The following is a 57,671-nucleotide window of genomic DNA, read 5'->3' as shown; positions in this document are numbered from 1 at the left end:
GGTAACCAGTTTAGATGAACTACCACAGCTTTTTAATATTATAAAAGGTGATATGAGCTTTGTTGGACCGAGACCTCCACTTTTTTCTCAGTCAGAGCTGGTAGCTAATCGTAAAGAACACGGAGTAGATAAATTCAAACCAGGAATTACTGGCTGGGCTCAAATTAATGGTCGAGATGATATAGATGATGAGCAGAAATTTGAGTATGATCTCTACTATAAGCAAAATCATTCGCTAATTTTGGACTTTAAAATAGTGTTGATAACCTTTCTACAGGTAATTAAACAGGAAGGCTTAATCGAGAACGGTGACTAAGATAATTTTAACATTTATTTATAATAAAATAATTACAAAACACTCTTCCTCTTTTTGAACTAAATTGATCTTCGTTCAGAAAGAGGATTTTTGTTTATAAAATCTAATAGACTTCAAATCTAATTAATAAATAAATAAAAAAGAAATAAATGTAATAAAATCTCAATAAATTGCAGGGAAAATTATACTAATAAAGAATTATAATCTATAATCAATAAAAAATTAGTATAAAGGGTGTGGCAGATGAATTTTAATAAATCTTTAACTTACAGTTTTTTGGCCTATCATAACAACCAAAATAAAGACATTATGAGAGTTTTTATTCCCTTAATTAAAAAAGCATTTTTAAAATTTGAGAAAAGTAATAACAAATACTATGGTGACTTAAATGAGGTTAAAAGATCAATTAAAGAAGAATTTAAACTTGATATCCCAATAAGAATGCTTAAAAGAATGATAGAATTAATGCAGATTGAAGATAGCCGAATCTGTTTATACAATGATAGTTATATCAAAATTACAGAGAGAATAGTATTTGAATATGACAGCATTTTAGAAGAAAAACAAAAAGAAATTGAGGCCATTGATGAAGATTATAATAATTTTTTAATAAGTGAAGGGATTGAGTCAGCACCAGCAATTTTGGATTTTATAGAAAATAACAAAAAATTATTCTGCCAGCTTATAAATGGAGAAAACTGTAAAAATGCTAATGGCGAATATATCCCAGTTGCCAGATACATAAATCAAATAAAAAATAATCAAGATAAATTTAAGATAATTCAGGAAATATTTTTAGGATCAATAATATCTTGTTATATCAGTACCGATATTTCTGAACAAAAAATTGATAAAAAAGTCAAATTGGTTTTAGATACCAATTTTATTGTTAGTTTAATGGGTTTGCATTCTAAAGAATCCAATATAACCTGTAAACAATTATATGAAATCGCCAATGATTTTGGTTTTGAATTTATAGTACTTGATATAACAATCGCAGAAACTAAAAATTTGTTATTAAAGAAAGCAAGAGAACTAGGAGAAATTAAAATACAAGGCTTTGTTCAGGACGATTTTTTAAATAATTGTTTAGAAAAAGAAATAACTAAAACAGATCTACAGAGAAAGGCAAGAAATTTGAAATCAATACTCGAAAAAGAATTTCTTTTAAAGATTGTTAAAGTCGAAAAAAGTTTAAAAATAGAAGCTAAAAAAACTGAACTTTATAGAGATTTAAAACAGAGGAAACATAATCAGGATGGAGCAGAACATGATGCAGTAGCAATACTGTATACTAAAAAAATGAGAAAAGAAAAAGTAGAAAAATTTGAAGAAGCAGCTTCCTGGTTTTTACAAGATCAGCGGGGAAATAAAAGAAGCATATATAATCATTATGGAGAATTAAAAGTTAAAATTACTGCCAGTTTATTATTAAATATCTTATGGCTTGCTAATCCAGCCAAAAGTTCTAATATTGATAGTTTTGCAAGAGTTAACTTATTAGAATTAGTACAAATTAATTTAGCTGAAGTGCTACCAGAGGTTTCTCAAATAAATGAGTTAAGGGATAATGTGATTAAGTATCAGGGAGAAGTTATTGACGATAATGAGTTAGTATTTTTAGCACAATCAATTTCTAGTAAGTCCGTATTGCAGAGTGAAGTAAAAAAATTAAACATTTCTGCTAAAATATCTGATTATGAATTTGCCACTAACTTTGATAATATAATGGGTAAATTAAAGAAAAGAGAAGAACAAAAATATGAGGTTAAAAATAAAAAAATTGCAGAAAAAGATCAATTACTGCTGCAGGAGAAGAAAAAAAGAAGAAAATCAATCAAAGAAAGAACAGAAGAAGTTTATGATTTATTAAATGATTTTTATAATAGAAAAGATAAGGCTGATGGTTTTATTAAATCTAAGTGCAGAAGGAATTTTTGTTTGGTACCGATAGTATTTATTTTAATTGCTGGAACAGTATATCTAAATGATCAAATTGGAATAATTAAAACATCTCACTATCTAACACTTCTTACAATACTTATCCCTGTTTCTGTAATAATTTTAAAAGAAACTGATTTTTTTAAGAAATTTTTTATGTCAGAAGCAGAAAATAATCATTATTTGGATATTTCGTATAATAAATTTGATTGCTGTTCAGAAAGAGAAGATAAATTGTTAGATAAAAAGACAGAACTAGAAGAAGAATTAGCGAAACTAGAAGAGGAGATATTAAAAGTCGGCTAAATAAAGAATTAGAAGAATCATTAAAACAATAATGAATTTAAAAAGTTAGTGATGATTCCTGGTGGCAAAAAAGCTGCTGGGATTTTTTTATGCAACATAGTTTATAAAAGGTTTAGGTGACCCAGATATTTGAAGCGAAAAAATAGTGAAAAAAATAACTTTATAAATTGTTTGACTATTAAAAATTAGTATGTTAGTATTTTAGTATAGATTAATCAAATAGTTCAGAAAATTATTTTTTATCAAAATTGAAATTCTAATATTTCAATAATGCATACAAAATTTGATTTGGAGTTGTAAATTATGTTAATTAAAATAACGGATCATAAAAAAGAAAATATGAATATGAAAAATTATATTTATAATATTTTAAAAGAAAACATTCTTTATTTTAATTTAAAACCAGGAAAAAAGTTAAAAAAAAGTGTTTTTATAAAAGAATTTAATGTAAGTAGAACTCCTATCAGAGAAGCATTTGCTAAACTGGAAGAAGAAAAGCTTATAAACATATATCCTCAAAGGGGAACTTTTGTTTCGTTAATTGATATTAATTCAGTAGAAAACTTTAAATTTGTTAGAGAAAAGCTGGAAATATCAAATTTAATAAAAAGTTGTGAAATGTTAAACCAAAAAGATATATTGGAACTACAAACGAATATTGAGATGCAGGAAATATGTTTAAAAAGAGATGATCATGTATGCTTTTATAAATATGATAATGAATTTCATAAAATGTTATTTAATTGTTCAGGGAGGGCTGATGTTTGGGAAACAATAAATAAATCAAGTATGGATTTAAATCGAATGAGGATTCTCAGTTTATATACCAACTTTAATAGGCCAGATGTACTATCTGATCATAAAGAAATTTTAGAAGCTGTTAAAAGCAGAAATATTAAAAATAGTGAGAAAGCAATGAAGGCCCATATGGATAGGATAGTATTTGATACTGAAAAAATGGTAAATGATTATAAGAACTATTTTAAACTAAATAAAAGTGGGTGAACTAAATGAAAATGATATTTAGGTGGTTTGGCAAAGATGATGATAGTATTAGTTTGAAAGAAATAAGACAAATACCAGGTATGACTGGAGTTGTAAGTGCACTTCAAGATATTCCTGTAGGAGAAGAATGGCCTGTTAGTAGAATCAAAGATCTTAAAAAAGATATTAATGATGCAGGATTAGAATTAGAAGTTATAGAAAGTGTTAACATTCATGAAGATATTAAATTAGGATTACCCTCTCGTGACAAGTATATTGATAATTATAAAAAAACACTTGTTAATTTAGCAAATGAAGGAATAAAAGTTGTTTGTTATAATTTTATGCCAGTTTTTGATTGGTTAAGATCTGATTTAGCAGAAGAATTAAAAGACGGTTCTAATACGATGTCCTATGATGAAAAAGACATTGAAAAAACTGATCCTATAAAACTTGTAGAAGAAATAGGCAGTGGATCAAAAGAATTTACATTACCTGGTTGGGAGCCTGAACGTTTAGCAGAATTAAAAGGTATTATGAAGAAATATAATGATGTTACCGCAGATGATCTTTTTGATAATTTAAAATATTTTTTAGAAAACATAATGGCGACATGTGAAGAAAATGATATTAAGATGGCAATTCATCCTGATGATCCACCATGGCCAATTTATGGGCTGCCCAGAATAATGATAGGTAAAGAAAACATGAAAAAACTATTAAAAATGGTAGATAATCCATATAATGGACTCACTTTATGTAGTGGTTCTTTAGGTTCAAATCCTGAAAATAATGTACCTGAAATAATTAGAGAATTTGGGAGTAGAATTCATTTTGCACATGTAAGGAATTTAAAATTTGATGGAGAAGGTAAATTTCATGAAACTTCTCATTTATCTAGTGATGGTTCTTTAGATTTATTTGAAATAGTAAAAGCCTTATATGATAGTGGTTTCGGAGGGTATATAAGACCAGATCATGGTAGAATGATTTGGGAAGAAAAAGCTCGCCCAGGTTATGGATTATATGATAGAGCACTAGGAGCTACATATATTAATGGTTTGTGGGAAGCAATTGATAAAATGAATAAAAATAATTAAAGGATGGTATAATAATGCTCAAACTAGCTAAGAAAGAATTAAAAGATAAAACACAGTGGACTGAAGCAGGAATAGAACCACCAGAATTTGACTACCAGAACTTAATTGATAAAACAAAAGCAAATCCTGAATGGGTACACTTTGGAGCAGGTAACATTTTCAGAGCATTTATTGCTCGTTTACAGCAGGAGCTATTAAATACAGGAAAGGTAGAAACAGGTATTATAGCAGCGGAGGGTTTTGACTATGAGATTATAGATAAAGTTTACCAGCCTGCTGAAAATTTAAGTCTGGTTGTTAAGATGTCTGCAGATGGTAATATGAATAAAACACTGCTGGCAAGTATCACAGAAGCTTTAAAAGCTGATTCCAGCTTTGAAAAAGACTGGGAAGAACTAAAAGAAATTTTTAAAAAGCCAAGCTTAAAGATGGTTAGCTTTACAGTAACTGAAAAAGGTTATGCCCTGGACAATATGGATGGCGAGTTCTTCTCCTTTGTTTTAGAAGATTTTGAAGCTGGGCCTGAAGGAGATTTAAACCACTTAATGGCTAAAGTAACTGCTCTGGCATATGAGCGTTATCAAGCAGGAGCTTATCCTTTCGCTTTTGTCAGTATGGATAACTGCTCTCATAACGGTCAAAAACTTAAAGATGCAGTTTTAACTGTAGCCGAGAAGTGGATAGAAAATGGACTTGTAGAAAAAGAATTCATAGCTTATCTAGGTAATGAATCCAAGGTTGCTTTTCCTTGGTCTATGATTGACAAAATTACTCCGGGACCAGCTCCAGAGGTTAAGCAGAAATTGGAGGACATTGGCTTTAAAAATACAGAAATTGTAAAAACAAATAAAAACACAGAAATAGCAGCTTTTGTTAATGCAGAGGCCCCAGAATATTTAGTTATTGAAGATAATTTTCCCAATGGTAAAATTGCACTTGATAAGGTAGGAGCAATTTATACAGACCGGGATACTGTAAATCAGGTTGAGACTATGAAAGTAACTACCTGTTTAAATCCGCTGCACACTGCGATGGCAGTTTATGGTTGTCTCTTAGGTCATACTTCAATTGCTGAAGAGATGGAAGATCAGGAGATTAGAGCTTTAGTAGAGCAGATTGGTTACAAAGAAGGACTGCCGGTTGTTGTAAATCCAGGAGTACTTGATCCAAAGTCCTTTATCGATGAGGTGGTAAAAGAAAGATTGGTTAACCCATATATTCCAGACACACCACAGAGAATAGCCAAAGATACTTCACAAAAAGTTGCAATTCGTTTTGGAGAAACAATTAAATCTTACCGTGATGCTGATGATTTAAATCCAGCCGATTTAGTTGTAGTTCCCCTGGCAATAGCTGGTTGGCTGAGATATCTACTTGCAGTAGATGACCAGGGTATTGAGATGCCTTTAAGCTCAGACCCAATGTTGGATGAACTAACATCTCAGTTAGAAGGAATTGAGCTAGCTAATATAGATTCTGTAGGAGATAAATTAAAGCCTATTTTAGCTAATGATAAATTAATGGCAGTTGATCTTTATGAAATAGGGCTTGGAGAAAAAATAGAGGGCTATTTTAAAGAAATGATAGCAGAAGAGGGAGCAGTTAGAGCTACTTTGAAAAAATATCTCTTGAATTAGAAAGATAAGTTAAATATAAAAGTGATTGAGGTGAATTTTTAAATGGTTAAACCTTTAATAAAAGAATCTGGATATCTAACCGAAGAAGAAATAGATAAAATATTAATTGAACTATCTGAAAAATTAAAAAAGTACGATAATATTTTAATTATTCCACCGGATATTACAAGAAAACATTCTGGAATTGGAAATATAACCTCTAAGTTATATAAAATGATTAAAGATTATATTAATAATATTGATATAATGCCTGCACTCGGGACACATGATGAAATGAAAGAGCAAGATCTTATAGAAATGTTTGGAAATGAAATTCCATTAGACAGATTTATTGTACATAAATGGAGAGAAGATACTATAAAAGTAGGTGAGATATCAGAATCTCTAATTAGAGAATTGTCTAATGATAAAATGACTGATGCAATACCGGTTAGAATAAATAAAATAATCTTTGATGATAAATATGATATTATTTTATCTATAGGTCAGGTAATTCCACATGGAGTAGTTGGAATGGCTAATTATACTAAAAATATTGTGGTTGGTTGTGGAGGAGAAGAGATAATAAACAAATCTCATTTTTTGGGAGCACTTACAGGAATAGAAAAAGTACTAGGAAAAGGAAATACTTCTGTAAGAAAACTATATGACCATTGTCAAAAAAAATATTTAAGCGATGCACCAATTATATATATGCTTACTGTAAATTCAACTGAAATCAATCCAAAAACATCTTTGACCGATATAAAAGGTATTTTTATAGGAAAAGAACGTGATGTCTATGAAAAAGCAGTAAAATTAAGCCAAAAAGAAAATATTATTAAAGCAGGGAAACCACTAAAAAAAGTTGTAGTATATTTAGATGAAAAAAAATTTCACAGTACCTGGATTGGATGTAAGGCTATTTATAGGACTAGAAAAGCAATTGCTGATGATGGAGAATTAATAATAATTGCTCCCGGAATAGAAAAATTTGGAGAAGATAAAGAATTCGATAGATTGATTAGAAAGTATGGTTATCAAGGTACTGAAAATACATTAGAAAGTGTTAGAGAAAACAAGGAACTTCAAGATAATTTATCTGCAGCAGCACATTTGATTCATGGTTCATCAGAAAATAGATTTAAAATAACTTTTTCTACAAAATATTTAACTGAAGCGGAAGTTAAAAAAGCTAATTTTAATTATTTACCTTTACAAGAGGCTTTAGAAAAATATAAAATTAAAGAATTTGATTACGGTTTTAATAAATTAGATTCTGGAGAGAAAATATTTTATATTGATAATCCAACAACTGGATTATGGGTTGTTTAATATATTAATACTATTATGTTTTGAAGGAGGTGAATTTTAAGAATAGTCAGTTCGGTAGATATTTATTTGAAATCAAAAATTAATTAATTAAAATTTAGGGGGAAAAAATTAATGCGAAAATCTATTAAAAGTATAGTATTGTTATCCTTAATTATGATGATGGTGGCTGTTCCTGCTATGGCTCAAACCACTTTAAGAATTGGCCATCTAGCAAATACTGATCATTTGTGGCATAAAGCTTCTGAAAAATTTGCGGAAGAGGTAGCGGAAAGAACTGATGGTGAGGTGCAAGTTGAGGTCTTTCCAAATGAAATTCTTGGTTCTGAAAGAGAAACTTTAGAAGGAATCAGAACAGGAACTATTGCAGATATGACAATTACTGGTGAAACTCTTGGTAACTGGGCTCCTAAGGTAGGTATTTTAGGTGCAATGTATTTATTTAGAGATAGTGAACATATTAAAAAAGTTGCAGATGGACCAATTGGTGAGGAAATTGAGCAAGATATTTTGGATAAATCTAATATTAGAGTTTTAACTTGGTTCGAAAGAGGTCCGAGATATCTAACCACTAATAGACCTATTAGAACCCCTGAAGATGCTGAAGGCTTAAAAATGAGAGTACCTAATGTGCCTTGGTTTATTAAAGGATGGCAAGAAATCGGAGCTAACCCAGCACCAATGGCTTTCTCTGAAGTATTTACAGCTTTACAGCAGGGTGTAATGGATGCACAAGAAAATCCATTAGCATTAATTGATAGTGCTAAGTTTTATGAAGTACAAGATTATGTAAATTTAACTGGTCATATTCGTCAGTGGATTTATTTTGTAATTGGAGAAGATCAATTCCAAAATTTAACTGAAGCTCAGCAAGAAGCAGTACTAACTGCTGCTGATATAGCTCATGATTATCATCAAGAGTTATTTTTTGAGCAGCAAGATGAATTGCGTGCTAGCTTAGAAGAAAAAGGTATGGAATTTATTGAAGTAGACAATGATGCCTTTAGAAGTAAAGTTAGTGATTTAGTTTATGATGAGTTTCCAGAGTATATTGACTTATATGAAAGAATTGAAGCAGTAGAATAAAACTGAATTTATTTTACAAAGTGGGGGTAATTCCCCACTTTGTAATTACATAAGGAGTTGGGAAATATGTTGAAACGGCTTAAAAAGATTCTGTTTTATACTACAGAATCATTAGCAGCATTTAGTTTGTTTGCAATGTTAGTAGTAGTAACATATCAGGTTATAGCAAGGTATATGCCTAATATGACTATTCCTTCATGGACAGAAGAATTAGCTAGATTTATTCTTATCTATATCATTGCTTTTGCTGGTGGATTAGCAATTGAAAAAAAAGCTTATGTTGGAATGGATAGTTTTTATATGATGTTACCTTTTAGAGGAAAAAAAGTTTTAGATTTATTGTTTAATATAATGACTGGCTATTTATTTTATATAATTTTAAAATATGGTTATGATTTAATGTTGAAAGTTAAAATCCAACTAACACCTGCAATGAGAATTTCTATGAGCTATATCTACTTTTCTTTACCTCTATTAGGTTTTTTGGTGCTTTTATTTATTATTTTGGATAGTTTAGCAACAATAAAATCATTAATAAAGAATGAAGAAGTAATGGTTTCAACTCCTGATGAACATTTGATTTATTATGTATCTGAAGAAGAAAAAATAAGAAAATTAGAAGAAGAAAAAGCAGATGAATTGATGCACAAAAATAAAACTGGGAAGGAGGATATCTAAGATGCTAATATTATTTGGAACAATGATGATCTTAATGTTAATTGGAATGCCGATTGCTTTTACAATAGGAATTTCTTCTCTCGCCTGGTTAGTTACTTCCAGCCCCTTTCCACTTTCAGTAGTAGCACAAAAAGTATTTGCTGGAATAGACAGTTGGTCTTTACTAAGTATACCGTTATTTTTATTAGTAGGAGCACTGATGAATAATGGTGGAATAACTAATAAATTAATCAAACTAGTAGATAGTATTCTAGGTCATATTAAAGGAGGACTTGGATTAGCCAATGTTGGGGTAAGTATGTTATTTGCTGGTATATCTGGCACTGCCTTAGCGGATACTGCCAGTATTGGTGCAATCATGATCCCTGCAATGCAGGAGGATGGTTATGATGCTGAGTTTGCTTCTTCGGTTACAGTTTCTTCGTCAATTGTAGGCCCAATTATTCCACCAAGTATGCCAATGATATTAACTGGTAGTTTATTAGGTATTTCAATAGGTAAATTATTTATAGCTGGTGCTATACCGGGTATAATATTAGGGATTGCGTTAATGGGGATGACTTATTATTTATCAGTTAAAAGAGATTATCCTAGCGGAGAAAAGGCAACATTTGATGAAATTTTAACAAGTTTAAGAGGGGCTATACTACCTTTGATTTTACCGATAATAATGGTTGGAGGAATTGTTTTTGGTATATTTACACCAACTGAAGCAGCTTCAATTGGAGCAGTTATAGCTTTGATTTTAGGAGTCTTTGTATATAAAACAATATCTTTTAAAAAATTGGTTCAAACATTTTTAGATTCAGCAGTATCTACTGCTTCTGTAATGGTTTTAGTTGGCTTAGCTTCTTTATTTGCTTGGATTTTATCAATAGAGCATGTGCCGCAAATGGTTGCTAATTTAATTTTGTCAGTTACTGAAAATAGAATTTTAATTATTATTTTAATTAACTTATTACTTCTTTTTATTGGGACATTTATGGAAACAGTAGCTGCTATTTTAGTAATCTTCCCAATTGTGTTCCAAATTTCTACATTAATCGGTATGGATCCAGTACATTTTGGAGTTATGGCTGTTTTAGCTTTAATGGTAGGATTAATTACTCCACCATTAGGTGTTTGTTTGTTTGTCGCATCAAGTATTTCTAAAGTGTCAATTATTAAAATTGCAAGGGCAAATATGCCTTATTTGATTACTATTTTATTAGTATTATTGTTGGTAGCATTTGTTCCACAAATTTCTTTATGGCTGCCGTCAGTATTTTATTAGTCTTATAAATAATACCTGGAGGGAAAATAATGAAATCAATTGTACTTAAAGAGCCAAATAAATTACTAATTAAAAATAAAGAAGTTCCTAATGTTAAGGATGATGAACTATTAATTAAAATAAAATATGGGGGAGTGTGCGGATCTGATTTACATGCCTATAAAGGAGAGTCACCTTTTGTACAATTCCCAATTACTTTAGGACATGAATTAGTTGGATATATAGAAGACAATAATGGTTCAAAAGCTTTTCAAAAAGGAGATATGGTTTTAATCGATCCCGTTTTAAACTGTGGTAAATGCTATGCTTGTAGAAATGACAGACATAATGTTTGTAAAGACGTTAAAGTATTTGGAGCGCATACAGATGGAGGTTTTCAAGAATATATTTCTGTTCCTAAAAACAATGTTTATAAAGTACCAGAAGGGGTTGATCCCAGACTGGCTGCATTAGGAGAGCCACTTTCTGTTGGGTTTGAATCAACTTATAGAGCAAATGTAAGTTCTGATGACACTGTATTAGTTATTGGTACAGGTACTATAGGCTTAATGGTAACTATTGTAGCTAAATATAAAGGAGCTACGGTGATAGCAACAGACATAGATGATTCTAAACTAGAATTAGCAAAAAAGATGGGTGCAGATCATGTTATTAACAGCCAAAAAGAAGATTTAGCTAAGAAAATAAATGAACTAACAAATAATGAAGGAGCTTCAGTAGTTATTGAAGCTGCTGGCTTGCCACAGACTATTAAGGAAGCTATTTATTATTCATCTGCAGCTGGAAGAGTTGTTATATTAGGGATTGTTGATAAAGATGTTCCAATATCAATATCTCAATTAATTAAAAAAGAAGTTGATTTTTTAGGTTCTCGTTTGAATAATTATATGTTTGGTAAAGTTGCCAAACTATTAGAAGAGGTTGATTTAAGTTCTTTATTGAAAGAAATTAAAGTATATGAAATTGATGAAGCTAAAAAAGCTTTTGAAGATAAATTAAAGAATCCGGACATTAGTTTAAAATCTTTAATAAAATTTAATTAGTATTATAATTTAATTCAATTATTAATAATGAGGTGGTAAAAATGAAAGCAGTCAAAATTAATAAACCATATGAAATTGATATAGTAAATATTGATAGAAAAGAACCAAAAGAAGGTGAAGCTCTTTTGAAAATTAAATCTGCTGGAATTTGTGGATCTGATATTGGAGCTTTTAGAGGAGCAAACCAACTTGTATCATACCCTAGAATTATAGGCCATGAACTAGCAGGAGAAGTGCTTTCCATACCAGAAAATAATGAAGGTATAGAAGTAGGAGATAAAGTAATAGTTGATCCTTACTTATATTGTGGAGAATGTTATCCATGTAAAATTGGAAGAACTAACTCTTGCGAAAATCTAGAAGTTTTAGGGGTTCAAACTGATGGAGGAATGGTCGAATATTTAACTCATCCAGCAGATATGCTTAAAAAGGTACCAAATGATATGGAGTGGGATTTAATACCCATAGCTGAACCATTAACAATTTCTTTACATGGTTTACATAGAGGTGGTTTAAAAGCAGGAGAGCATATTGTGATAAATGGAGCAGGAACTATTGGATTATTAGCGGCTATGGCAGCACAGCAATATGATGCAACTCCAATATTATTAGATGTTGTTCAAGATAGACTTGATTTTGCTAAAAAAATTGGAATTGAACATATTATTAACATAACTAAAAAAAATGAATTAGAAGAAATTTCTAAAATTACAGATGGGAGAATGGCTGAAGTTGTCCTAGAAGCATCAGGTTCAAATCAAGCTATAAAAAATACTATAGAACAAGTTTCATTTGCTGGGAGAATTGTTTTCACTGGTTGGCCTAAAGAAAGCACTCTTCTACCAACTGGAATGATAACAAAAAAAGAATTAGATATTCGAGGTGGAAGGACAAGTGTCAATGAATTTGAAGAGGCTATTGATTTGATTTATAATAATAAAATTAATGCAAGAGCTGTTTTAACAAAAATAATTGATTTAGATGAAATTCCTAAAACCATTAAAGATATTGAAAAAAATCCAGGAAACTATTTAAAGGTTAATGTAAGACTATAAAAAATATTAGAGGTGAAAAAAATGACTAAAAAAGCTTATTTAGATCCTCAGACTGCCTATCTGCAGGCTGCACCAGCACAGTATATCAATGAAAAAGATATTTTAAAAAAGGCCGGAGCCTATGTCAGTGAATGGGGAGAAAGGGTTTTAATCAGTGGTGGTGTTAGGGCACTTAAAGCAGCAGAAAAAGAGTTAACTGACTCCTTAGATGAATACGGAATTTACTGGGAGAAAAATGTTTTTAAAGGTGAGGTTTCCCAGTCAAATATAAATATTATAAAGGAAAAAGCGGAGGAGATGAATGCTGATCTGATCATTGGAGTTGGTGGTGGAAAAGCAATTGATACTGCTAAAGCAGCTGCTGAAGATCTTAGACTTCCTGTTGCAGCAGTACCAACAATTGCCGCTACCTGTGCTGCAGGTTCAGCTTTTGCGGTTGTTTATACAGAAGATGGTCAATTTGAACGAGATTATTTTATGACTCAAAACCCGAGGCTGGTAATGGTTGATCCTAAGATCATTGCGGAGGCACCGGCTAAATATTTAAAGTCTGGTATTTTAGATTCACTTGCCAAATGGTATGAGGGTAAGGCTGTAGAAAGCGGAATAGAAAATCCGAGTTTGGAAACAGTTGTTGCCATGAATTTGGCTGAAATTTTGTATAATAAGATGCGAAATCAGGCAACTACCGCAGTTGAACAGTGTGAGAATAATGAATTAGGGTTGGAATTAAAAGAGATTATTGATTTAAATATTTATCTGACCACAATTATTCAGAGTTTGGGTCAGAATACTTCTCGGGGAGCAGCTGCACATGGAATTCATAATGGGATGACTGCAATCTCAGAGTCGCACGAACTTTTACACGGTTTAAAAGTTGGTTATGGAATTATTGTCCAGCTCTATTTAGAAGATAAATCTCAGGAATATATAGATGATGTTATTGACTTCTTTAATCAACTGGGGTTAGTTCCATCTTTTAAAGGTTTAGGACTACCCTTTACAGAAAAAAACCTTAAAAAAATAGCAGCTAAATCGGTCAATGATACAGTAATGCTCAAGATGCCGATTAAAGTAACTGAAGAGATGATAATTGAAGCTATGAATGAAGTTGAAAAAGGATAAGTTTAGATCAATATTAAAAAGTTAAAATAAATCATCAAATTTTTTGAAATAATGCTGATTCTTATTATATAATTAATATAAGACGATTAAAATCAAAATATTATTTTAGATTTAAAGAAAGGAAAATTTTATGGATGAATTAATGATTAATGAAGATTTAAAAAAGTTTAATGCAAAAGAAACAGCTTATAAAGTTATTAAAAGTAATATTTTAGATTTAAACTTAGAACCAGGATTACGTATTAAAGAATCAGAATTAGAAGAAAAATTAAAAATGAGTAGAACCCCAATTAGAGATGCAATATCTAGATTAACCAGTGAAGGTTCAATTGATGTTTATCCTCAGAGTGGAACATATATATCAAAAATAGATTTAGAACGAGTAAAAGAATCTGTTTTTCTTCGTTCAACTATAGAAACTGAGGCGGTAAAAAGAGCTTGTAATAATTTTACTGAAAAAGATTTTATTTTTTTAGATTCTAATTTTAAAAATCAAAAATTAGCGGTAGACAATGAGCGATTAAAGGAATTTAGCTATCATGATAATAAGCTACACGAATATTTCTTTTTGGGAAATGGTTTTAAATATACTTGGGAACTAATAAATGATTTCAGTTTTGATTATCATAGAATTAGAAAATTAAAACTTGATTTAGATTTAAGAACTAGAGATACTTTAGATGAACATAAAAAATTAATAAAAGCTATTGAAGAAAGAGATATTGAAAAGGCTACAAAAATGGTTAAAAATCATATTGAATATGTTTATAAAGATCTAGAAGTATTAAAGGGAAAATTCCCTGCTTATTTTGTTTCTTAAAATAAATTATAGATAATTTGTTTTATAACTGTCTTAATTGACAAATTAAAAAAATAATATATAATAAACTTATTATAAGATCACTTTATAACTTTATAAGAAAATAAGAAAGGATGATCATTAATGAAAAAAGTAATGAAAAATGTTGCAAAAGTCGGAGTTGCTGCAGGTACTGTGACTGCATATACCTCATTTCTTTTGAAAGTTTGGGGATAATAAACGAAAATAAAGCTTGATTGTAAAACCTGACAACTAGTCAGGTTTTTTCTTATGGTATGCTACATAACATATTATTTGAATAGAAATTTTTAATGCCGAACTGTGTCGAAACAATTGAATTATGGAAGATATTACAATATAATATAGATAGCTATTCACAGGGAGTAATTTATTTTATTGGGAGTTGAGTTATAAATGATTGAATATCTATTAAAATTATACAAAAAGCCGAGGTTAATTATTATTGATCTTGTGTTAATCAATCTGGCAGTACTATTTTCTTTTATCCTCCGCTTTGACGACGGCTGGATGCAATACTTTCAGATTAACTACTTAGTTGCAATAACGGTTATTTCATTTTTGGTTTTATATTTTTCCTCACTTTATAACAAGATGTGGCAGTATGCCAGCATGTCAGAGCTTTATTCTATTTTTAAAGCAACTATTATAATTAACACTCTATTTGTAATATATATATATTTCTTCAGAGTTGGTTTTCCCCGCAGCATTATTGCGATTAATTTAATGACAGATATCTTTCTGCTGGGTGGAATGCGCTTTGGTTTGAGAGTATTAAAAGATTATTTAAACCGTAATCAGAATATGAAGTTAAAAAGTAGAGTTTTAATCATTGGTGCAGGTGATGCCGCAGAAATAATTACTAGAGAGATTCAAAAACATCCTGAAATAGGAAAAAGAATAATCGGTTTGGTAGATGATGACCCTAATAAGCAGTCTTTAGAGATTCACGGCAATAAGGTTTTAGGTAAAAGTGAGAACATACCACAGTTGATTGAAGAGTATTCTGTTGATGAAGTAATCATTGCAGTTCCTTCTGCAGAGGGTAAAACAATTAAAAGATTTTATGAATTAAGTAATAAAAAAGATGTAACAGTAGAAATTGTACCTGGAGTTTATGAAATCTTAAAAGGCGATGTTTCTCTAAACCAGATTAGAGAGGTTAAAGTAGAAGACCTTTTACGTAGAGATCAAGTTGATTTAATTTCCGATGAAATTTCTGCTTATCTGGCAAGAAAAACTGTTTTAGTCAGTGGTGGTGGAGGATCAATTGGTTCAGAGATCTGTCGTCAAGTAGCAAAATTCAACCCTAAAAAAATTATTATTTTAGATATAAATGAAAACACTACTTATTTTTTAGAGAGAGAGTTAAAAAATCAATATCCAGAACTAGATTTAATCTCTATCATCGGTAGTATCAGAGATAAAAATAAACTTGAACAGGTATTTAAGAAACATTCTCCAGATGTGGTTTTCCATGCAGCAGCTCATAAACACGTACCATTAATGGAGACCAGTCCAGAAGAGGCAGTTAAGAATAATATTTTAGGAACCAAAAATTTAGCTGAAACTGCTGCAGAATCTGAAATTGATCGTTTTGTTTTAATTTCAACCGATAAAGCAGTAAATCCTACTAATGTGATGGGAGCTTCCAAAAGAGCAGCTGAGATGGTTGTTCAGACTATAAACAAAAATTCTAAGGCTAAATTTATGGCAGTACGCTTTGGTAATGTTTTAGGCAGCCAGGGTAGTGTAATTCCTTTATTTAAAAAACAAATTGCTGATGGTGGACCTATAACAGTTACTCACAAGGATATAACCCGCTATTTTATGACTATCCCTGAAGCCTCACAGTTGGTTATTCAAGCTGGTGCTCTTGGTCAGGGAGGAGAGGTTTTTGTTCTTGATATGGGAGAACCGGTTAAAATCATGGAGCTTGCTGAGGATTTAATTTCACTTTCAGGTTTAACTCCTTATGAAGATATAGATATCGATGTGATTGGACTTCGTCCTGGAGAAAAGCTTTACGAAGAGCTTTTATGTGATACAGAAGATAATATTGCAACAGAACACGAAAGAATCTTTATTAATAATCTGGAAGCTGTAGATCAAGATTTTCTGAATAAACATCTTGAGCGTTTATCAGAACTTGCAGAAAAAGCAGCTGAACGAGACATTATTTCTGCTTTAGTTGATCTGGTTAATACTTATCAACCAAGAAGAGATAATGTTAAAAAGGTAGATTTTAAAAAAGATAAAAAGTCTTCCTAAAAGCTTTAACTTATAGTTGATATTATAAAAATATATTAATAATTAATCTGCTTAATTTCTTTCTAATCTCTTTTTAAATTGTTTTTAATAAGAAAATGTTATTATATAATTATAATAAAGCTCATCCCTTTTAATAAAAATATAAACTACGAGAGGAAGATGAAAATGGAGATTTTAAAAGAAATACAGGATAACTGGAAATTTGTACTTTTAAGTATTATAATCGCAATCTTTTTAATATCACTTGGGAATGCTCAGGCTTCGGCAGCAGATTTAAATGTAAGTTTATCTTACCGAGAAATGATAGCTTTAGCGCCTGATGCAGAAGCGCGGTTAATGTTAGTTAATCCGGCTGCAGTAGAGACTGAACTCATTCTGAGTGATTTAAAGAAAAAGCTTAAAAATGGAATTCCGATTGATTTTAAATTAAAACTGTCTCAACAGGAAATAGATTTAAAGAGCAGCTATCAGCTGCTTGGAATAATTAAATCAGGTAGAGATATGGTTTGGACTGCAAGCAAGACTTTTAACGGTACTGAACTGCTGCAGCAACAAGATATTAAGCTGTTAACTAAAAGACTACCAGCCAGATTTATTTCTTTTAGCGGTGAAAAAGATTTAAAAGTCAAGTTTTTAGATTCTCTGGCCCAGGTTATAATCGATAATGAAGAATACTTACTGCCTCAGCAGAGAACAGCTTCAGGTGCTAAATTTGCCAATTCTAAACTAAGTATCTGGAATAAAGGCCGGGAGCTTTTAATTGAAAAAGATAATAAAAATTATCAAGCTGCCTTAGTTTCTTTAGCTGATCTTGATTCTGAAAAATCAGTAATTAAAGCCAGGGGTCAGGAGCCATACTGGGAGTTTAAAATAGATAAAAATAATCTGGAATTGCAATATGATTATTTAACAAATAAAATTATAATATCAAAAGCAAATATAGAGAGAATAGAAAAAAGTAATTCTTTAATTTATAAGATAGACACCAGTTTTTTAGACTTTGAAATTAAAATTTTAGAAGATATTCATACTGACCAAATGAATGGTAGACTTTATCCTTTAACAGCCTTTGTTAAAATCAATGGCCAAAAGTATATTGGTGGGGCGGATTTGCAGTAACTTAAAGGAGGGCACTTAAATGACTAAAAGTATTATACCAGCAAAATTGAATAAAACTAAGGATAAGCTGGTGCTCCTGGATCAAACTTTATTACCCGAAAAAGAAAAATATTTAGAACTTGATCAAAGAGAAGATATTTGGGAAGCTATTAAAAATCTAAGAGTCAGAGGTGCTCCTGCAATAGGGATAGCAGCAGCTTTTGGACTATATGTCTGTCTCAATCAGTATCAGACAGATTCAGTCTCTGAATTAAGAAAAGAACTAAAAGAAATTAGTAATTATCTTGCAACTTCCAGACCAACTGCAGTCAACTTGTTCTGGGCTCTAAAAAGAATGGAAAAAAGATTTGAGGCTGAAGCCAGCGCAGATAAAAGTGTTAAAGCAATAAAAGAAGCTCTTTTAGAAGAAAGTAATAATATTTTAAAAGAAGACCAGAAGATGGATCAGGCTATTGGGGAACATGCGCTTAAATTATTAAAGCCTGGCATGGGACTTTTAACTCACTGTAATGCCGGTGGGCTTGCAACTTCTGGTTATGGGACAGCCGAGGCACCGATGTATCTTGGTTTTGATAGAGGTTATGATTTCAAAATCTATGCTGATGAAACAAGACCTCTGCTGCAGGGTTCTCGTTTAACTGCCTTTGAATTAAATAAGGCAGGCTTAGATGTAACAGTTATTACTGATAATATGGCAGCTCAAGTGATGAAAGAAGGAAAAATTGATGCTGTGCTTGTTGGCTCCGATCGAATTGCCGCTAATGGTGATGCTGCAAATAAGATTGGAACTTTAGGTGTTGCTATTTTAGCCAAAGAATATCAGATACCTGTTTATTTTCTAGCACCTACTTCAACTATTGATCTGCAAACAAAAACAGGAGCAGATATTGAAATCGAATTAAGAGATGGTGAAGAAATCCGAAATGGTTTTGGACGCAGAACTGCACCACATTCTGTAAAAGTCTATAATCCGGCCTTTGATGTAACACCTGCCTCTTATATTACAGCAATTATTACTGAAAAAGGAATAATTAAACCACCTTTTAAAAAAGGGATAAAAGGACTTTTTTAGAAATAAATTATCTAGATTTTAAAAAAGAACAGTTTTAAAGTATTATATCTTGCTAATTATCAATAAAATAAGGTATAATGTATTTAGTTGGAGAATACGGAGGAAGGCAGGTGGAAAATATGTCAGAATCTAAAATTCTAAAGGAACTTTTAAACAACTTTGATAAAATAGATAAACGCTTTGATAAGATGGATAACTATTTTAGTAAAATTGATAATCGTTTTGATAAAGTGGATAATCGTTTTGATAAAGTTGAGAATAAACTCAAAGAACATGACAAAAGGTTTGATAAAGTAGAAAGTATTTTTGAGGAACAAAATATTGAACTTTATAATATCAAAAAAATACTCAAAAAACACAGCGGTCAACTTGATGATTTAGATTATACAACTAAAATGATTCATAATCAAACTGTCCGCCTGAGCTTGGATCAAACTAAGTTTAATAAAAAAATTGATAATCTTATCAAACTTAATCCTGAAAATAAAGATGAAAATATAAAAAGCTTTTAAGCTTTAATTAGGGTTTGTTTAATAGAAAATACAGTTTTAACAGCCTCTCCTGTACTCGAAAATCAGGGAGGTTTTTTTCTTCTTGCAGAAAAAAGTTTAAGCGAAAGGAAGTGATTTTTTGTTTAAATATTTTAAAATAGCAATTAAATATCTTGGAATTACCTTATTCATTACACTTTTAGTAATGCCAACTATGGCAGGCTTAACTCCAGCAGGACAGAGAGCACTGGCAGTGTTTGTGCTGGTCTTAACTTTCTGGATTAGCCACTTTCTTCCTTTATCAGTAACTTCACTTTTGGGAATTGCTTTACTGCCCTTATTAAATGTAATGAGTCTCGAATACACTTTTTCACTTTTTGGATCTAAAGCAATCTTTTTTATTCTGGGAGCTTTAATCTTAGCATCCGGTATTTATCAGACCGGTCTGGGATCAAGACTGGCTTTTAAAATCATATCTGCCAGCGGCAGCAGCCCCTTAAAACTATTATATGGAATATTATTTTCAGCAGCATTTTTATCTTTAATTATGCCATCACATGCAGTTGCTGCTTTACTTTTTCCGATTGTTCTGGAAGTTGTGGTAAGTTTAGATTTAAAACCATTAGAGAGTAACTATGGTAAACTGCTCTTTTTAACAATGGCCTGGGGGGCAGTTATTGGTGGTATTACAACCTATCTAGGTGGTGCTCGCAATTTACTGGCAGTTGACCTTTTGGAAAATCATTATGGAATATCTATTGGATTTTTTGAATGGGTTAAATACAGTTGGCCCATTCCTTTTCTGCTTTTAATTGTTTTTGCAGTTATGATTACCAAATTTGCTGATATTGATATCAAAGACACTTCTAAGTCTTTTACTAAGTTAAAAGCTAAATCAGAGGCAATGGGAGACTTATCTTTTTCGGAAAAGAAATTGATTGTTATTTTAGTCGCTGTAATTGTTAGCTGGCTTGTATTATCTAATTTGATAGATATAGCAGTTACTGCTCTTTTAGGAGGAATTTTAATTGTTGCTTTTAAAGTTATCAGCTGGGAAGAGGTAGAGGAATATGTGAACTGGGGAGTAATTTTAATGTATGGAGGCGCAATTGTAGTCGCTTCTTCACTGGTGGAAACTGGAGTAACAGACTGGATGGCAGCCAGATTTTTTTCTCAGTTAGATATATCACCCTTTTTATTTGTTGTTTTAATGGCTATTTTTACCTCTCTTTTAACTGAGGGGGTAAGCAATGTAGCTTCTGTGGCAGTAATCTTACCTCTAGCCTTTAGTGCGGCTGAGGCCTACAGTCTCAATCCCATATTATTAACTTTATCAGTTGCTTTATCAGGTGGTCTAGCTTTTTTATTACCAATGGGAACACCACCAAATGCAATTGCTTTTTCATCTGGTTATTATGAGATTAAGGATGCCTTAAAATGGGGGATGCTGCTTAAAGTAATTGGCTGGATAATTTACATTTTGGTGGCTAAATTTTACTGGCCGCTAATTGGACTTGAAATTTTTATTTAATATTACTTTAAAAAAAGAAGTTATCAAGGTATAATGTTTTATGTTGAATTGTTTAGTCTTATGAAATAATAAAGACTTTTAACTTCAAATAAAGTTATTAAAACTGGTGAGGGATAAATTATGAAAAAATATATGCTGATTTTATTCAGTTATTGCGGTTTAAAGAAAATTAACAAACGCTTAAAAGAAAAGCTTAATCAAAATGATAAACTCTTTGTTAGAGCAGTTATGCTTGAGAAAGTACCAAAACTTTCTGAACATCTGATATCTGAGGTGGGAGTCTTAGGCAAGAAAGTAGTTCATGACCTCGAGGAATCTGTTGTTGATAACTATCAAGATAATGCTAAAAATTATTTAGAGGAAATAACTGAAATAGCAGCAGAAAATGGTTTTCAGCTGGATAAAAAAATAATCGATCATCATAATTTGGAAGATTTAAAAGAAGAAATCAAGAAATCTGAGCTTGATGAAATAATTATTAACTTTTCTCAAAATGAATTTGCTTCTGATCAAGCAGAAGAGGAAACTGTTAAGTCTTGGCTGCATAAATTGGAACTATCACAGGATATTTTTTATGATGGCAAGCTGAAAAATAAATAAGAATTAAAAGGGACAGCCATTTGGCTGTCCCAGTTTTATAAAAATATTAATTAAGCTAGTATAAATTTTTTAGTTATCCTTAATTTTAAACTGTTTAATAAGTTTAGATAGCGTATTAGCGGTTTCAACAAGACCTTCAGATGCTTCAGCAATAATCTTTGTTGAATTAGACTGTTCCGCACTGGCAGCTGCTACATTTTCTGCATTATGGGCAGCTTCTTCACTTACAACTGCTATTTCCCTAACTGCACCTTTTGCAACTTCACTATTTTCATTCATATTTTGACTCTGTTTTTCAATCTCGTGAATTAAAAGATCTAGATTTTCTGCTGCTTTAATTATTTTTGTAAAAAGACTTGCAGTAGTATTAATTTCATCAACACTTTCTTTGACCTTAGTCTCATTTTCATTCATTTTAGTGACGGTGTTTTTTACATCTTTTTGAATAGAAATAATTAAGCTTGATATATCTTCAGTTGCAGAAGCAGACTGTTCTGCCAGTTCTCGTATTTCATCTGCTACAACAGAAAAACCTCTGCCGGCTTCACCTGCTCTAGCGGCTTCAATAGCTGCATTTAGAGCTAATAGATTTGTCTGGGCAGCAATATTATTAATTAAGTTAACAATTTCTCCAATTTTTTCAGAGGACTTACCCAGAGAATCAATAACCTGGGAAGTTATCCGTGTATTTTCACTAACTTCTTTAAAACTTTGTTCAGAATTTTTTAAAGCCTGGTTACCATCTTTAATATTTTCCATCACATTTTTTGATTGGTCTGTCATAGATTCAGTATTATAGGACACCTGATTAATATTTTCAGCTAAAGTGTCAATTATAGAAGAAACTTCTTCTACCTGGGCTGACTGTTCTTCAGCACCAGAAGCAATTTGCTGGACAGAGTTGCCAATTTCATCGGCTGATGCTGATAATTCTTCTCCAGTAGCAGTTAAATCCTGACTAGAACTACTTAATTCATCAACTGTATTATCAATACTGCCGATTACATTTTTTAGACTTTCTATCATTTTTTCAAACGCCTCGGCCAGATGACCAATTTCATCTTCTTTTTTTAAATATTTTTCTTTAATTTTAACAGCTAAATTACCGGCTGCTATTTCTTCTGCATATAAACTTAATTCTTTAAGCGGTTCTGTCATTTTAAGCACAAAAACAAAAATAAATACAGAAAAAATTAAACCAGCAATCAGTGCAAAAAGAGCGGTATTAATTGTAACTCCATTTACCATCTGATTAACAAAGGCCATTGAAGTACCAACATACCAGATACCAATTATTTCACCCTGAGCATCTCGGATTGGCTGGTAGGCAGTCTGATAGAGCTTTCCTACTACATTTGCCTCACCATAAAATTCATTACCCTGCTCTAAAACTACTTCTTTTACTTCCTGAGAAACTTGGGTGCCTACAGCTCGCTTACCTTCTTTCATAACATTAGTTGCTACTCGAGTATCTCCAGCAAAAATTGTAACTGTATTTCCCTGGGCCAGTTTCCCTATCCGATCAACAATTTCAAAATTTCCATTCATCAATGTTTCGCCTTTATATAATTGATCTCCTCTTAATTCCCAATCTCCTGGGTATTTCAGATCAATAATTTCATAACCAGAAGCAAGATCAGCAGCAGCTTTAATGGTCGCAGCTTTTTTTGCCTCTTCAGTTGAAACATCTCTGATCCTAAAAATTATGCCTCCTGTCATGAGAATAATACCTGCAATGACTATTAATAATATTTTGTATTTAATTGATAAACTTTTAATTCTCATTTGATTCCTCCCTTTAGGCTATTTTGATATATTGGTGCTATTAATACTATTATCGATAAAAATCGACAAAAATTAAGAACTTAGATCAGCTGTTTTTGAGCTTCAGCGTTATTCAACTTCTTTTTACTTGCTCTGATAATAGAAAATCACTGATTTGCTCAATGATGCTGAGACTAAGCAATCTCAATGTCGTCAATTGCTTTAATTTTTGTTTTATAATAATTTAATAGAATAATTTTAAATTTTATGGGAGAATAATTTAAATTAAAGTTTATTAAAAAATTTGCTAATAAATAAGCAAAGTAATATAATTAAATTAGTGAATAAACATTTGATTCATTTTAAAAACCAGGGAAAATTTGGAGAAAGAAAGGTGAAAATAAATGTCTGAAGATAAGATTTTAAATACTATCCTTAATAAAATAGATGATTTAGGATCCAAAGTAGATAATTTAGATAATAAATTTAGTGATCTTAATACTAAAGTAGATAACCTAGATTCACGCATGGATAACTTAGACAGCCGTATGGATAAACTAGATTCACGCATGGATAACTTAGACAACCGTATGGATAACTTAGACAACCGTATGGATAATCTAGATTCACGTATGGATGGTTTGGAAGTTAATCTATCGAATTTCAGGGGAGAATTTTATGAATTCAGAGATCAAACAAATGAAACATTATCTCGGATTGAGAAAAGAGCTAACGCAACCTTTGAGCAGGTTGGTGGTTTAAGTGAATACAGAACAAAAACTAAAATTCAACTCGATAATATAGAATCTGATATGTCATATTATGCCCGCAAACAGATAGAAAATGAAAAAGAAATATATAAACTAGAAAATAAACTAGCTAAATAGATCAGAACAGCCTCTCCTATGAAAAAAGGGAGAGGCTTTATTTTACTTGAACCTGCAGTGTTCAATTGAGATATTTCTTTACTTGCTGATAAATATGATCTGCTTTTTTATTTTGATCAATTGAATTATAAATTATTTCAAGATATTTTCTTTCTTTAATAAGCTCAAGACTTTCTTTAAAATTAATATCATAGATCCAGCCCAGCTGCATTAATTTTAAATCATTAATGGTTTCCAGCTTATCATAATTAATTGACTCTTTATTTAAAAGCTTATTATAGATTTCTGCAGTTATTTCTGGCTCAGTTGAAAGTTTTATAATATAATCTTTTTGACTTTTTGTTTTATATCTTTCCACAAAAATATTGAAAATATCTAGTTTGTCGGCATCCCGAATCAGTCTGGCAAAAAGAAATTCCTGCTCGTTATTGAATATTTCTCGATTGAGATCAGCTTTGTTGTGCTGCTTAATCGCTTTCAAGATTATATTCTGTTCATTTTCACTTAAATCATCAATTAAGTTATTTTCTTTAATTACTTCCAGACCCAGCTGACCGTGATCTTCGGATTTGTAATCTGAAAAAGTTTTATACTTTTTGTACTGTTTAAAGCGCCCGATATCATGGTAAAGGGCAATAATTTTGGCTAAATATTTTTCATCTAAACTCAGCGGCATATCTGCTGTTATTGCTTCCATATCTTTAGTTACTCTTTTGCTGTGGTCAATTTTAAGCTGAATATTTTTTTGATCTTTTTCCTTGGCTAAATTAAACTCTGCTGTATATAAATCAAAGAATTTTTTTAATTTCAGATATTTATCTTTCATCAAAAATGCCTCCTTTTGTCACTGCTTACTATTATAATTTAAATTTTAAAAGATGTAAATTAAATCTATTTTTTAAGCTAATATTTTTTCTTAGCCAATAATTCATGTTATACTAAAGCTAAAGAATTTAACAGGAGTTGAAAGTAAATGCAGATTTTAGTAACAGGTGGAGCTGGTTTTATTGGCTCTAATCTAGTCGATGGATTAATAGCAAAAGGACACAAGGTAATAGTAGTAGATAATTTAAGTACCGGGAAAAAGAAAAATTTAAACCAACAGGCTGAATTTTATCAATTGGATATTCGGAATGAGGAATTAAAAAAAGTTTTTGCAGCCAATGAGATTACTCATGTTATTCATCATGCAGCTCAGATAGATGTTCAGCATTCAATTAAAGATCCTTCATTTGATGCTCAAAATAATATTTTAGGGACAATTAATTTATTAGAAAACTGTCGGGAACATGAGGTAGCAAAGATTATTTATGCTTCATCAGCTGCAGTTTATGGTGAGCCCGAATATTTACCTATAGATGAAGAGCATCCAATCAAAGCAATGTCGCCTTATGGAATTAGCAAACACACTCCAGAACATTACATAAAAATGTACAGTCAATTATATAATCTTAAATATACAATTTTTCGTTATGCCAATGCTTATGGTCCTCGTCAGGACCCTAAAGGAGAGGGCGGGGTTGTTTCAATCTTTGTTGACCAGATGCTGGCTCAAAAAAGACCGCATATTTTTGGAGATGGTCAGCAGACCAGAGACTTTATTCATGTTTATGATATAGTTAAGGCTAATATTCTGGCTTTAAAAAGTGGAGATAACTCACTGCTTAATATCAGCACTGCCAACCGAGATAGTGTTAATGATCTGGTTGCTAATTTAAATCAGATTTCAGCTTATGATTTAAAGCCAATCTATGAGGAAGCGCGCCCGGGTGATATTTTGCATTCATCCTTAGATAATTCAAAGGCCAAAGAAATTCTTAACTGGAGTCCAGCTTATGATTTTAAAGCTGGACTAGAGCAGACAGTCGAATTTTACAGTTAAAATAGATAATTTTAATAAATAAAAAGCTTTTATGAGCTCTTTTGGAATTAAGCATTTTAGTGCTTATTCTAAAGGAGCCTTTTTGTTTTTAAAATATTGAAAATATTATTGACAATTCAAATATTATATAATAAACTTACTTTATAAAGTAAGTTTATTAAGTTGAGGTGATTTAATTGGATAAAAAAGATCGTTTAAAATTATTATATAAAAAATTATTAGAAAATGAATCACTGACTAAAACTGAGTTAGCTGATAAATTAGATTTATCTTTGACTGCTATTTCAGATTATATTAATGAACTAGTAGAATCTGGGTGGATCATCCCGCGTAAAAAAGCTGATTCCAGTGGTGGCAGAAGAGCAGTTATTTATCAAATCAACCCTGAAAGTAAATATATAATTGCCTTAGACTTAAAAGACAGCCATTTTTATATTTTTATCTCTGATTTAAAATCAAATCTGATTAAAAGTAAAATTCATTACCTTGATAATTATGATTTTAAAAATTATGTCAGTGAGATTATTAAAGTAGCAAAAGCCCTGCTGGTTGATTTAGAAATTGGAATTGAAAAAATATTAGCGCTTGGAATTTCAATTTCTGGGATTACAGATTTTGAAAATAAAATTGTCAAACGATCCAATCAGCTTAACTGGACAGATAAAGCACTGGCTCAAGCAATTGAAAAGCAGCTAGAAATACCAGTATTTGTAGAAACAGATGTTAGAGTCTATGCCTATAATGAACTGGAAGCAGAAGACAAAAATAATATTACAGTCGTCTTATATATTGGTGAAGGTATTGGCTTATCTCTGATAATCAGAAATAAAATACTGCAGGGTTATACCAACCGAGTTGGCGATAATCGATTTTTTGGGAAAGAGCTTGAAAATTTAAATTATATAATCCGTAATGATCAGTATATCAAAGAGATAAATGACCTTCCTTATTATTCTAAAAATTTTGAGCAGCAGACAATTAATAAATTAAATGAAAAATATAAAGAATTTATCAGTCAAAATCAAAAAAATAGACAGGAATTAAATGATTTTACAGACTATATTGCCTCAATGATGCTTTCAACTATCAACTTGTTAAATCCGAAAAAAGTTCTTTTAACCGGTAATGTTTTTGACTATAATGATTTAATTTATAATCAGGTTAAAGCAAAAATATCTGAGGGAGAAATGTATCATCTTCCTCAAATTAAAAGAAATGACCACAGCCAAAACCCCTTAGAAAAGGCTCTACTTTCTTTTTTAATGCATAAATTTTTGGGAATTGATGATTTTGATTTTACAAAGGAGAAATTAAATGATTTTAGCTAAAGCAATGGATTATAATCGCCAGCAGGTAAGCAGAGAAGATGGAAGTTATTATAATTTAGTAGAAATGAAAGTTAAAGACTCAAGCACTATTGACTTTGCTAAGCTGGAAAATAAAAACTGGCAGCAAAAATTATTTGATACAGCCCACATTCGGCTTTTAAAAGCTGCCGCAAGAGGAGTCGAAAAACCACTGGTTATAGTCTGGGCGGCCTATGATCATCAAAGGGCAGCCGGTGAATATTTTCCAGATCTTTTAGCTGGAGCAGCTGAAGAATATCTAAGCTTAAATGCTTTAATTACTGAAAAATTAAGGGCTTTAATCAAATCTAAAAACTATTTAATTAGAAATAATCGCCTAAAAGTTAAAGATAAAAATTCAAAAACGGCAGAGGCTGCAAAAATAATTTCTCTGCTGGAAAAAGAGCAGCGGCTTAAAATTTATCAGACAGAGGATGAACTTAGTGACCAAGAAATCTATCAGACTTTAGATTATAAAAGAGATTTAGCAGCAGTGGGAGAGATTGCATATCCCTCAGTTTACAGCCGCCAGCATGAATATCCATTAGTTTTTAACTGCAGCTATTTCCTTTTAGAAGAAGCAGACTGGGAAAGCAAATATTCTTTATTAGGAGATCATTATGGTTTGTTAATTAGTGCTGGTCAAATAATCAGTCCTCCCCTTTATAAGCGCTCAGCTTTGCTTAAAACTGAAGCTAATAACTGGAAACTAAAAAAAGTTTTTTTAACAGATCTAAGTATTCAGCTTCAAAATAGAGAGTGGGATTTAAGTAAATTTAAAGTTAATGAAAATGCAGATTACAGTCTTTATACCCGTCAATATGGAGTTAAGACTAAAAATAAAGCCCTGGGAATTACACCTCAGGCCAAAGGAAAAATTGAGATTGTAATCATTAATGATCTGATTGTTGGCATTAAAAAAGGTGGAAGAACTGAAATTCCACAAAATGCTTTTATTCTTTCTTTACCGGAACAGGATTTTAATTTTGATTCTAACTTAGAACAAAAAGTTAAGTATAAATTCAATAATGGTAAAAAATATATAAGCGCCGTCCAAACCGGACCTATTTTAGTTAAAAACGGTGACTTAAAACTTGATCATAATAGTTTGGAAGCAGAAGATTTTTGTGGTCAAAGTTCTCAAATTGAGAGAGCACAGTTTGAAAGAGTTGTACCAACAGATTATGCCGATGATATTGATCAGACCAGAGCTGCCCGACTGGCAGCAGGTATTAATTATAAAAATGAGTTTTGTCTGCTGGCAGTAGAATCAGTAAATACTGGCATGGAAGCTGGTGATGAATCTTCTGGAGCTACCCTGCTTGAACTGGCAGAGTGGGCTCACAAAAGAAATTATAAATATGCTTTGAATTTGGATGGAGGTGGTTCCGCAAATATTCAATATCTGTATGGAAGTCTTTTTAAAACAGCAGATCGCAGAGGCTTACCTGGAGTTGTCTACGAAAGAATGGTGCCGACAATAGGGTTTATATCAAAATTATAGGGGGATAAAAATGCAAAAAAAATTATTAGTTATCAGTTTAACATTATTTTTAATTCTTAGTTTTGCTGCAGCAGCTTATGCTCAGACAACAACAATCCGTTATTTTATGTGGGATCCAGAATTTAAAGCGGTAGAACAAAAATTAATTGATCAGTTTGAAGCAGAAAATCCAGATATCGAAGTTGAATTTACTGCTTTAGAACCTTCAAATTACTGGCCAAAAATTTCTGCAATGGCTTCTGCTGGTGAACTACCCGATGTATTCAGCATGTCTTCAGGTTATATAGACCAGTGGGCGCAGGATGGCCTTTTGATGAATATTCAGGATCAGGTTGATACTCTGCCCCAGGATGATTATTTTACTAAGGTATTTTCAACCCTGCGTTATCCAGATAAAGAAAGCAGTGATATGTATGGAATGCCCTATGCCTGGGTAACAACAGTTTTATATTATAATAAAGATATGTTTGATCAGGCAGGATTAGATTATCCTGATGAAAATTGGAGCTGGGAAGATTTTAGAAAAGCAGCTGTCGAGCTGACAATAGATGAGAATGAGGATGGAATTGCTGAGCGTTATGGTCACTGGTGGTATGGACGTTATGCTCATGTTGAGCCCTGGGTTTATGCTAATGGTGGTCGAATTTTAAATGAAGATAAAACCAGAATTGAAGTTGACGCTAAAGCTAAAGAAGCACTAGAGTTTCTTGGAGATTTAAGCAATAAATATAATGTTTCACCTCCCAAGCGAGATATAGTTGGTATCAGACAGCAGGATATGTTCCCCTTAGAGCAGACTGCAATGTGGGTTGATGGTTCCTGGAATATTCAGCATGTACGTGATATGGTAAATGGTAAATTTGACTGGGGAATAGCAAAGGTACCTGCAGGTCCTTCTGCTGAACCAGGTGACTACGAGGCTTATGGTTGGCCAGATTCGATAGCTATTTCAAAAAATAGTGAGCAGCAAGAGGCTGCCTGGAAATTGGTTAAATATTTAGTTGGTAAAAATCGACCTTTAGAATCCTACATGGCAGGTAAAGTACCAATTAATAAAGAACTTGCAAATTCTGAGCAGTGGATTGAAGAAGATAAACAGCCAGCTGAAATGGAGATTGTTTTAGAATTAGGAGAAATGATTGGTAGAACCAGTTTTACCATTGGTTGGGGAGAATGGCGCGGTTATGCTGACACAGGTGGAGCCGGAATGAATGGTGTACTTGATAGTGTTACTAATGGTGAAATGACAGTAGAAGAAGCAATTGAATCATTCACCAAACATGGTAATGAAGTCTTAGAAAGATATTATCCTGAAGAATAGTTTGCTATAATCTGAGAAATGGGGAATTTTCCCCATTTCTTTTTTAAGGAGGTACTTTGATGCGTTATAAAAAATCTACACCCTGGATTTTTCTAATTCCAACTATTTTAGGTTTAGTTTTCTTTAGATTGGGGCCGATGCTGGCAGCTGGTTTGGCAAGTTTTACCCGCTGGAATGTTTTTTCTGCTCCCAAATGGATTGGGCTCGGTAATTACAAAGAATTATTCAGCTCAGATATTTTTCTCCTTATTTTAAAAAACACAGTTATTTTCTCTACAGTATTTGTGCCAGGAGTAATGATTGTTGCTTTATTTTTAGCACTTTTAGTTAATAATAAGTTAAGGGGAATGACATTTTTTAGAGGTCTTTTTTATTTACCGGTAATTACTTCTGTTGTCTCAATTGGAGTTATCTGGAGTTGGATTTTAAGTCCCCGCTTTGGACTTGTCTATCAAATTTTAAATCAGTTTTTTGGTCTGGCCCGTATTCCATCTCTACTTGGAGATGCAAAATATGCACTTTTTACCTTAATTTTTGTTTATATCTGGAAAATGGCCGGTTACCAGATGATATTATTTTTAGCAGGACTACAAAACATTCCAGAAATGTATTATGAAGCAGCAACAATTGATGGGGCAAGTGTCTGGCAAAAGTTTAGATATATTACTCTGCCGCTGCTTTCGCCAACAACTTTTTTTGTACTTATAATTTCAATTATTATGTCACTTAAAACTTTCGAATTAACTTATATTATGACTCAGGGTGGTCCAAATTATGCTTCATCAACTCTGATTTTTAGTATTTATGTTAATGCTTTTAAACATTTTAGAATGGGCTATGCTTCTGCAATGTCTTATGTTTTATTTATAATTGTAGCTGTATTTACCTATTTGAACTTTAAATATAAAAAACGCTGGGTAAATTACAGCGAATAGGGGGTGCTATTAGATGAGTACTGGCAGAAAAGTTTTATTATATTCGATTTTGATTATTATTTCTTTAACTACAATTTTTCCTTTTTTATGGATGCTTTCTTCTTCTTTTAAAACGATGGGAGAAATATTTGCTTTAACTCCAAGCTTTATTCCCGAGAAATTATTCCAAGCAGGTATGTGGGATAACTATCAAACAATTTTAAATGAATATAATTTTATCAGATTTATTATAAACTCCTTTTTTGTTGCAGGAATGGCCGCTTTAGGTCAGCTTTTCACCTGCAGTCTGGGGGGATTTGCTTTTGCGCGAATGGAATTTAAGGGTAAAGAAGTTATTTTTGCTTTAATGTTAGCAACTATGATGATGCCGATTCAGGTAACAATTATTCCCGAGTACTTTATCATGCTTAAATTAGGCTGGTATAATACTTATTTACCATTAATAGTACCTTCAATTTTAATTGGATCTTTTGGTACTTTCTTATTTCGCAGTACTTTTGAAAATATGCCTTCTTCAATGGAAGAAGCTGCTTTTATTGATGGAGTAACTGACTGGCAGATGTATTATCGGGTTTTTCTTCCTAATGCTAAGCCTTCTCTAGCTTCACTATTTATTATTGCTTTTATGAATAACTGGAATGCTCTTTTAAGACCGGTAATCTATATTGATAAACCTGAGCTCTATACAGTAACAATGGGGTTGGCAATGTTTAAAGGAAATTATGGTACTCAATGGCATCTTTTATTAGCCGGATCAGTACTTTCTATTTTACCAATTCTTTTAGTCTATATGTCAATGCAGAAGTATTTTGTAAGAGGAATGCTTACTTCAGGAACAAAGGGGTGATCTAATGATAAAATTTGGTACAGGCGGCTGGCGGGCAATTATTGCTGAAGATTTTACCTTCTATAATGTTAAACTGGTGGGGAAGGCTATGGCCTGCTATCTTAAAGAAAATGATTATAAAAAAAAGGTAGTGGTAGGACATGATTTTCGTTTTTTATCCGGCCGTTTTTCACGTGCGCTCTCAGAAAGTCTGGTCGAAGAAGGAATTGAAGTTATGTTTATGGAAGAAGCTGCTCCAACGCCAATGGTTATGCTGGCCGTTGAGGAAAATAATTTAAATTTAGGTGCTTCAATTACAGCATCTCATAACTCTGCTGAATATAATGGGATTAAAATATTTGTAGAAGAGGGTAGAGATGCACCAGAGAAAGTTACTGATCGACTGGAAGAGTTAGCTGCAGAAATTGGAGATTATGATTATCAGCGGGGTAGTTTTTTTGAATTAATTAAAGCAGGTAAAATAACATATTATAATAATAAAAATCAGTATATAGATTCACTGCTGGAGTTAATTGATGAAGAGATAATTCAATCTAAAAATTTTAAAATTCTTTTTAATCCGATGTATGGAGTAGCCAAAGATATTATGATGATGTGTCTGGCTTCCTTGCGCTGCTATGTAGATACTATGAATGCCTATCGCGATACAATGTTTGGCCTAGATATTCCTTCACCTAATCGGGAACAGCTTGGTGATATGGAAGTTAGAATAGAAAAAGGTAAATATGATTTTGGTCTGGCTACTGATGGTGATTCTGATCGGATGGCTCTGATAGATGAGGCTGGTAAATTTGTAGATTATAATGATGTTTTAAAGTTATTATATTATTATCTTAAAGAATATAGAAATGAGAGTGGAGGTATTGTCAGAAATATTGCCACTACCCATATTCTAGATGAGATGGCAGATTATTATGGAGAAGAAGCTTATGAAGTTCCTGTTGGCTTCAAAAATATCTCCCAAAAAATGCAGCAGCATGATCTGCTGTTGGGGGGAGAAAGCAGTGGAGGTCTAAAAATTAGAGGTCATGTCAATGGAAAAGACGGTATTTTAGCATCTTTATTGGCAGTAGAAATGATGGCCAGAACCGGTAAAAAAATTGGTGAAATATTAGCTGAAATTGAGCAAAAGTTTGGCTCTTTATATTTTTCCTATTCTAATTTTGACTATCAGCCATCACAGAGAAAAAGACTGGAAACAATGCTTTTTGAAGATAAATACCAGCCTAATTTAAGTAATTTAATTGAAAATGATTTAATTTCAGAAAAGAAGCTGCTTAAAACCAGTTATCTAGATGGAGTCAAATATTATTATGATGATCAGTGCTGGATTTCAATTCGTTTTTCCGGAACTGAGCCGCTGCTTAGAATCTATATGGAGATGGAAAATGAGGTTGAGGTACAGGAAATTCTTAAGCTTTTAAAAAATGATTTAGGAATATAATTTTTGGAGGAATTATGATGTCTAATCTTAAAAAACAAAAGTTAGAGTATGGACTTATTTTAGCTGCAGGTAGGGGTACCCGCTTAGGCGAGATAACAGATGAGATTCCAAAAGCTTTAGTTGAAATTAAAGCTGGGATGAAAGTAATTGATTATATTTTAAAAGGTTATGCTGCAGCAGGCTTAAAAAAAGTAATTATAATTATTGCCTACAAAGGCAAAAAGATAAAAGAGTATCTTGGGGAAAGTGCTTATGGACTGGAACTGATTTATTTAGAGCAGAATCTTGATTCTTATGGCACAGCAGCTGCAGTCGAGGAAGCTAGATCTATACTTAAAGATAAATTTTTCTTAATGTCTTATGGCGATATTATTACTAAACCCCAAAATTATCTAAAGATGATCAAATCATTAACTAACTTAAAATTACCGCAGTCAATTATGCTTTTAAACTGGCTGGATCAGATAAAAAAAGGTGGATTAGTAGAATTTGAGCAGGCAGCAGCAGCCGACTTAAAAACGACAGCAGCAGATTTTTACCAGGTCCAAACAATTACTGAAAAGCCAGAAATTGAAGGTGGGGGCTGGAATAGTGCCGGGATCTATCTTTTTTCTCCAGAAATTTTTAAGTGGATCGATCAGGTAAAGCCATCTAAAAGAGGCGAGTATGAACTGCCGACTGCCGTTAATCTAATGTTAAAATCAGAAACTAAACTCTTTGCAGTTAAAAGTGAAGACTACTGTCAGGATGTTGGAACTCCCGAAGATTTAGAATATTTAAGAAGGAAAATTTAAAAAATTGCTTGACAATTCAAAAAATAAAATATACAATATATTTAAACTTATAATGACAACATAATAAGAGGTGGTTAACTTGAATAAGGTAAGCACTGATAATAGATTACCATTATATTATCAGTTATATGATATAATTACAGAAAAAATTCATAGTGGTATATACAATGAAAATGATAAATTACCATCTGAAAGAGAACTTTGTGAAGAATATGATATCAGTCGAGCAACAGTAAGAAGAGCCATGGTTGAACTAGAAAAAAATAATTATATATATAAAAAACAGGGTAAAGGTGTTTTTATTTCTTCTGAAGCTTTTGAGCAAGACCTTTTAAGTTTTTATAGTTTTACTGAAGAAATGAAAAAAAATGGGAAAGAGCCTTCTTCAAATGTGCTTAAATTTGAAATTAAAAAAGCCGATGCTAAAATTTCAGAAATACTAAATATAGATATTCATACAAAGATCTATAAATTTACTAGATTGAGACTTGCAGATGATCTGCCAATGATGCTAGAAACCACTTATCTACCTGTAGATAGATTTCGAGGCTTAAACAAAGAATTGCTAAGTAATAAAGCAATGTATGATATTTTTTCAGATAAATATAATGTAAACTTTGAAAAAGCTGAAGAAACTTTTCAAGCAACTTCTATAACAGCTGAAGAAGAAAAACATCTTGAAGTTAAAGAAAATTCCCCAGCTATTCTATTGAAAAGATTAACTTATGAGAAGGAAAAAGTCATTGAATACACTGTAAGTGTAGCTAGAGGAGATAAATTTAAATTTCATGTTGTTCTTGAGTAAAAATTGAATTTTTACTCAACTTGTAATGACAACATAATATAATTAAGAGGTGGTATTATGAAAAGGATATTAGGCATGACCAAGGAAAAATGGAAAGAAAAAAATGGAATATATACCGCTGAAGAAATTGTTCAGCAGCCTGAGATGTGGAGACAGACTTATAAGAAAGTTAAAGAAATCAAAAAAGATCTTATTAATTTTTATAAAAAACTAATGAATATGGAACGGTTAAATATAATATTTGCAGGTGCAGGTACCTCAGGTTTTATTGGTGATTCTTTAACACCATATTTAAAAAAGAAGTTTCCACAATTTGAAACTGCATCAGTTCATACTACAGAACTTGTAACTCATCCTGAAGTATATTTTAATAAAAAAATTCCAACATTGTTAATTTCATTTGCACGTTCAGGCAATAGCCCAGAAAGTGTGGCAGCAATTGAATTGGCAGAAGAAATGGTTAATGATCTTTATCAGCTAGTAATCACATGTAACAAAGAAGGCAAGCTTGCACAGAAAGTTTCTGATTCATATAATCAATTGGTTTTACTACCAAAAAAAACTAATGACCGTGGTTTTGCAATGACCAGTAGCTACACTTCTATGCTTTTAACTGCATTATTGTTTTTTAATATTGAAGAGCTGGACAAGTTAAACTCTACAGTTGAGCTAAAAGCTAAAGCAGCAGAGGAAATTATAGATAGCTTTTGTGACAATAAAAAATTATTAGAAGCTGACTTTAAAAAGATTATTTATTTAGGGGATTATAGTTTCTTTGGTGTAGCAAAAGAAGCTAGTCTAAAACTTCTCGAATTAACATCAGGTCAAATCATTACTCGATATGATACTCCTTTAGGGTTTAGACATGGTCCAAAGTCAATAATAGATAAAGATTCACTAATCTTATTTTTTCTGTCTGATAATGAATATAATCTTAAATATGAATATGATTTGTTAAATGAATTAAATAAAAGTAAATTGGGTTATAAAACTGCAGTAATTACTATAAAGAACAGGAAAAAAATAAAAGAAAAGTGTGACTTTTATCTATCTTCATACTCTAAAATGGATGATGAAGATGAAGTATTTAATACATTGGAATATATAATTTATGCTCAAATTATTTCACTTTATAAATCAATACACTCCGGAATTAATCCAGATAATCCAAGTCCAGATGGAAGTGTAAATAGAGTTGTTCAAGGAGTGAAAATATATCCCTATAAAAAATGATATATATTTAGGGGTGTTTCCTTATTAAAGATTATAGAATTTATTATATCAAATTAATTGTAAGGAGTGGATATTTTTGTATTATTTAGGTATAGATGGGGGAGGTTCTAAGACAAGATATTTATTAATTGATGAAAAAGGAAGTGTGTTAGCAGAATCTAGAACGGAGAGTATACATATTTTACAGGTTGGTATAGACTCTTTTAAAAACAATCTTGATGAAGGGTTGAATAAAGTTTGTAAAAAAGCAAATATTATTTCAAATGAAATAGATTTTACATTTATAGGTGTTCCAGGTTATGGAGATGAAGTTAGAAATGGAAAAATTAATTTAGTAGAAAAACATATAAAAAATATTTTAAAAAGCTCAAATTTCTTATGTGGTAATGATGTTGAAGTAGGTTGGGCTGGTTCTTTGGCATGTAAGCCTGGTATAAATTTAGTGGCAGGTACTGGAGCAATAGGTTTTGGTAAAGATAGTAACGGTAATAAAGCAAGATCTAGCGGTTGGGGATATTATTATGGAGATGAAGGATCTGCTTTTTGGTTAAGTAAAAAAATGATTTCTTATTTTACAAAAGAATCTGATAATAGAATTAAAAAAACAAAATTATATGAAATAATAAGAAATTACTTTGGAGTTAAAAATGATTTTGAAATTTTAGATATTTTATATGATGAATATGAAATGGATAGAAAAAAAATTGCATCTCTAGCGAAGATTTTATATGAAGCGGCATTATTAGAAGATAAGGTTGCTTTAAAGTTGTATAAAGAAGCTGCATATGAACATTTTTTAACTATAAAAGCTATTATAAACAAACTTAATTTTGTAGATGATTCAGTTAAAATATCATATTCTGGAGGAGTTTTTAAGGCTGGAGAGTTTGTTCTAGAACCATTTGAAAAATATTTAAATGAATTATCTTATGATGTGAAATTGGTAGAGCCGATTTTAAAACCAGTAACTGGAGCAGCTTTATATGCTAAATTATCATATGAAAATAAAATGAACTATAGTAAAAATGTTTTAAGTAAACTTAAAGAGTATGAAAATATTAATTAAAAAATAAAATATGGAGGTGATTATTATACTATGAAATAATTAGAATTATTTTCTTAACTAATTTTTAAATTAAAAAAGTATTATAACATTCCAAAATTAAATGTAATAATGACGGGCTGGCTTTTATCGACTTATCTTTTTTTCTAGATATTTTTAATCAGAATTTTAAAAATAAATCGAAATATGTAAATGTTTCTATTCTTGTTAGATATCAAATTATTGAATGGTTTATTTTAATATAATAAAATCATTTAATTGTTACTTTTTAACCAACTTATAAGGGGGAAAATTATGTTAAAGATTAATAATAAATTACTGATAATAACTTTTGTTTTTTTGTTAACATTTACCTTCACATTAACTAATACAGGAGTTGCTCAAGAATATGACGGAGTAGAAATTGATGCTTTAGTAACTCCATGGAGTGATATACCACAAGAAATGCTTGATGAATTTAATAAAGAGACAGGTATTACAGTGAATGTCCAGACTATGGCTTGGGATGATATACATGATAAAATAGTAACTTCTAGTGTTGCTGGTATGGCTCCTGCTGATGTTACAGAATTCGATTGGTCTTGGGTAGGACAATTTGGTGCAGCTGGTTGGTATGAACCATTAGATAAATATTTTTCTGAAGAATTTTTTGAAGATATTTCTACTTCCTCGATTTTTAAATACAATGGTAAAACATTAGGAATACCATATTTTAATGATTTTCGTGTAACATATATTAATACAAATCATTTTAAGGAAGCAGGAATTGAAAATTACATGAATTCTTCAGAAGAGTTAATTGAACAAGCTATAAAAATCAAAGAAGAGACTGACATTGAATATCCATTAGCAATTCCTCTTTCTGCTACTGAGGGATCTGCAACACCTTGGTATTTAATGACTAAGGCTTTAGGTGGAGAACTTTTTGATAAAAACTGGAATCCATTATTTGGAGACGAAAATTCTGCTGGTTATCAAGCCATGAAATTATTAATAAATTCTCTCCAGAAACATAAAATTGTTGATCCTGCTTCAACGCAATATAAAGATGTTGATATAATAGAAGCATTTAAGTCTGGGGAGACCTCTATTGATTTAGCAGGTTGGGCTGGAAATATGGCAGTATATTCAGATGAATCAGAATCAAGTGTAGCAGAAGATGTAAAAATGATACCTGTACCAGGCAAGAAAAATGATTCAACTACATTTGGATTAGTGGAAGGTTATGGAATACCTAAAGCATCTGATAATAAGGAAGCAGCTGCCAAATTCATTCAATTCTTAAATAGACCAGACAATGCTAAAAGATTATATAAAGAATTAGGTCTATTTCCAAATTCAAAAAAAGTTATCAATGAGTTAAATAATGAAGGCGAATTACCTGCAGGAGAAACTATATTAAATGTGATGAAAACAATTGAACCTTTATTCCCTCAGGGAACACCACCATGGTACCCAGAATTTAGTACAATTGTAGCTACCACCATTAATCAAATGGCTAAAGATTCTATTTCATTAGAAGAAGGTATGAATAAATTAGTTGAAGAAAGTCATAAATTAACTGATTAGTAAGTAATAAATAATATTATAATGGGGATTGCAGTTTTTGTAATCCCCATTATTTTTGAGGTGAAAAAATGAAAAATAAAAATATTTTTTCTTATATATTAATATCTCCATTATTAATAATAATGATAGCATTAGTATTCTATCCTGCAGTTTTAACTATAGTAGATAGTTTATACTCTATAGATTTAGTAAAACCTCAACAAAATGAATTTGTAGGGTTAAGTAATTTTAAAGAATTATTAACTAGCTCAACAATATTACAAGTGATTGGTAATAGTATGAAATATTTTTTATTAGCTGTTACTTTAGAGTTAGTTGGTGGTATAATTATTTCTTTAATATTGAGACGTAATTTTATGGGGAGAGGAATAATACTTGCATTAATAATATTACCTTGGGCACTCCCACCAGTTGTAAATGCAGTGATTTGGAAATGGATTTATCATCCTAATTTTGGATTATTAAATAATTTATTAGCAAATTTTAGTTTAATTGATGGATATCAAGTATGGTTAGCTAAACCAAACTTGTCATTGATCTTCATAGCTTTAGTTCATGTATGGAAAATATTACCTCTTTTTGTTATTATTATATTAGCTCAATTACAAACCATCTCTAAGGAGTTATATGAGGCAGCTAAAATAGATGGAGCTAGTAGTTTTCAGGAATTCACAAAAATTACTTTACCTCTACTTAAACCAGCAATTGTTATTGCTATGACTCAAGGAACTTTTTTTGTAATGAACCTATTCGATGAAGTTTTTGTTTTAAATGGTTTGGCATTGGATACAAGAACAATATTAATGCAAAACTATTTAATAGCATTCAGACAATTAAAATTAAGTAAAGGTATGGCGTTATCATTAATTGTAGCAATTATTATATTAACATTAACCATAAGCTATATAGTTTTTATTGGAAAAGAGGAGGATTAAAAAATGAAAAGAAAGTATATAATAATATTTTTACTCTTTTTAATATTAACATGGTCATTATTCCCTATCTTATGGGGGTTAAGGACAAGTTTGTTAGATGAAGATTTATTGAGATCAAAAGACTTAAATTTAATACCAGGAAGAATTAATCTTGAAAATTATAGCTTGCTGTTAGGATTCAATGATAATGATCAAAGTATGAGTAGGAATTTTAAAAATGCATTGATTAATTCATTTGTTGCTTGTGGTGGAGCTACTATAATAGTTATTTTAGTATCATCAATTGCTGGGTATGTTTTTTCAAAAATAAACTTTTTTGGAAATAATATAATATTTGGTTTAGTAATCGCAACAATGACTTTGCCAGCTTATGCAGTAATGATACCATTGTATAAAATTATTATAAATATAGGATTATTGGATACATATACAGGAATTATATTGATTTACTCTTCTGCCTTTATCCCGTTAGGTTTATGGTTAATGAGAAGTCATTTTAATACTATACCAGATGAATTAGAAGAAGCTGCGATGATTGCAGGAGCATCAAGATTTAAATCTTTTCTAACAATTCTACCATTAGTTACTCCTGGTATTATATCTGTAGCTATTTTAACTTTTTTAAATACGTGGAGCCAATTTGTTATACCCTTAGTATTTGCTCCAAACCAGGCAAAACCTTTAACAGTATTAATAACTGAATATGTTGGTAAACATAGCATTAATTATGGATTGATGTCTTCTGCTGGGATGTTAACTATTATACCTCCTTTAATTGTTGTTATATTTTTAAATAGGTATTTAATAAGTGGATTAACGGCTGGAGCTGTAAAGGGATAAATAATATTATTAATATATAAAATAATAGCAAGAAAATAATTTATCTCAAAATCTAAATAAATATTCTTAACAATAAGATTCTTGTCTTTGTTTAGTAAATTTTTCATTAATAAAAACTATATATTGCTGAAAATATATTCTTAGACTATAGAGTTGCTAGTTTTAGTTTTGAAGTAGATTCTTAAAATTTACTATTTTAACTTTGATTCTGAATTATTTTTTAATTATATTCTTTTTTTATAAATTTTTCTTTCAATTATTCAAATTCACAACACTTTTTATTTAAAGCTATTGAATAATAATTTTTTCTTGGTTTCAATTTAACATAAAATTAGATAAAAAAGCTAATCTGACTGTGGTAGATGAAAAAATGAATATTTATGCAACAGTAATTGATGGAAATATTGTATATAGAAAATAATTTTAAAGGAAGTGATTTAATGTTTATTATTTCAAATAAAAACCTTTTATTAGATGCTCAAAAAAGAGGATATGCTGTTCCAGCGTTTAACATACACAACCTCGAAACTACAAAAGTTGTAGTTGAAGCTGCAGAAGAATTGAACTCTCCAATAATTATTGCAGCAACACCAGGAACAATTAGATTTGCAGGAGCGCGTTATTTAGTAAATATCATGAAAAGTGCAGCAGCAGAGTCAACAGTGCCAATTGCTTTTCATTTAGATCATCATGAAAATATTGAGGATATAAAAGAATCAATAAAGTTAGGCTGTAAATCAGTTATGATTGATGCTTCAGCTTTAGATTATGAGGAAAATATTGCTAAGGTTAAAGAAGTAGTTGAATTCGCCAGATTATATGATGTAAGTGTAGAAGCTGAACTAGGCAAGTTAGTAGGTCAGGAAGATGATATAAAAGTTAGTGATGCAGATTCTCAATTAACAGATCCCAATTTAGCAGCTGACTTTGTTAATAGAACAGGAATTGATTCTTTGGCTGTTGCAATTGGAACAGCCCATGGTTTGTATAAAAAAGACCCTAAAATCGATTATAAACGCTTAAAAGCTATAGAAAATAATGTGGATGTTCCTTTAGTTCTGCATGGAGCTTCCGGTGTTCCAGATAAGGATGTTAAAAAATCAATAGCAATGGGAATTACAAAGGTTAATATTGCTACAGAATTAAAAATTGCTTTTTCAGATGCAGTAAAGAGCTATTTTAATGAAAATCCTGATGCTAATGACCCGCGGAAATATTTAAAACCTGGTAAAGCAAGCATGAAAGAATTAGTAAAGAAAAAAATAAAATTATGTGGTAGTGAAAATAAAGGGTTATTAAAATGATAGCAACAGTTACATTAAATACTTCAGTTGATAGAAGATATAATGTTTCAGAAATTAAAAAAAATACAGTTCAGCGAACTAATGATTATCAGGCGACTGCAGGTGGAAAAGGGATTAATGTCAGCAGAGTTATAAAGTTATTAGATCAAGAACTGCTTGCAATGGGTTTTATAGGTGGTTTTTCTGGAAATTTTATTTTTAATGAATTAGAAAAATCAAATATAAAGAGTGATTTTACCAGAATTAAAGCTGCAACAAGAACCTGTCTTAACATTATTGATGAGAATAATGACTCAATTGAAATTTTGGAAAATGGTCCTAAAATTACAGAAGCTGAAAAAAGAAGATTTTTAGATAATTTTGAATCTAAAATAAAGGAATTTGAAGTTATAACAATTTCAGGTAGTTTACCAGCTGGTCTTGAAAATGATTTTTATCAAAAGATAATACAAATAGCAAAGATGAAAAATAAAGCAGTGATTTTAGATACCAGTGGCAAAGCATTAATTGCTGGGCTAAAGGCTGGCCCGGATATTATTAAACCAAATAAAAATGAAATTGAAGCTCTAATAGGCTCTTCTATTGATAATGAAAAAGACTTTCTGAAAGCAGGAAAGAAAATACAATCAATGGGAGCAAAAGATATTGCTTTAACTCTCGGAGAAAATGGGATGTATTATTTAACTGAGGATATTTTATATAAGGTTGAAATACCCAAAGTAGATACTGCAAACGTAACTGGCTCTGGAGATAGTGTCACAGCAGGATTAGCAGTGGCAATTACAGAAAAGATGAATATTGAAAAAATGCTTAAATTTGCAAATGCTTGTGGAGTGGCTAATGCGGTTGATAAAAAAACTGGTTATATTAATCAAAAAAAGGTAGAAAAATATTTCAAGAAAATTAAAGTAAGTAAAATTTAATAAGTTAAAATATTAATAGCCGGTTTATCAGTTAAAGCATTTGCTTAATTTAGTCAATATCTTACTTCTGATAGTCGGCTTAATTATTTTTATAAACAGGAGAGTTAAAAATGAAAAATGAAAGAACAAATTTTAATGTAATGGCTTTTCCAAATGGACCAATCTGTAATTTAGATTGTGATTATTGTTATTACCTTAAAAAAACCGAATTGTATTCGGAAACTAAAAACTTTCAAATGACAGAAGAGATTTTAGAAGAATACATAGAACAATATATAAAGTCAAAGCCAGGGCCGCTAGTTAATTTTGGCTGGTAGGGAGGAGAACCAACTCTAAGAGGCTTAGATTTTTTTAAAAAAGCATTAAAGCTGCAAAAAAAATATGCACCTGCAGGGTGGCAAATCCAAAATTCTATTCAGACTAACGCGGTTTTAATTAATGATCAGTGGGCTCAGTTTCTAAAAAAAAATGATTTTTTAGTAGGTGTAAGCCTTGATGGTCCGAAAGAACTGCATAATAAATACAGAAAAGACAAAATTGGTGAGGGTACTCATCAGAAAGTAATAGCTGGAATTAATAAATTGAAAGAATATCAGGTGGACTATAATATCCTGACTGTAGTAAACAATGTTAATGCAAAAACACCGGAAGCAGTCTATCAGTTTTTTAAAGAAATTAAAGCTGATTTTATTCAGTTTATTCCTATTGTAGAGCAGGATCAAGAGGGTAATATAATATCTCGATCTGTGGAACCAAAAGAATACGGTAAGTTTTTAATTAGAGTTTTTAATCAATGGCTTAAAGATTTGGGAGATATTTTTATTCAAATATTTGAAGAATCATTGTCTGCTTGGGTAGGTTATGGAGCAAATCTTTGTGTTTTCAGTAGAGAATGTGGTAATGCAGCGGTAATAGAGCATAATGGAGACCTATATTCCTGTGATCATTTTGTGGAGCCAGAATACAAACTTGGTAATATTAAAGAAAAAGATATTTTAGCAATGATGAACTCTAAACAGCAGCAAGACTTCGGTAGAACCAAAAAAGAAAAATTAAATCAAAAGTGCCTAAAATGTAATTACTTGTTTTTCTGTAATGGAGGCTGCCCGAAAAATAGAATAGTTGATACAGGCGATGGTTATAAGCTCAATTATCTCTGTGAGGGATACAAGTTGTTTTTTGATTATATAGATCCTTATATGCAGAAATTATCTCAGCTGCTCAAACAGCAGAAATCACCAAAAATCATGAAAGAAGAAATACTGAAACTATATCAAGAAATATGGGATGTAGGCAGAAATGATCCTTGCCCCTGTGGTAGCGGAAAAAAATATAAGAAGTGCTGCATTTATTAATTAGATTTAAAAATGTTCTTTAACTACTTTGTTCTGACAGAGAAGTTGATGGCATACCAAATCGCATCCCTAATAGCATATTAGATTCCATTAGGGATGGGATGGACAATTCTCTAGAACTAGCTCCAGTACTAGCTCTAAAAAAACATTCGATTAACTAAAAATATGCACTCTATTTTAATAATTTAGATATTTAAACTTAACTGCCTCGGCCTCTGTCAAATAATGAGGACTTTCTTAGTGTTTAAAATTCTTGTCATTCTTATTCATTTCGTTAATTATTATTAGAGTATCGACCGATTTTTTCAGTTCTTTAAGCATTGGTTCAAACCTAACTAAAAGATAAATTGACAAAACCATTGGGAAACCATAAGTACTGATAAGATTGAATATTTCTTTCATTAAACTCTGCCCCCTTTCTCAGACTGATACTCTTAATTCTAATTATACCATAAATTGTAAATTAAATTGGAGAAAAAAAGTAATTATTTTTTAGTAAGAAATAATTATTTGCGAATTACTAGCAAAATGAGCTATAATATGAATATATGGAGAATACGAAGAGAGGCAGGTGAATCAGATGTCTGAAGCTAAAATTTTAGAAATACTTTTGAGTCGTTTTGACAAGTTTGACAGCCGATTAGATAGTAAATTCAGCCAAATTGATAAACATTTTGCTCAGGTTGATAAGCGCTTTGCCCAGATGGATAAACGCTTTGCACAGGTTGATAAGCGTTTTGCCCAGATGGATACTCGCTTTGAAAAGATAGATACTCGTTTTGATGGAATTGAAAGTAAATTAGTTGAACATGATCATCAATTCGAAAAAATAGATCAACGGCTTGATAAGCTGGTAAATATTTTAGAAGAACAAAATATTGAACTATATAATATTAAATCAACACTTCAAAATCGCAACAATCAATTTGATGAAATGGAATATACTATTAAAAAGATTCATAATCAAACTGTTCGCCTTAGCCTTGCCCAGAGTGAACTGGATATGAAAATCGATAAGCTTAAGAAATCAAACGCTAAAAAAAGCGAGAAAAATATCAATAGCATTTAATTATAATTAAATATTGCTGATTAAAGTCTAAATTATAATACTTAGAGCAGTTCCCATTTTTTTAAGGGGCTGCTCTTTTTTTAATTTTATTAAATCTATGGAAATTTAAGCCAAAAAGAAGGAAATAAATAACTCTTATAGAATTATATATTAATATATCTATAAAAAACTAAAATTTAAATATTTTATACTAAAAAGAGGGATCAATAAAATGAAAAAAGATGCTCATTATTATGCTTTACTAACTCTGGCACTTGCTGTTGGTTTTAAAAAAGATATTGCTCATCAGATTGCATATTCTTCGCAATATGTAGATGATGCTAAAATTAATAAAATAACATTTTCAGATTCAAATTCGGAGGCTGTCCTTACAGAGCTTGATAACAAAAAATACATAATTAATGCTGCAACCTGTCATAATTATTTTAAATTAGATACATTTAATTTAGAAGCAATGCTCAATAACACTGCTGCCTTTCATTTTGTACCAGGCTGTGAAGGTGAAAGCTTTGTTAAAAGAATGCGCTGTAAAAAAGAATCACCGATAATTATGGATATAATAGATCAGGGAAAAACATCTGATGATCCAATTAAGCTCGGAATAGCTCTTCATGCTTATGCAGACACTTTTTCTCATCAGGGCTTTTCTGGTATTGTGAGCAAAACTAATGATGTAATTAATGAACAGGCCAAAAATAAATTGTTTTTAGGGTTAGATGAAATTTCAACTATTAAAAAGAATATCCAAAACTTTTTGATGAATATCGCCTACATCTTTTCGGAATCTAAAAAAGACAGGGTAGTACCAGCTTATGGTCACGGTCAAGTCTATGATTATTCTGATCTGCCTTATTTAGAGTGGGAATATCATTATGATCAGTCAAATGATTTTTCTAAAAATTTTAAAGAAAGCCGAATAGATAACAGACAGCGGTTTAAAGAAGCATTTTCTAAGATGAAAGTTATTCTAGAAGATTTTTTAGCTAATAATCCTCAATATTTTTCAAATAAGAGAAGTAATGTAATAATTGATCGTTTATTTGAACAGCTTCCTGTTAGGAAAAGACTTAAAAAAAGAATAGAAGGGTTTAAAAAGCTGATGCTTGACTATAATTTATTAACTAAAGCTGACTCCGATATATTGAATTATGATGAGAATCTTTGGTTAAAAGAAGCCTTTGCTGATTATGAAGATCAAAGATTTTCAAATAGAATAGTTAAAGATGTATATTTAGCCAATAATTTTTTAAACTCTAACTGGTATCATTATTATAGGTCTGTTCAGTGGTACAAAAGAGAGTTTTTTAGTTCGTCTGATTTTCATGGTCTTAAAATACCAAATAATTACTTATAAATTAATTAAATAGCAGATTATTTTTAAAAATTGAATTAGAAAAATAGCATTTTAAACTAAAAAAGCTCTTACCACTTCTGTAAAAGAAGTAAGTAAGAGCTTCAATTTACTCTTCGCCATAATAATAATAATTTTCATAAGTATTATATGAACTATTATTAACTGGATATTTATTTAAAACCGTTCCTAGAATATTTGCATTTACCTGTTCTAATCTTTCTTTTCCTTTAATAAATACTTCTTTTTTAGTTTTATTTGTTTCTGCCACCAGTATTACTCCATCGACTTTATTAGAAAGTAAGACTGCATCAGTAACTGGAAGCAGTGGCGGAGCATCAATAATAGTAATTTCTGCTTTTTTACGACACTCTTTTAAAAGCTTTTCCATTTTATTGGAATTAAGCATTTCCGAAGGATTAGGTGGAATAGGACCAGAAGGAAGTAGTAATGTACCAGTTTCCTCATGTTTTACCATTAATTCCTCTAGATTATTTTTTTCTCCAGAAAGATAGGAACTTAAACCCTGGAAATTGGGGATGCCAAAAATTTTATGCAGTCTTGGTTTTCTCATATCAGTGTCTATTAAAAAAACATTTTCTCCAGTCATTGAAAAAGTTAAAACTAAATTACTGGAAATTGTAGATTTACCAATTCCTGCTTCAGAACCTGTAACCATCATAACCTCTAGTTTTTTATCAGGACTCATAAACTGTAAATTTGTTCTGATTGTTCTAAAAGCTTCTGTTGCCGGTGATTTCTGGTGGTGGAGAGTAACTAGATTGTCGGCATTTGCAGATTCTTGTTTTTTATTATTTATTGCCATTCTGATCTCCCTCCCCATAATTTTTATGATGATCTATTTGATTTAAATCAGGGATAATCCCTAATACTGGTAAGTCTGAAATTTTTTCTAAATCATTTTCATTTTTAATTGTATTATCAAAAAATTCTAGTAAGAAAATAATAAAGACAGCTAACATAAGAGAAAGAACTACTGATATTGCCAAATTAAGTTGCAAATTTGGTTTAATTGGATTTTCTGGGAGATAAGGAGCATCGATAACAAAGATATCAGAGTTCTGCATTGCCTGTTGAATATTAATTTCTTCCTTTCGATTTCTTAAAAGTAAATAAATTTCTTCTGCCACATTTTTTTCTCGCTGCAGCCTTAAAAAGTCTAATTCTGCCTGAGGAAATTTATTTAGTTCAACCTCTAATTCTGATAGTCTTGCTCCATAAACCTTGATTCTAGCATTGGCAGTAACCTGCTGTACTTCAAGTTGGATTATTTGGCTGTTTAAATTCTGATAAAGTGGATTATTTACTTCAGTTCTGCCGCTAACTATTTCGGCAGTTTTATTGTTTAAAGTTTTTTCTAAATTATCAATTCTAGCTTGAACAGCTTTAACTTCAGGATGTTTAGCTGTGTATTTTGTCTTTAAACTCTCTAATTCTGTATAAAGAGAGGTTAAATTTGACTGAATAGAAGTTATTTCTGGATTACGTCTGATAGATTCTGAACTAATAATTTTTTGGTCCATAGCATCTAATTTCTGATTAATTTCATTTAAAGATATTTCTGCTTCCTGCTGCATTAATTCAGCTTCAGCCTTTTTAGATTCTAATTCGGTATAACGTTCTAAAAGAGATTCACCTTGAGTTTCAGGCATTAAAAGCGAATTGTTTTCTCGATATTCTAATAGCCTTTCTTCAAGTTCAGAAAGTCTTTTTTTAGTTGAACTTAGTTGAGTTTCTATAAAATCAGCAGCACCTTTAAGTGAAGCTTGATTTAATTCTTTTATTTCTTTTTGCATATTATTTACCACAGAATTAGCTATTTCAACTGTTTTTTCAGGATCATTATAGTTGACCTGCACGGTAATTAAGTCTGTATTTTGATTAGATTGAATAGAAATGTTTTGTTTTAAAGTTCCGGCCGAAATAAACTCATTTTCTTCATTTACAAGCCCAACCTCAGTTATTACTTTTTCCATTATCTGTCTGCTTGTAAAAATTTGGCTGTATGTATTAATTAATTTATCATTTTGCCCAACAAAAGAAAGTTGTTCACTGAATAGATTTTCAGGACCATTTTCACTTTGCACTATTAACATTGTAGAAGTTTGATAAATACGCTGCATCTGAGAAGTTATAAAATAAGAGGCAAAAATAGCCAAAATCATAAAAGTTATAATTAGCCATTTTTTTTGCCAGATAATCATTATATATTCTCTAAGGTCTATTTCCATTTCCTCAACATTATGTTCAATATAATTTTGATCTGAATTCATATTTTCTCTCCTTACCAACTAATATCTAAAAAGTCTTTGACTTCATTAAAGCCAGAGAATAAAAAGAATACTCTTGACCAGTCAACTGAATTTTTTTCGCCGACCATAACTAAATCTCCCGGCTTAAGTTTAGGATTTGCTGTTAGATCACTATCCTCAAAAAAGTCTTCCATATTAATTTCTCTAATTTCTTTATTTGCGTTAACTAATCTAATGCTTTCTAAATTAGCACGATCAGAGGTGTTACCAGCTCTGGCAATTAAATTAGCAAGCCTCATATTATCATTCCACTCATAACTGCCTGGACGAGCAATTTCTCCTAAAATAGTAACTTCTTCCAGAGCAGAAGGGATATAGATTGAATCTCCATCTTTAACAACGGGGTTAGCTTCCTTTTTTGCTGCCAAAGTATTTTCGACTTCAAATTCTAGGGGCTTATTATCAGAAATTAAGCGAATTTTTTCACCAGCGTTTTCAGTCAAACTTCCCGCCTGAGCTAAAAATTCATTTAAGCGAATTTCTTTTTCATAATTAAGTTCATACTGCCCTGGTGCTTTTACCTCACCCTGAATAGAGGCAGTTAATCTTTCTCTTTCGGGAACAAATAGCTGGTCACCATCCTGCAGCTGATAATTATCTGCTAGATTATTACCTCGAAGCAGTTCTTTTAAATTAATTTCCAATTTTTCTCCCTGTCGCTGAAGAGTGGTGTTTTCTGCTTTAGCATCTTCTTTAATTCCGCCAGCTAAAGAAATAACATCTAAGACTTGATTATCCGACCTTATTTCATAGCTTCCTTCCTGTCTAACTGCTCCCATTACTGTAACTCTTAGTTTTCTATAGGAAATTAAATTAACACTAACTTCAGGTTCGATAATGTATTCGGCCAACTCCTGCTGCAGTTCAGTTCTAATTTCTGTTGTTGTTTTATCCTCAGCTTTTATTGAGCCAACTAGAGGATAAGAAATTTTTCCATCAGGGTCAATAATTGTTTCTCGACTTAAATCCTGATGTCCCCAAACTGAGATACTTATTTTATCTCCAACATTTAATTGATACTGTTGGGCAATAGTTGGAACTGTAATAAAAAGTAATAAAATTGCTGTCATTAATATAATTCTTTTTTTCAAAAATTTACCTCCTCTGTTCTTTGTAACTCTTTGAAATTCTATATAAAAGAAAAAATTCTTTCGAAAAATGGTTTTTCTTCTCGTTTGATCTCAAAATTATTTAGACTTTGATTTTTAAGCACTGCCTCCGCATTTTTTTTGAAAATTTCTGAACTACCTGGTTTTAATTTTTCAGCTTTATTTAAACCCTTTCTTAAAGTAAATGGCCTTTTTTCTGAACCATGAGTATCAGAGGCCATCAAATGACAGAGACCTAAGTTAATCATCTTTTCAGCGGTTTTTTTCGATTTGCTGCCGTGTCTGCCAACTAAAGAAGAACTATTAAGCATTAACTTTAGCTCATATTTTTCAATCCATCGATAAAGAAGCTCAAAATTTGAGTGGATATAGGCATATCTTTCAGGATGAGCAATAATAATCTGATAGCCCATTACTTTTAAATCGTGGATTAAATCAGAAAAATAATCAGGCAAGGAATTGAAATGAGTTTCTAATAAAATGTAGTCAGTATTATTAATTGTCAGCAGCTGATTTTGATGGAATAGCTCTGGTATTTTCCGATCAATTAAAATTTCGGAACCGCTGATAATTTCTAAATTAATATTGGCTGCTTTAGCTTCCTTTCTAAGGAGCCGCAGTTTAGCTGAAATAAATTTCTTATAATCTTTAATTTTATAGAGTGGGTAATGCGAAGTTGCAGTAACTTTTTTTACTCCTTTAGCTTCCATCGTTTTAAGTATTGCTAGTGATTCTTCAAGGTTGGAAGCTCCATCATCTACTCCTGCTAAAATATGAGAATGTAAATCAATCATTTTATCACCATAACTTTCTGAATATCGGTCCTAATTATAGCATAAATATCAATACTTAACAAGATATGGGATTAAATAAAATCAAGGTATTTTACCCAAAAAATTGCATTAATAATTTTAATTGAGTATAATGAAATTGTGTAATTTAGAAATGAATAACAAAATTGTATAAGTCAATTAAAATTTAACTTAATTCTCAATAGATTTTAGTTGTCCAACAGAATATTTTTGAATTGAAAATTTAAAAAAATGGAGGGGATAATGCAAATGAAAAAAATTATATTAATAATGATTATTATTTTTCTGACTGCAGCAGTTTTACCCGCGGGTGCTCAATCATTTTCAGATCTTCCAGCAAATCATTGGGCTTATGATGCTATAAACAAATTAGTCGAAGCTGGAATTATAGAAGGTTACCCGGATGGTGAGTATAAGGGGCAAAGAACAATGAGCAGATATGAAATGGCTGTGATGGTCAGTCGTGCTCTTGATAATGTCTATAATGAGCTGGATACTCTGGATGCCGGTTTAACTATGGGTCAGGCCGAAGATGCAGCTGCTGTTATTAGAGCATTAATGGAAAAGAATCTTCAAGATGAGATTACTGATGGACAGGTTGAAGAAGTGGCAGATATTGTTGATGCCCTAACATATGAAATGGAAGCAGAACTGCGAGTTTTAGGGGTAGAAATCAATAAATCAGCTCAAGCTTTAGAGGAATTAGAAGCCACGATTGCAGAACTGAAAATACCAGAAGATAATATTGAATTTACAGCAGCAGTCAATAGTGTATTTGAGAGTGCTAATTATAAGGGGGAGAATAATTCAGAAATTGCTGCAGCGATGAAACTCTGGGCTGATAGTGATGCCCTAGATTTGGATCTGCCAGTGAATACAGCTGGAGATGTAGTATTACCACAGAATACTGAAACTATTAGCGATTATGCCAAAAGAGTTGATGACTGGAAAGATGCAGACGATCTTCCTTCAGAAAAAAGATTCTGGCAGGAATATGATTTTAAAATTAAAGGTGATTTGGGAGATTCGAGCTTTAATTTAGAATTAGACACAATTACTAATGTTTTTACCGAAGAAGATAGCGCCTTCGCTTATGCTGAGGCGGATCAGAATCAGCTGCAAATGGATTCAGCACTTTTAACAGTAGATTATAACCAAAAATTATTTAAGAGGCTTCGTGCTGGTGATCTGGATGATTATCATCTAACTAGATACTTTGTTGATGAAGAAGATGTAGAAGCAGTTGAAGTAAGAACAGGTTATTTCGATTTAGACTGGACTTTCTTTACAGGTGGTTTTGGCCAGGCTGATAATGATCAATTATTTTTAATCAAAACAAAAAAAGAATTTGATACTGCTGAAATCTATGGAGAAATAAATCAGCTGCGAGGTTCAGACCGGATTACCAACCTTGAACTTGGTTTTAAAGACTATTACCTAACTGACCAGGCTAAGACAGCGGCAGCGGTAGTCTTTAATAAATCTAAAAATAAGGATACTGATGATGTTTTCTTCAACCTTCGAGGCGATTATGCTGTCGGTGACAACTCAGATATTTATGCAGTTGTTGACAGTGCAGGCGAAGAATTTACATCTTATAAAGGTGATCTCGAAGAGGACTATGATTTTGATCTTTTCAAATTAGGATTTGATTATCAGCTCAATCAAGACAGTGAGCTAATGATTGCTTATTCTTTAGTCCAGATTGGGGACCAAATTCAGGCTGATAAAATCTATGGTAATCAGGATAAAAATATTATAGAATTGGCTTTAAATAATAAAAATGGTGCTTTTAAAAATAAGTTGGCTGTAGAATATACAATTAATGATAACTATACAGATAATTATCAAAGCAGATTAATTGAGCTGGCAAGCGAATATGCTCTTAGTGAAAGAACAACAGCTGCTGCAGCCTTAGTCAATAAGAATCAAGATAATGACGGGACTAATGTAATAAATTATAACTATCTTAAAGCTAATCTGGACCTAGAACTAACAGATTCGATAAGCTGGCAGAACGAAGCAAAATATATCTTAGGTGAAGTTGAGGCTCCTGAAACTGAAGGAGAAAGTAATGCCTTTACTACTTCCTTGAGAGTAAACTTTTAATAGTTTAATTAGATTCCCGGCACTTAATAAGGATTTTAGCTGCTGGGAATTTTTTTGATTAAATAATCTTAAATTTAGGAGAATTAATTTATGGATAGAAATAAAATTTCATTATTACTATTAATTCTAATAATCTTTTTAGCTACTTTAACTACAGCAGCCGAAGTCCCTGCAAAGAATGAGCAAGAAGGTTGGTGGCTTCCAAGTACCGGCAGATTTAACGGACATTGGGATCTAGGCATGGGAGCTCATTTTTGGAATGATCATTTTAATTTGAGAAATTTGCAGTTGAGGACTAATGTTGATTTAGGACCAGGACTGCGTTTGAATTCTATTCTGCGTTCAAATAAAAAATTTGAGACTATAGAAGGATTTGATCCAACTTTTGATGAACTTTATCTTGAAGGATATGCTTTTCATCAGAGCAATTTTGGTAAATTAAGCTTAAGTTTAAAAACTGGTCGAATGCGTTATCTTCGTTTTCCAGAGCCAGATTTGATTTCATATTTTGATCATGTACCGGGAACTGAAGATCTCCGTTTTGAGGATGCAGAAACCGGATATAATGGCCAGCTGCTGACCTTTGATTATGAAACGAAAACCGGTCTCGGTTATCATGCCACAGGTATTAACTGGGATTATGGAGATCGTGATGGCAGCAACTGGATAGAAAATTACATATATTATAGGGATAGCTTTAAAGCTTTAGACTTTGAAGCTAGAGCTGGCAAATTAGCACTCCGCCATTCTGCTGGAGAATATACTGGAAGCGGCAGCCATTTAGGTTATAGTGGAGATGGTTTTAATATCTATCTTGGTGGAAACTGGCGTGGTTATAGAGCTGGTTTGCTTTATGAAGAAATTGAAAATGAGCAGTATAATGAAATAGATCGCAGAACCGGATTTATGGTTGAATTTGCTTTTTCTGATATAACAGAGCTGCTCGGAAAACTTCGTTTTGATTATACCCGCAGTCCAGAAGGCTTTGTAGCTCATATTCCTCTTGCTTCTGGTGACTTTGGTTATTTGAGTAAAAAGCCTGAGGGAACAGAACTTGTAGGAGAAATTAAGGCTGAGAGAGTAATGACTTATTGGCAGAACGGTCAGGCTAGAAACTTTTACGAGCATCGAATTGCTAAATGGGGATTTACCAAAGCTGAAGAAGCTGCTGTTGTAATGGAAGTTGATCCCTGGTATTTACAATTAGAAGCCTTAGTTAGTCCCAATGATTTTCCGACTAACTGGGATGAAATTAAAGAATGGGAATCAGGCAGACAGGGGCCAGCCCAGCTTAAACAGCCAGTCACTTATAAATTTTATAAATAAAAATTAATGATCCTGCTGTGGTTAAAATTACAGCAGGATTTTCTATATCGCTGACTATTTAAATATTAAAAAAACTAATTTGTTTGACTTTCGAACTAATATAAACTATAATTAAATTAAGCAAATTATTATTTTTTAAAATAAATATTCAGAAAATAAACAATATTGCCAATTAAATATTATTTTAAACAAAGAAGGGACAATTATGAGTAGAATAGACAGCAAAAAATTTTTTGGCTGGTCTGGGCCAGCAGCAGGCGCAGCTATCTTTAGAATAATAAAAAACATTGGCCCTCTCTCTAGAACAGATATAGTAAAAAAAACCGGTTTATCAAAATCAACTGTAAGTGTGCATACCAAAAAGTTGTTGGAGATGGGACTGATTAAAGAAGCTGAAGCTGAGAATAAATCAGTTGGCAGTGTTGGTAGAAATCGACAGCTGCTTAAATTTGCTAAAAATAATGGCGTTATTGTAGCAATAGATTTAGGAGCAACCAGCCTCAATGTTGGCCTCTGCAACTTAGATGCCGAAATTATTGATATGAAATCTAAAAAAACTTTAGTCAACAATGGCCCTAAAATAATTATGGAAGAAATTGATATTTTCATTGAAAAATTATTGGAATCTAATGAAATAGCTGATAAAAAGATATTTGGAATCGGAATGGGAGTTCCTGGACCAGTTGAATTTTCTAAAGGAACACCGGTTTCGCCACCTATTATGCCGGGGTGGCATCTTTTCCCCTTAAAAAAAGTTCTACAGCAGAAATACAGCTGTCCAGCCTTTATCGATAATGATGTTAATGTGATGGCTGTTGGAGAAAAACACGCAGGTCTAGCCCAAAATATTTCTAATTTTATATTTATAAAAATAGGTACAGGAATTGGGGCCGGCATAATTTGCGAAGACGAATTATACAGGGGTTCCAAAGGTTGTGCTGGTGATATTGGGCATATTGCTGTTGAAGGAGAACAGGAATTCTGTCCCTGTGGAAATAGGGGCTGTCTAGAAGTAGTAGCAGCCGGACCGGCAATCGCCAAAAAAGCAAAAATAGCAGCTCAAAATAAGGAAAGTGAGATCTTGCTATCTTTTTTAAATATAAAAGGAGAGCTTACAGCTGAAGATGTTGGCGAAGCAGTGAAAAGAAATGATAAAGCTTCAATTGATATCATAAAAAATAGTGGTCAAAAAATTGGTCAGGTTGTATCTAGATTAGTTAATTTTTATAATCCATCTTTGATAATTATTGGAGGGGGAGTTGCTAATCTAGGTAATTATTTAATTTCTTCAATCAAAGAAGAAGTGCTTCGGCATTCTACTTCACTGGCAGTTCAAGATTTGGAAATAGAATTATCACAAAAAAATGAGGAAGTTGCTGTAATCGGGGCTGCAGCCATGGCTGTAAATGAAATTTATTCGCATGATAACGTTACTGAAATGGTTTATCTTGACAGCGGTTCTGATTAAATAAATCTTTTTTGAAAGGGGGGATAAATTGAAAAAAATAATTGCTGTTAACTCAAATACTTACCATGGTTTTGATTTAGAAGAAGCAATTGCAGGTATTAAAAAAGCAGGCTTTGATTATATTGAACTGACTGCCACCAAAGGTTGGACAGAACATGTTTTTCCTACAATGTCACTTCGGGAACTATACAGGATTAAAGATCAGCTACAAAAAGTTGGTCTGAGTCCTATATCTTTAAGTGGTCATACAAATTTAATGGATGATCAGCGACTTAAAGATTTTATAGCTAATATCAGACTGGCAGCTTTTTTTGAAAGTAAATATATAATTTCTTCTATAGGAGAGGCTCATCTTAAAGATCAGGCCGAGGCGTCAGATCAAAAAGTGGCTGACAATATAAAAAAGTTAATTCCTTATTTAAAAGAATACGATTTGATTTTAGGATTAGAAAACCACGGTAAACACGCAACCGGAAAGCATTTAAAAAGCATTGTCGAACTAATAGATTCTAAGCGGGTAGTAGTAAATTATGATACAGCAAATGCCATTTTTTATGGTGATGTAGATTTAGCTGAGGATCTTAAAACTGCAGTTAAGAAGATAGGACATTTACATCTTAAAGATAAGGCAGGAGCTCAGGACGAATGGGATTTCCCGGCTATTGGTAAAGGTAATTTAGACTTCAAAGAAATATTTGAAATTTTAGAAGCACACAATAATGATTCTCCTTTAAGTATAGAGATTGAATTTACTGAAGCGGGAGCAGCTGACTTAGATGAAGTAAATCAAGCAGTAAAAGATTCCTATAATTACCTTAAAAAATTAGGGATAGATTTTTAAAGTGAGAGGGGGGAGTAAATGCAGAAAATAGCAATTGTTGGCTTAGGTGGAATGGGAACAGTTCACTATAATAATTATGATCAGATTGAAAAAGCAGCGGTCAGAGCAGTAGTTGGCCCCTCTGAGTCTGATCAGAAAAAAGCTAAAAAGTGGGGGGTTGAAGTTTATAAAGATTTAGACAGCCTGCTGCAGGAAGTAGAAGTTGATATTGTTGATATTTGTACTCCAACTTTTTTGCATGTTGAATACGCTCTGAAGGCTCTAAATGCTGGGAAAAATGTAATTATTGAAAAACCGATTGCCCTGCACAGAGAAGATGCCGAACGGATTTTTGCACTGGCTTCAGAAAAAGAGGCCCTGGTTTTTGTGGGCCAGGTATTACATTTTACTAAAGAGGTTGAGATCTTAAAAGAAGCAGTTAAAAGTGGTAAATATGGAAAAGTTTTAGATGCTTATTTTACTAGATTAACTGAAGCTCCTGACTGGTCTGCTGGCGGGTGGCTCTTTGACAAAGAAAAAAGTGGCTTGCTGCCTTTTGATTTACACATCCATGATCTTGATTTGATTATCAGCCTTTTTGGACCGCCAACAAGTTATAGCTATACTGCTGCCGGAAGAGAAAATAGTAAGTTTAAAGAACATTATCGTTTTAATTATAACTTTGACGGACTAAATGTTGGGGCAGAAGCTGCCTGGTATAATGCGAGTTATCCTTTTACAGCTAA

52 protein-coding genes and 1 pseudogene (2 of these 53 running past the window's edge) are annotated in these 57,671 nt (G+C 31.5%); 46 read left to right on the top strand and 7 right to left on the bottom strand.

The genetic code is table 11. The features are described 5' to 3' along the window. From HSACCH_RS12315 to HSACCH_RS12225, 19 genes are all read left to right on the top strand, one after another. Positions 1–316: the 3' portion of a sugar transferase gene (locus HSACCH_RS12315; protein ID WP_005490234.1), read on the top strand. 260 nt of this gene lie to the left of the window's left edge; only the last 316 of its 576 coding nucleotides appear in the window; its start codon lies off the left edge, out of view; the stop codon is at positions 314–316. Between the two features lie 243 nt (positions 317–559). Further along, on the top strand, positions 560–2,563 hold the full coding sequence (locus HSACCH_RS12310; RefSeq protein ID WP_005490233.1) for a hypothetical protein: 2,004 nt from the start codon (positions 560–562) through the stop codon (positions 2,561–2,563). Between the two features lie 303 nt (positions 2,564–2,866). Next, positions 2,867–3,568, top strand: coding sequence for a GntR family transcriptional regulator (locus tag HSACCH_RS12305; RefSeq protein ID WP_005490232.1), 702 nt, complete (start codon positions 2,867–2,869; stop codon positions 3,566–3,568). 5 nt (positions 3,569–3,573) lie between these two features. Then, the gene (uxuA, locus tag HSACCH_RS12300) at positions 3,574–4,647 is read left to right on the top strand and encodes a mannonate dehydratase (protein ID WP_005490231.1); all 1,074 of its coding nucleotides are present in this window, start codon (positions 3,574–3,576) and stop codon (positions 4,645–4,647) included. A gap of 14 nt (positions 4,648–4,661) precedes the next feature. Then, positions 4,662–6,284, top strand: coding sequence for a mannitol dehydrogenase family protein (locus HSACCH_RS12295; RefSeq protein WP_005490230.1), 1,623 nt, complete (start codon positions 4,662–4,664; stop codon positions 6,282–6,284). A 42-nt stretch (positions 6,285–6,326) separates the two neighbouring features. Next, positions 6,327–7,598 (top strand): lactate racemase domain-containing protein, encoded by a 1,272-nt coding sequence (locus tag HSACCH_RS12290; RefSeq protein WP_005490228.1) that lies wholly within the window; start codon positions 6,327–6,329, stop codon positions 7,596–7,598. Positions 7,599–7,709: 111 nt separating this feature from the next. Continuing rightward, positions 7,710–8,681, top strand: a complete 972-nt coding sequence (locus tag HSACCH_RS12285; protein ID WP_005490226.1) for a TRAP transporter substrate-binding protein — start codon at positions 7,710–7,712, stop codon at positions 8,679–8,681. Positions 8,682–8,750: 69 nt separating this feature from the next. After that, positions 8,751–9,359, top strand: coding sequence for a TRAP transporter small permease (locus HSACCH_RS12280; RefSeq protein ID WP_160162756.1), 609 nt, complete (start codon positions 8,751–8,753; stop codon positions 9,357–9,359). Between the two features lies 1 nt (position 9,360). Further along, complete coding sequence (locus HSACCH_RS12275; RefSeq protein WP_005490223.1) at positions 9,361–10,632, top strand: TRAP transporter large permease; 1,272 nt, start codon at positions 9,361–9,363, stop codon at positions 10,630–10,632. A 29-nt stretch (positions 10,633–10,661) separates the two neighbouring features. Further along, positions 10,662–11,675: a zinc-binding alcohol dehydrogenase family protein gene (locus HSACCH_RS12270; RefSeq protein ID WP_005490221.1), complete on the top strand. Its 1,014-nt coding sequence runs from the start codon at positions 10,662–10,664 to the stop codon at positions 11,673–11,675. Positions 11,676–11,716: 41 nt separating this feature from the next. Beyond that, complete coding sequence (locus tag HSACCH_RS12265; protein WP_005490220.1) at positions 11,717–12,730, top strand: zinc-binding alcohol dehydrogenase family protein; 1,014 nt, start codon at positions 11,717–11,719, stop codon at positions 12,728–12,730. A 21-nt stretch (positions 12,731–12,751) separates the two neighbouring features. Further along, complete coding sequence (locus tag HSACCH_RS12260) at positions 12,752–13,855, top strand: iron-containing alcohol dehydrogenase family protein (RefSeq protein ID WP_005490216.1); 1,104 nt, start codon at positions 12,752–12,754, stop codon at positions 13,853–13,855. Between the two features lie 130 nt (positions 13,856–13,985). After that, positions 13,986–14,675: a GntR family transcriptional regulator gene (locus tag HSACCH_RS12255; RefSeq protein ID WP_005490215.1), complete on the top strand. Its 690-nt coding sequence runs from the start codon at positions 13,986–13,988 to the stop codon at positions 14,673–14,675. A 414-nt stretch (positions 14,676–15,089) separates the two neighbouring features. Further along, positions 15,090–16,964 (top strand): polysaccharide biosynthesis protein, encoded by a 1,875-nt coding sequence (locus tag HSACCH_RS12250; protein WP_005490211.1) that lies wholly within the window; start codon positions 15,090–15,092, stop codon positions 16,962–16,964. A gap of 165 nt (positions 16,965–17,129) precedes the next feature. Then, a complete protein-coding gene (locus tag HSACCH_RS12245; RefSeq protein ID WP_005490206.1) occupies positions 17,130–18,083 on the top strand; it encodes an MliC family protein in 954 nt (317 codons plus the stop codon). 19 nt (positions 18,084–18,102) lie between these two features. Beyond that, positions 18,103–19,155, top strand: coding sequence for an S-methyl-5-thioribose-1-phosphate isomerase (gene mtnA, locus HSACCH_RS12240; RefSeq protein ID WP_005490205.1), 1,053 nt, complete (start codon positions 18,103–18,105; stop codon positions 19,153–19,155). Between the two features lie 119 nt (positions 19,156–19,274). Continuing rightward, positions 19,275–19,667: a hypothetical protein gene (locus HSACCH_RS12235; protein ID WP_005490203.1), complete on the top strand. Its 393-nt coding sequence runs from the start codon at positions 19,275–19,277 to the stop codon at positions 19,665–19,667. 118 nt (positions 19,668–19,785) lie between these two features. Further along, positions 19,786–21,177, top strand: coding sequence for an SLC13 family permease (locus HSACCH_RS12230; RefSeq protein WP_005490202.1), 1,392 nt, complete (start codon positions 19,786–19,788; stop codon positions 21,175–21,177). 120 nt (positions 21,178–21,297) lie between these two features. Then, positions 21,298–21,777, top strand: coding sequence for a hypothetical protein (locus tag HSACCH_RS12225; RefSeq protein WP_005490200.1), 480 nt, complete (start codon positions 21,298–21,300; stop codon positions 21,775–21,777). Positions 21,778–21,846: 69 nt separating this feature from the next. Here the strand turns inward: HSACCH_RS12225 and HSACCH_RS12220 are convergent, their stop codons facing one another. Further along, positions 21,847–23,562: a methyl-accepting chemotaxis protein gene (locus tag HSACCH_RS12220; protein ID WP_040477501.1), complete on the bottom strand. Its 1,716-nt coding sequence runs from the start codon at positions 23,560–23,562 to the stop codon at positions 21,847–21,849. Positions 23,563–23,945: 383 nt separating this feature from the next. Between HSACCH_RS12220 and HSACCH_RS12215 the strand changes: the two genes are divergently transcribed. Then, entirely contained in the window at positions 23,946–24,428 is a 483-nt protein-coding gene (locus tag HSACCH_RS12215) for a coiled-coil domain-containing protein (RefSeq protein ID WP_005490197.1), read from the top strand. A 61-nt stretch (positions 24,429–24,489) separates the two neighbouring features. Here the strand turns inward: HSACCH_RS12215 and HSACCH_RS12210 are convergent, their stop codons facing one another. After that, a complete protein-coding gene (locus HSACCH_RS12210) occupies positions 24,490–25,254 on the bottom strand; it encodes an HD domain-containing protein (protein WP_005490195.1) in 765 nt (254 codons plus the stop codon). 147 nt (positions 25,255–25,401) lie between these two features. Between HSACCH_RS12210 and HSACCH_RS12205 the strand changes: the two genes are divergently transcribed. The 19 genes and pseudogenes from HSACCH_RS12205 to HSACCH_RS14205 all read left to right on the top strand — a co-directional run bounded on the left by HSACCH_RS12205 (position 25,402) and on the right by HSACCH_RS14205 (position 44,528). Further along, positions 25,402–26,310, top strand: coding sequence for an SDR family oxidoreductase (locus tag HSACCH_RS12205; protein WP_005490194.1), 909 nt, complete (start codon positions 25,402–25,404; stop codon positions 26,308–26,310). A gap of 176 nt (positions 26,311–26,486) precedes the next feature. Further along, positions 26,487–27,638, top strand: coding sequence for an ROK family transcriptional regulator (locus tag HSACCH_RS12200; protein ID WP_005490192.1), 1,152 nt, complete (start codon positions 26,487–26,489; stop codon positions 27,636–27,638). After that, entirely contained in the window at positions 27,625–29,160 is a 1,536-nt protein-coding gene (locus tag HSACCH_RS12195) for a phosphodiester glycosidase family protein (RefSeq protein WP_005490191.1), read from the top strand. Before HSACCH_RS12200 ends, HSACCH_RS12195 begins: the two co-directional genes overlap by 14 nt. 10 nt (positions 29,161–29,170) lie before the next feature. Further along, positions 29,171–30,481: an ABC transporter substrate-binding protein gene (locus HSACCH_RS12190; RefSeq protein WP_005490190.1), complete on the top strand. Its 1,311-nt coding sequence runs from the start codon at positions 29,171–29,173 to the stop codon at positions 30,479–30,481. A gap of 59 nt (positions 30,482–30,540) precedes the next feature. Then, entirely contained in the window at positions 30,541–31,416 is an 876-nt protein-coding gene (locus HSACCH_RS12185) for a carbohydrate ABC transporter permease (RefSeq protein WP_005490189.1), read from the top strand. Between the two features lie 13 nt (positions 31,417–31,429). After that, positions 31,430–32,263: a carbohydrate ABC transporter permease gene (locus HSACCH_RS12180; RefSeq protein WP_005490188.1), complete on the top strand. Its 834-nt coding sequence runs from the start codon at positions 31,430–31,432 to the stop codon at positions 32,261–32,263. A 4-nt stretch (positions 32,264–32,267) separates the two neighbouring features. Continuing rightward, complete coding sequence (locus HSACCH_RS12175) at positions 32,268–33,707, top strand: phosphohexomutase domain-containing protein (protein WP_005490187.1); 1,440 nt, start codon at positions 32,268–32,270, stop codon at positions 33,705–33,707. A gap of 17 nt (positions 33,708–33,724) precedes the next feature. Continuing rightward, the gene (locus HSACCH_RS12170) at positions 33,725–34,501 is read left to right on the top strand and encodes a nucleotidyltransferase family protein (RefSeq protein ID WP_005490186.1); all 777 of its coding nucleotides are present in this window, start codon (positions 33,725–33,727) and stop codon (positions 34,499–34,501) included. 79 nt (positions 34,502–34,580) lie between these two features. Further along, on the top strand, positions 34,581–35,306 hold the full coding sequence (locus HSACCH_RS12165; RefSeq protein WP_005490185.1) for a GntR family transcriptional regulator: 726 nt from the start codon (positions 34,581–34,583) through the stop codon (positions 35,304–35,306). Positions 35,307–35,363: 57 nt separating this feature from the next. Further along, the gene (locus HSACCH_RS12160; protein WP_005490180.1) at positions 35,364–36,539 is read left to right on the top strand and encodes an SIS domain-containing protein; all 1,176 of its coding nucleotides are present in this window, start codon (positions 35,364–35,366) and stop codon (positions 36,537–36,539) included. 76 nt (positions 36,540–36,615) lie between these two features. Further along, a complete protein-coding gene (locus HSACCH_RS12155) occupies positions 36,616–37,605 on the top strand; it encodes a BadF/BadG/BcrA/BcrD ATPase family protein (protein ID WP_005490179.1) in 990 nt (329 codons plus the stop codon). A gap of 291 nt (positions 37,606–37,896) precedes the next feature. After that, positions 37,897–39,171 (top strand): ABC transporter substrate-binding protein, encoded by a 1,275-nt coding sequence (locus HSACCH_RS12150; protein ID WP_005490176.1) that lies wholly within the window; start codon positions 37,897–37,899, stop codon positions 39,169–39,171. Between the two features lie 68 nt (positions 39,172–39,239). Continuing rightward, positions 39,240–40,106 (top strand): carbohydrate ABC transporter permease, encoded by an 867-nt coding sequence (locus HSACCH_RS12145; protein ID WP_005490175.1) that lies wholly within the window; start codon positions 39,240–39,242, stop codon positions 40,104–40,106. Between the two features lie 3 nt (positions 40,107–40,109). Continuing rightward, entirely contained in the window at positions 40,110–40,946 is an 837-nt protein-coding gene (locus HSACCH_RS12140; RefSeq protein ID WP_005490174.1) for a carbohydrate ABC transporter permease, read from the top strand. A 440-nt stretch (positions 40,947–41,386) separates the two neighbouring features. Beyond that, positions 41,387–42,250: a tagatose-bisphosphate aldolase subunit GatY gene (locus tag HSACCH_RS12135; RefSeq protein WP_040477497.1), complete on the top strand. Its 864-nt coding sequence runs from the start codon at positions 41,387–41,389 to the stop codon at positions 42,248–42,250. Continuing rightward, positions 42,247–43,173 (top strand): 1-phosphofructokinase, encoded by a 927-nt coding sequence (gene pfkB / locus HSACCH_RS12130; protein WP_005490171.1) that lies wholly within the window; start codon positions 42,247–42,249, stop codon positions 43,171–43,173. The genes HSACCH_RS12135 and pfkB overlap by 4 nt, the downstream gene beginning before the upstream one ends. 110 nt (positions 43,174–43,283) lie before the next feature. Next, positions 43,284–43,490 carry a hypothetical protein gene (locus tag HSACCH_RS14060; protein WP_005490169.1) on the top strand — a complete coding sequence of 69 codons (207 nt, stop codon included), beginning with the start codon at positions 43,284–43,286 and terminating at the stop codon, positions 43,488–43,490. A 12-nt stretch (positions 43,491–43,502) separates the two neighbouring features. Then, positions 43,503–44,378 (top strand): annotated as a pseudogene (locus tag HSACCH_RS12125) (anaerobic sulfatase maturase); the annotation flags it as partial. Then, positions 44,373–44,528: an SEC-C metal-binding domain-containing protein gene (locus HSACCH_RS14205; RefSeq protein ID WP_327049776.1), complete on the top strand. Its 156-nt coding sequence runs from the start codon at positions 44,373–44,375 to the stop codon at positions 44,526–44,528. The pseudogene HSACCH_RS12125 and the gene HSACCH_RS14205, both read left to right, overlap by 6 nt. 237 nt (positions 44,529–44,765) lie before the next feature. On the opposite strand, the gene HSACCH_RS13820 is transcribed toward HSACCH_RS14205, so the two are convergent. Continuing rightward, on the bottom strand, positions 44,766–44,930 hold the full coding sequence (locus HSACCH_RS13820) for a YvrJ family protein (RefSeq protein WP_005490167.1): 165 nt from the start codon (positions 44,928–44,930) through the stop codon (positions 44,766–44,768). Between the two features lie 178 nt (positions 44,931–45,108). On the opposite strand from HSACCH_RS13820, the gene HSACCH_RS12120 reads away from it, so the two are divergent. Further along, the gene (locus HSACCH_RS12120; protein WP_005490165.1) at positions 45,109–45,597 is read left to right on the top strand and encodes a hypothetical protein; all 489 of its coding nucleotides are present in this window, start codon (positions 45,109–45,111) and stop codon (positions 45,595–45,597) included. Between the two features lie 211 nt (positions 45,598–45,808). After that, on the top strand, positions 45,809–46,951 hold the full coding sequence (locus HSACCH_RS12115) for a DUF6765 family protein (protein ID WP_005490163.1): 1,143 nt from the start codon (positions 45,809–45,811) through the stop codon (positions 46,949–46,951). Positions 46,952–47,057: 106 nt separating this feature from the next. On the opposite strand, the gene HSACCH_RS12110 is transcribed toward HSACCH_RS12115, so the two are convergent. From HSACCH_RS12110 to HSACCH_RS12095, 4 genes are read right to left on the bottom strand one after another with little or no spacing between them, the layout of a single operon-like run. Next, positions 47,058–47,774 (bottom strand): CpsD/CapB family tyrosine-protein kinase, encoded by a 717-nt coding sequence (locus HSACCH_RS12110; RefSeq protein ID WP_005490162.1) that lies wholly within the window; start codon positions 47,772–47,774, stop codon positions 47,058–47,060. After that, entirely contained in the window at positions 47,761–49,242 is a 1,482-nt protein-coding gene (locus HSACCH_RS12105) for a GumC family protein (protein WP_005490160.1), read from the bottom strand. Before HSACCH_RS12105 ends, HSACCH_RS12110 begins: the two co-directional genes overlap by 14 nt. A gap of 11 nt (positions 49,243–49,253) precedes the next feature. Then, on the bottom strand, positions 49,254–50,372 hold the full coding sequence (locus HSACCH_RS12100) for a polysaccharide biosynthesis/export family protein (protein WP_005490158.1): 1,119 nt from the start codon (positions 50,370–50,372) through the stop codon (positions 49,254–49,256). A gap of 38 nt (positions 50,373–50,410) precedes the next feature. Then, positions 50,411–51,184: a tyrosine-protein phosphatase gene (locus HSACCH_RS12095; protein ID WP_005490156.1), complete on the bottom strand. Its 774-nt coding sequence runs from the start codon at positions 51,182–51,184 to the stop codon at positions 50,411–50,413. 267 nt (positions 51,185–51,451) lie between these two features. Between HSACCH_RS12095 and HSACCH_RS12090 the strand changes: the two genes are divergently transcribed. The 5 genes from HSACCH_RS12090 to HSACCH_RS12070 form a co-directional block, all read left to right on the top strand. After that, entirely contained in the window at positions 51,452–53,311 is a 1,860-nt protein-coding gene (locus HSACCH_RS12090) for an S-layer homology domain-containing protein (protein ID WP_040477593.1), read from the top strand. Between the two features lie 90 nt (positions 53,312–53,401). Continuing rightward, positions 53,402–54,637, top strand: a complete 1,236-nt coding sequence (locus HSACCH_RS12085) for a hypothetical protein (protein ID WP_005490153.1) — start codon at positions 53,402–53,404, stop codon at positions 54,635–54,637. Positions 54,638–54,842: 205 nt separating this feature from the next. Then, entirely contained in the window at positions 54,843–56,105 is a 1,263-nt protein-coding gene (locus tag HSACCH_RS12080) for an ROK family transcriptional regulator (RefSeq protein WP_005490152.1), read from the top strand. A 28-nt stretch (positions 56,106–56,133) separates the two neighbouring features. After that, the gene (locus HSACCH_RS12075; protein ID WP_005490150.1) at positions 56,134–56,946 is read left to right on the top strand and encodes a sugar phosphate isomerase/epimerase family protein; all 813 of its coding nucleotides are present in this window, start codon (positions 56,134–56,136) and stop codon (positions 56,944–56,946) included. An 18-nt stretch (positions 56,947–56,964) separates the two neighbouring features. Then, positions 56,965–57,671: the 5' portion of a Gfo/Idh/MocA family protein gene (locus HSACCH_RS12070; protein WP_005490148.1), read on the top strand. The gene runs 262 nt beyond the window's last position; only the first 707 of its 969 coding nucleotides appear in the window; its start codon is at positions 56,965–56,967; its stop codon lies off the right edge, out of view.

It is taken from the genome of Halanaerobium saccharolyticum subsp. saccharolyticum DSM 6643, assembly GCF_000350165.1.
Classification (GTDB): domain Bacteria; phylum Bacillota; class Halanaerobiia; order Halanaerobiales; family Halanaerobiaceae; genus Halanaerobium; species Halanaerobium saccharolyticum.
Note: the sequence above shows the minus strand (reverse complement) of the source record. Positions and strands in the feature narration are given on the sequence as shown.

Excerpts from the sequence above, each read along its gene's own strand:
- HSACCH_RS12310 (WP_005490233.1), top strand. The coding sequence starts at position 560 with ATGAATTTTAATAAATCTTTAACTTACAGTTTTTTGGCCTATCATAAC.
- HSACCH_RS12305 (WP_005490232.1), top strand. The coding sequence starts at position 2,867 with ATGTTAATTAAAATAACGGATCATAAAAAAGAAAATATGAATATGAAA.
- uxuA (WP_005490231.1), top strand. The coding sequence starts at position 3,574 with ATGAAAATGATATTTAGGTGGTTTGGCAAAGATGATGATAGTATTAGT.
- HSACCH_RS12295 (WP_005490230.1), top strand. The coding sequence starts at position 4,662 with ATGCTCAAACTAGCTAAGAAAGAATTAAAAGATAAAACACAGTGGACT.
- HSACCH_RS12290 (WP_005490228.1), top strand. The coding sequence starts at position 6,327 with ATGGTTAAACCTTTAATAAAAGAATCTGGATATCTAACCGAAGAAGAA.
- HSACCH_RS12285 (WP_005490226.1), top strand. The coding sequence starts at position 7,710 with ATGCGAAAATCTATTAAAAGTATAGTATTGTTATCCTTAATTATGATG.
- HSACCH_RS12275 (WP_005490223.1), top strand. The coding sequence starts at position 9,361 with ATGCTAATATTATTTGGAACAATGATGATCTTAATGTTAATTGGAATG.
- HSACCH_RS12270 (WP_005490221.1), top strand. The coding sequence starts at position 10,662 with ATGAAATCAATTGTACTTAAAGAGCCAAATAAATTACTAATTAAAAAT.
- HSACCH_RS12265 (WP_005490220.1), top strand. The coding sequence starts at position 11,717 with ATGAAAGCAGTCAAAATTAATAAACCATATGAAATTGATATAGTAAAT.
- HSACCH_RS12260 (WP_005490216.1), top strand. The coding sequence starts at position 12,752 with ATGACTAAAAAAGCTTATTTAGATCCTCAGACTGCCTATCTGCAGGCT.
- HSACCH_RS12255 (WP_005490215.1), top strand. The coding sequence starts at position 13,986 with ATGGATGAATTAATGATTAATGAAGATTTAAAAAAGTTTAATGCAAAA.
- HSACCH_RS12250 (WP_005490211.1), top strand. The coding sequence starts at position 15,090 with ATGATTGAATATCTATTAAAATTATACAAAAAGCCGAGGTTAATTATT.
- HSACCH_RS12245 (WP_005490206.1), top strand. The coding sequence starts at position 17,130 with ATGGAGATTTTAAAAGAAATACAGGATAACTGGAAATTTGTACTTTTA.
- mtnA (WP_005490205.1), top strand. The coding sequence starts at position 18,103 with ATGACTAAAAGTATTATACCAGCAAAATTGAATAAAACTAAGGATAAG.
- HSACCH_RS12235 (WP_005490203.1), top strand. The coding sequence starts at position 19,275 with ATGTCAGAATCTAAAATTCTAAAGGAACTTTTAAACAACTTTGATAAA.
- HSACCH_RS12225 (WP_005490200.1), top strand. The coding sequence starts at position 21,298 with ATGAAAAAATATATGCTGATTTTATTCAGTTATTGCGGTTTAAAGAAA.
- HSACCH_RS12220 (WP_040477501.1), bottom strand. The coding sequence starts at position 23,562 with ATGAGAATTAAAAGTTTATCAATTAAATACAAAATATTATTAATAGTC.
- HSACCH_RS12215 (WP_005490197.1), top strand. The coding sequence starts at position 23,946 with ATGTCTGAAGATAAGATTTTAAATACTATCCTTAATAAAATAGATGAT.
- HSACCH_RS12210 (WP_005490195.1), bottom strand. The coding sequence starts at position 25,254 with ATGAAAGATAAATATCTGAAATTAAAAAAATTCTTTGATTTATATACA.
- HSACCH_RS12205 (WP_005490194.1), top strand. The coding sequence starts at position 25,402 with ATGCAGATTTTAGTAACAGGTGGAGCTGGTTTTATTGGCTCTAATCTA.
- HSACCH_RS12195 (WP_005490191.1), top strand. The coding sequence starts at position 27,625 with ATGATTTTAGCTAAAGCAATGGATTATAATCGCCAGCAGGTAAGCAGA.
- HSACCH_RS12190 (WP_005490190.1), top strand. The coding sequence starts at position 29,171 with ATGCAAAAAAAATTATTAGTTATCAGTTTAACATTATTTTTAATTCTT.
- HSACCH_RS12185 (WP_005490189.1), top strand. The coding sequence starts at position 30,541 with ATGCGTTATAAAAAATCTACACCCTGGATTTTTCTAATTCCAACTATT.
- HSACCH_RS12180 (WP_005490188.1), top strand. The coding sequence starts at position 31,430 with ATGAGTACTGGCAGAAAAGTTTTATTATATTCGATTTTGATTATTATT.
- HSACCH_RS12175 (WP_005490187.1), top strand. The coding sequence starts at position 32,268 with ATGATAAAATTTGGTACAGGCGGCTGGCGGGCAATTATTGCTGAAGAT.
- HSACCH_RS12170 (WP_005490186.1), top strand. The coding sequence starts at position 33,725 with ATGTCTAATCTTAAAAAACAAAAGTTAGAGTATGGACTTATTTTAGCT.
- HSACCH_RS12160 (WP_005490180.1), top strand. The coding sequence starts at position 35,364 with ATGAAAAGGATATTAGGCATGACCAAGGAAAAATGGAAAGAAAAAAAT.
- HSACCH_RS12150 (WP_005490176.1), top strand. The coding sequence starts at position 37,897 with ATGTTAAAGATTAATAATAAATTACTGATAATAACTTTTGTTTTTTTG.
- HSACCH_RS12145 (WP_005490175.1), top strand. The coding sequence starts at position 39,240 with ATGAAAAATAAAAATATTTTTTCTTATATATTAATATCTCCATTATTA.
- HSACCH_RS12140 (WP_005490174.1), top strand. The coding sequence starts at position 40,110 with ATGAAAAGAAAGTATATAATAATATTTTTACTCTTTTTAATATTAACA.
- HSACCH_RS12135 (WP_040477497.1), top strand. The coding sequence starts at position 41,387 with ATGTTTATTATTTCAAATAAAAACCTTTTATTAGATGCTCAAAAAAGA.
- pfkB (WP_005490171.1), top strand. The coding sequence starts at position 42,247 with ATGATAGCAACAGTTACATTAAATACTTCAGTTGATAGAAGATATAAT.
- HSACCH_RS14060 (WP_005490169.1), top strand. The coding sequence starts at position 43,284 with ATGAAAAATGAAAGAACAAATTTTAATGTAATGGCTTTTCCAAATGGA.
- HSACCH_RS14205 (WP_327049776.1), top strand. The coding sequence starts at position 44,373 with ATGCAGAAATTATCTCAGCTGCTCAAACAGCAGAAATCACCAAAAATC.
- HSACCH_RS13820 (WP_005490167.1), bottom strand. The coding sequence starts at position 44,930 with ATGAAAGAAATATTCAATCTTATCAGTACTTATGGTTTCCCAATGGTT.
- HSACCH_RS12120 (WP_005490165.1), top strand. The coding sequence starts at position 45,109 with ATGTCTGAAGCTAAAATTTTAGAAATACTTTTGAGTCGTTTTGACAAG.
- HSACCH_RS12115 (WP_005490163.1), top strand. The coding sequence starts at position 45,809 with ATGAAAAAAGATGCTCATTATTATGCTTTACTAACTCTGGCACTTGCT.
- HSACCH_RS12110 (WP_005490162.1), bottom strand. The coding sequence starts at position 47,774 with ATGGCAATAAATAATAAAAAACAAGAATCTGCAAATGCCGACAATCTA.
- HSACCH_RS12105 (WP_005490160.1), bottom strand. The coding sequence starts at position 49,242 with ATGAATTCAGATCAAAATTATATTGAACATAATGTTGAGGAAATGGAA.
- HSACCH_RS12095 (WP_005490156.1), bottom strand. The coding sequence starts at position 51,184 with ATGATTGATTTACATTCTCATATTTTAGCAGGAGTAGATGATGGAGCT.
- HSACCH_RS12090 (WP_040477593.1), top strand. The coding sequence starts at position 51,452 with ATGAAAAAAATTATATTAATAATGATTATTATTTTTCTGACTGCAGCA.
- HSACCH_RS12085 (WP_005490153.1), top strand. The coding sequence starts at position 53,402 with ATGGATAGAAATAAAATTTCATTATTACTATTAATTCTAATAATCTTT.
- HSACCH_RS12080 (WP_005490152.1), top strand. The coding sequence starts at position 54,843 with ATGAGTAGAATAGACAGCAAAAAATTTTTTGGCTGGTCTGGGCCAGCA.